The 56,929-nt window shown below is 33.2% G+C and carries 49 protein-coding genes, 1 pseudogene and 1 other annotated feature; of the genes and pseudogenes, 8 read left to right on the top strand and 42 right to left on the bottom strand.

Translation table 11 applies throughout. The features are described 5' to 3' along the window. The 4 genes from HMPREF3125_RS03565 to tadA all read right to left on the bottom strand — a co-directional run. Positions 1-2,606, bottom strand: a 2,606-nt coding sequence (locus HMPREF3125_RS03565) for an SdrD B-like domain-containing protein (RefSeq protein WP_256278065.1), incomplete at its 3' end; no start/stop codon positions are given. 634 nt (positions 2,607-3,240) lie between these two features. Further along, positions 3,241-3,807, bottom strand: coding sequence for an NADPH-dependent FMN reductase (locus tag HMPREF3125_RS03560; RefSeq protein ID WP_029056362.1), 567 nt, complete (start codon positions 3,805-3,807; stop codon positions 3,241-3,243). A gap of 27 nt (positions 3,808-3,834) precedes the next feature. Then, positions 3,835-4,701 (bottom strand): Cof-type HAD-IIB family hydrolase, encoded by an 867-nt coding sequence (locus HMPREF3125_RS03555; RefSeq protein WP_070451992.1) that lies wholly within the window; start codon positions 4,699-4,701, stop codon positions 3,835-3,837. A 97-nt stretch (positions 4,702-4,798) separates the two neighbouring features. Then, positions 4,799-5,281 (bottom strand): tRNA adenosine(34) deaminase TadA, encoded by a 483-nt coding sequence (tadA, locus tag HMPREF3125_RS03550; RefSeq protein WP_070451991.1) that lies wholly within the window; start codon positions 5,279-5,281, stop codon positions 4,799-4,801. A gap of 66 nt (positions 5,282-5,347) precedes the next feature. Between tadA and HMPREF3125_RS03545 the strand changes: the two genes are divergently transcribed. Both HMPREF3125_RS03545 and HMPREF3125_RS03540 read left to right on the top strand, forming a co-directional pair. Then, a complete protein-coding gene (locus tag HMPREF3125_RS03545; protein WP_017637555.1) occupies positions 5,348-5,956 on the top strand; it encodes a deoxynucleoside kinase in 609 nt (202 codons plus the stop codon). A gap of 1 nt (position 5,957) precedes the next feature. Next, positions 5,958-6,620: a deoxynucleoside kinase gene (locus HMPREF3125_RS03540; protein WP_070451990.1), complete on the top strand. Its 663-nt coding sequence runs from the start codon at positions 5,958-5,960 to the stop codon at positions 6,618-6,620. A gap of 72 nt (positions 6,621-6,692) precedes the next feature. Here the strand turns inward: HMPREF3125_RS03540 and HMPREF3125_RS03535 are convergent, their stop codons facing one another. From HMPREF3125_RS03535 to HMPREF3125_RS03515, 5 genes are all read right to left on the bottom strand, one after another. Continuing rightward, on the bottom strand, positions 6,693-7,391 hold the full coding sequence (locus HMPREF3125_RS03535) for an HAD family hydrolase (protein ID WP_070451989.1): 699 nt from the start codon (positions 7,389-7,391) through the stop codon (positions 6,693-6,695). 224 nt (positions 7,392-7,615) lie between these two features. Continuing rightward, entirely contained in the window at positions 7,616-8,692 is a 1,077-nt protein-coding gene (locus HMPREF3125_RS03530) for a branched-chain amino acid aminotransferase (RefSeq protein ID WP_017637552.1), read from the bottom strand. A 252-nt stretch (positions 8,693-8,944) separates the two neighbouring features. Next, positions 8,945-9,904 carry an NAD-dependent epimerase/dehydratase family protein gene (locus HMPREF3125_RS03525; RefSeq protein ID WP_070451988.1) on the bottom strand — a complete coding sequence of 320 codons (960 nt, stop codon included), beginning with the start codon at positions 9,902-9,904 and terminating at the stop codon, positions 8,945-8,947. Positions 9,905-10,173: 269 nt separating this feature from the next. After that, entirely contained in the window at positions 10,174-11,013 is an 840-nt protein-coding gene (locus HMPREF3125_RS03520) for an SDR family oxidoreductase (RefSeq protein ID WP_070451986.1), read from the bottom strand. Between the two features lie 121 nt (positions 11,014-11,134). Further along, positions 11,135-12,769, bottom strand: a complete 1,635-nt coding sequence (locus HMPREF3125_RS03515; protein ID WP_070451982.1) for a ribulokinase — start codon at positions 12,767-12,769, stop codon at positions 11,135-11,137. A 211-nt stretch (positions 12,770-12,980) separates the two neighbouring features. Here HMPREF3125_RS03515 and HMPREF3125_RS03510 point away from each other — a divergent pair. From HMPREF3125_RS03510 to HMPREF3125_RS03500, 3 genes and pseudogenes are all read left to right on the top strand, one after another. After that, positions 12,981-14,049: pseudogene (locus HMPREF3125_RS03510) on the top strand (zinc-binding dehydrogenase). 27 nt (positions 14,050-14,076) lie between these two features. After that, positions 14,077-15,312 carry an MFS transporter gene (locus HMPREF3125_RS03505; RefSeq protein ID WP_070451977.1) on the top strand — a complete coding sequence of 412 codons (1,236 nt, stop codon included), beginning with the start codon at positions 14,077-14,079 and terminating at the stop codon, positions 15,310-15,312. A gap of 157 nt (positions 15,313-15,469) precedes the next feature. Next, entirely contained in the window at positions 15,470-16,240 is a 771-nt protein-coding gene (locus HMPREF3125_RS03500; RefSeq protein WP_070451974.1) for a DeoR/GlpR family DNA-binding transcription regulator, read from the top strand. Between the two features lie 75 nt (positions 16,241-16,315). On the opposite strand, the gene HMPREF3125_RS03495 is transcribed toward HMPREF3125_RS03500, so the two are convergent. The 3 genes from HMPREF3125_RS03495 to HMPREF3125_RS03485 all read right to left on the bottom strand — a co-directional run bounded on the left by HMPREF3125_RS03495 (position 16,316) and on the right by HMPREF3125_RS03485 (position 19,295). Next, complete coding sequence (locus tag HMPREF3125_RS03495; protein WP_029056353.1) at positions 16,316-17,263, bottom strand: ornithine cyclodeaminase family protein; 948 nt, start codon at positions 17,261-17,263, stop codon at positions 16,316-16,318. Between the two features lie 259 nt (positions 17,264-17,522). Next, the gene (locus tag HMPREF3125_RS03490; RefSeq protein ID WP_046466377.1) at positions 17,523-18,041 is read right to left on the bottom strand and encodes a GNAT family N-acetyltransferase; all 519 of its coding nucleotides are present in this window, start codon (positions 18,039-18,041) and stop codon (positions 17,523-17,525) included. Positions 18,042-18,107: 66 nt separating this feature from the next. Further along, positions 18,108-19,295: a glycine C-acetyltransferase gene (locus tag HMPREF3125_RS03485; protein ID WP_017637543.1), complete on the bottom strand. Its 1,188-nt coding sequence runs from the start codon at positions 19,293-19,295 to the stop codon at positions 18,108-18,110. 170 nt (positions 19,296-19,465) lie between these two features. Here HMPREF3125_RS03485 and HMPREF3125_RS03480 point away from each other — a divergent pair, with 170 nt between their 5' ends. After that, positions 19,466-20,632, top strand: a complete 1,167-nt coding sequence (locus HMPREF3125_RS03480) for a M20 family metallopeptidase (RefSeq protein ID WP_046466375.1) — start codon at positions 19,466-19,468, stop codon at positions 20,630-20,632. 252 nt (positions 20,633-20,884) lie between these two features. Here HMPREF3125_RS03480 and tuf read toward each other — a convergent pair whose 3' ends face one another. The 28 genes from tuf to HMPREF3125_RS03345 all read right to left on the bottom strand — a co-directional run bounded on the left by tuf (position 20,885) and on the right by HMPREF3125_RS03345 (position 52,001). After that, entirely contained in the window at positions 20,885-22,069 is a 1,185-nt protein-coding gene (gene tuf, locus HMPREF3125_RS03475) for an elongation factor Tu (protein ID WP_017637541.1), read from the bottom strand. A 231-nt stretch (positions 22,070-22,300) separates the two neighbouring features. After that, positions 22,301-24,382, bottom strand: coding sequence for an elongation factor G (fusA, locus tag HMPREF3125_RS03470; protein WP_029056350.1), 2,082 nt, complete (start codon positions 24,380-24,382; stop codon positions 22,301-22,303). 119 nt (positions 24,383-24,501) lie between these two features. Next, a complete protein-coding gene (gene rpsG / locus HMPREF3125_RS03465; RefSeq protein ID WP_002451223.1) occupies positions 24,502-24,972 on the bottom strand; it encodes a 30S ribosomal protein S7 in 471 nt (156 codons plus the stop codon). Between the two features lie 71 nt (positions 24,973-25,043). Next, positions 25,044-25,457, bottom strand: a complete 414-nt coding sequence (gene rpsL / locus HMPREF3125_RS03460; protein ID WP_002451222.1) for a 30S ribosomal protein S12 — start codon at positions 25,455-25,457, stop codon at positions 25,044-25,046. 89 nt (positions 25,458-25,546) lie between these two features. Further along, positions 25,547-25,807, bottom strand: coding sequence for a ribosomal L7Ae/L30e/S12e/Gadd45 family protein (locus HMPREF3125_RS03455; protein WP_017637538.1), 261 nt, complete (start codon positions 25,805-25,807; stop codon positions 25,547-25,549). A gap of 145 nt (positions 25,808-25,952) precedes the next feature. Next, positions 25,953-29,549 (bottom strand): DNA-directed RNA polymerase subunit beta', encoded by a 3,597-nt coding sequence (rpoC, locus tag HMPREF3125_RS03450; protein WP_176745280.1) that lies wholly within the window; start codon positions 29,547-29,549, stop codon positions 25,953-25,955. A 158-nt stretch (positions 29,550-29,707) separates the two neighbouring features. Next, positions 29,708-33,259, bottom strand: a complete 3,552-nt coding sequence (gene rpoB, locus HMPREF3125_RS03445; protein ID WP_070451971.1) for a DNA-directed RNA polymerase subunit beta — start codon at positions 33,257-33,259, stop codon at positions 29,708-29,710. A 217-nt stretch (positions 33,260-33,476) separates the two neighbouring features. Further along, complete coding sequence (locus tag HMPREF3125_RS03440) at positions 33,477-34,085, bottom strand: class I SAM-dependent methyltransferase (RefSeq protein WP_017637535.1); 609 nt, start codon at positions 34,083-34,085, stop codon at positions 33,477-33,479. Positions 34,086-34,242: 157 nt separating this feature from the next. Further along, positions 34,243-34,611 carry a 50S ribosomal protein L7/L12 gene (rplL, locus tag HMPREF3125_RS03435; RefSeq protein ID WP_017637534.1) on the bottom strand — a complete coding sequence of 123 codons (369 nt, stop codon included), beginning with the start codon at positions 34,609-34,611 and terminating at the stop codon, positions 34,243-34,245. Between the two features lie 39 nt (positions 34,612-34,650). Next, positions 34,651-35,151 (bottom strand): 50S ribosomal protein L10, encoded by a 501-nt coding sequence (rplJ, locus tag HMPREF3125_RS03430; RefSeq protein ID WP_017637533.1) that lies wholly within the window; start codon positions 35,149-35,151, stop codon positions 34,651-34,653. Between the two features lie 38 nt (positions 35,152-35,189). Continuing rightward, positions 35,190-35,334: a sequence feature (ribosomal protein L10 leader region), on the bottom strand. Positions 35,335-35,684: 350 nt separating this feature from the next. After that, the gene (rplA, locus tag HMPREF3125_RS03425) at positions 35,685-36,380 is read right to left on the bottom strand and encodes a 50S ribosomal protein L1 (RefSeq protein WP_017637532.1); all 696 of its coding nucleotides are present in this window, start codon (positions 36,378-36,380) and stop codon (positions 35,685-35,687) included. Between the two features lie 219 nt (positions 36,381-36,599). Further along, complete coding sequence (rplK, locus tag HMPREF3125_RS03420; RefSeq protein WP_017637531.1) at positions 36,600-37,022, bottom strand: 50S ribosomal protein L11; 423 nt, start codon at positions 37,020-37,022, stop codon at positions 36,600-36,602. Between the two features lie 181 nt (positions 37,023-37,203). Further along, a complete protein-coding gene (gene nusG, locus HMPREF3125_RS03415; protein WP_002451213.1) occupies positions 37,204-37,752 on the bottom strand; it encodes a transcription termination/antitermination protein NusG in 549 nt (182 codons plus the stop codon). 10 nt (positions 37,753-37,762) lie between these two features. After that, positions 37,763-37,945, bottom strand: a complete 183-nt coding sequence (gene secE / locus HMPREF3125_RS03410) for a preprotein translocase subunit SecE (protein WP_017637530.1) — start codon at positions 37,943-37,945, stop codon at positions 37,763-37,765. A 53-nt stretch (positions 37,946-37,998) separates the two neighbouring features. Further along, positions 37,999-38,142 (bottom strand): 50S ribosomal protein L33, encoded by a 144-nt coding sequence (rpmG, locus tag HMPREF3125_RS12435; RefSeq protein WP_026083498.1) that lies wholly within the window; start codon positions 38,140-38,142, stop codon positions 37,999-38,001. Between the two features lie 118 nt (positions 38,143-38,260). After that, complete coding sequence (locus tag HMPREF3125_RS03405; protein WP_029056347.1) at positions 38,261-38,842, bottom strand: sigma-70 family RNA polymerase sigma factor; 582 nt, start codon at positions 38,840-38,842, stop codon at positions 38,261-38,263. Between the two features lie 70 nt (positions 38,843-38,912). Then, positions 38,913-39,440 (bottom strand): NYN domain-containing protein, encoded by a 528-nt coding sequence (locus HMPREF3125_RS03400; RefSeq protein WP_017638455.1) that lies wholly within the window; start codon positions 39,438-39,440, stop codon positions 38,913-38,915. After that, complete coding sequence (gene rlmB / locus HMPREF3125_RS03395; protein WP_017638456.1) at positions 39,440-40,186, bottom strand: 23S rRNA (guanosine(2251)-2'-O)-methyltransferase RlmB; 747 nt, start codon at positions 40,184-40,186, stop codon at positions 39,440-39,442. Before rlmB ends, HMPREF3125_RS03400 begins: the two co-directional genes overlap by 1 nt. A 4-nt stretch (positions 40,187-40,190) precedes the next feature. Further along, positions 40,191-40,580: a Mini-ribonuclease 3 gene (locus HMPREF3125_RS03390; RefSeq protein ID WP_070451995.1), complete on the bottom strand. Its 390-nt coding sequence runs from the start codon at positions 40,578-40,580 to the stop codon at positions 40,191-40,193. Between the two features lies 1 nt (position 40,581). Then, positions 40,582-41,982: a cysteine--tRNA ligase gene (gene cysS, locus HMPREF3125_RS03385; protein ID WP_070451968.1), complete on the bottom strand. Its 1,401-nt coding sequence runs from the start codon at positions 41,980-41,982 to the stop codon at positions 40,582-40,584. Continuing rightward, positions 41,966-42,595 (bottom strand): serine O-acetyltransferase, encoded by a 630-nt coding sequence (cysE, locus tag HMPREF3125_RS03380; RefSeq protein ID WP_176745279.1) that lies wholly within the window; start codon positions 42,593-42,595, stop codon positions 41,966-41,968. Before cysE ends, cysS begins: the two co-directional genes overlap by 17 nt. 365 nt (positions 42,596-42,960) lie before the next feature. Then, positions 42,961-44,415, bottom strand: a complete 1,455-nt coding sequence (gene gltX, locus HMPREF3125_RS03375) for a glutamate--tRNA ligase (RefSeq protein WP_017638460.1) — start codon at positions 44,413-44,415, stop codon at positions 42,961-42,963. Between the two features lie 284 nt (positions 44,416-44,699). Further along, positions 44,700-45,773 (bottom strand): PIN/TRAM domain-containing protein, encoded by a 1,074-nt coding sequence (locus tag HMPREF3125_RS03370; RefSeq protein ID WP_070451965.1) that lies wholly within the window; start codon positions 45,771-45,773, stop codon positions 44,700-44,702. 26 nt (positions 45,774-45,799) lie between these two features. Continuing rightward, complete coding sequence (radA, locus tag HMPREF3125_RS03365; RefSeq protein WP_029056343.1) at positions 45,800-47,164, bottom strand: DNA repair protein RadA; 1,365 nt, start codon at positions 47,162-47,164, stop codon at positions 45,800-45,802. Between the two features lie 334 nt (positions 47,165-47,498). After that, the gene (locus HMPREF3125_RS03360) at positions 47,499-49,952 is read right to left on the bottom strand and encodes an ATP-dependent Clp protease ATP-binding subunit (protein WP_070451962.1); all 2,454 of its coding nucleotides are present in this window, start codon (positions 49,950-49,952) and stop codon (positions 47,499-47,501) included. A gap of 15 nt (positions 49,953-49,967) precedes the next feature. Next, positions 49,968-50,972 carry a protein arginine kinase gene (locus tag HMPREF3125_RS03355; protein WP_037555779.1) on the bottom strand — a complete coding sequence of 335 codons (1,005 nt, stop codon included), beginning with the start codon at positions 50,970-50,972 and terminating at the stop codon, positions 49,968-49,970. Beyond that, a complete protein-coding gene (locus tag HMPREF3125_RS03350; protein WP_029056340.1) occupies positions 50,965-51,519 on the bottom strand; it encodes a UvrB/UvrC motif-containing protein in 555 nt (184 codons plus the stop codon). Before HMPREF3125_RS03350 ends, HMPREF3125_RS03355 begins: the two co-directional genes overlap by 8 nt. Positions 51,520-51,539: 20 nt before the next feature. After that, a complete protein-coding gene (locus tag HMPREF3125_RS03345; RefSeq protein WP_002451197.1) occupies positions 51,540-52,001 on the bottom strand; it encodes a CtsR family transcriptional regulator in 462 nt (153 codons plus the stop codon). Positions 52,002-52,159: 158 nt separating this feature from the next. On the opposite strand from HMPREF3125_RS03345, the gene HMPREF3125_RS03340 reads away from it, so the two are divergent. Continuing rightward, a complete protein-coding gene (locus tag HMPREF3125_RS03340; protein ID WP_046466371.1) occupies positions 52,160-53,374 on the top strand; it encodes a NupC/NupG family nucleoside CNT transporter in 1,215 nt (404 codons plus the stop codon). A 65-nt stretch (positions 53,375-53,439) separates the two neighbouring features. Here HMPREF3125_RS03340 and pdxT read toward each other — a convergent pair whose 3' ends face one another. Together pdxT and pdxS are read right to left on the bottom strand one after the other, a co-directional pair. Continuing rightward, the gene (gene pdxT / locus HMPREF3125_RS03335) at positions 53,440-53,997 is read right to left on the bottom strand and encodes a pyridoxal 5'-phosphate synthase glutaminase subunit PdxT (protein WP_017638467.1); all 558 of its coding nucleotides are present in this window, start codon (positions 53,995-53,997) and stop codon (positions 53,440-53,442) included. A gap of 3 nt (positions 53,998-54,000) precedes the next feature. Next, a complete protein-coding gene (gene pdxS / locus HMPREF3125_RS03330; protein WP_017638468.1) occupies positions 54,001-54,888 on the bottom strand; it encodes a pyridoxal 5'-phosphate synthase lyase subunit PdxS in 888 nt (295 codons plus the stop codon). Between the two features lie 96 nt (positions 54,889-54,984). Here pdxS and HMPREF3125_RS03325 point away from each other — a divergent pair, with 96 nt between their 5' ends. After that, complete coding sequence (locus HMPREF3125_RS03325) at positions 54,985-56,367, top strand: MocR-like pyridoxine biosynthesis transcription factor PdxR (RefSeq protein ID WP_017638469.1); 1,383 nt, start codon at positions 54,985-54,987, stop codon at positions 56,365-56,367. The last annotated feature ends 562 nt before the right edge of the window (positions 56,368-56,929 follow it).

Below are 56,929 nucleotides of genomic sequence, written 5' to 3'. Positions count from 1 at the left end.
TCCGCATCGCTATCTGCGTCTGAATCTGAGTCGTCATCATAGTAACCATTATCTATAGTCATATCATCATGATCAGTAATAGTTACATGGACATCTTCACCATCAGCGTCTTTATCGTCTTCACCAGAATTAGTAGTTGTTTGAGTAAGTCCTTCAGGTTTATCAAAATGAACAATATAATCTCCACTATCTAAATCATCAAAACGATATTTACCATTTTCATCTGTAGTTGTTGTTTTAAGTACATTACCGTCTTTATCTTTTAATGTTACAGTTACGCCTGGAATACCTTTTTCTGTATCATCTTGTTTGCCATCTTTATTTGTATCTTTCCATACATAATCACCTAAACTATATTTAGGTGTTTTATAGAAACCACTATCTAATGTCCAGTTATTAGCATCTTTAATAACGCCTGTAACAGTTAATCCATCTGAATCCACGGTATCATCGTTACCAGCGTTTGCAGTTGTTGGTGTATAACCATCTGGAGTTGTAAACTCAACTGTATATGTGTCATTTTGTAAGTTATCAAATTGATATTTACCAGAAGCATCTGTAGTAGTACGGTCAATTTCCTGACCTTTACTATCTTTAAGAATTACATATACACCTTCAATACCTTTTTCTGTATCATCTTGTTTACCATCTTTATTTGTATCTTCCCATACATAGTCGCCTAGTGAATATTTTTTGGCATCTCCAGTTGCAGTAGAAGAACCTGCTACAGCAGCATATGAATTTGACCATCCATAAGATTTTTCATTTGTTTCTAATTTATAATCAATTTTACCATTAGTGTCTGTAGAACTATCTTGAGGGTAAGCTACTTGTTGAATAATATATTGCTTATTACTACTTTTAGCTCCATTTAATAAGTCAATCGTCGCAGTTTGATTATTATTACTATAATTTATTTTAAAATTACTAGTTACATCTTTAAGGTTTGCAGTATTAGGTGCAAAACTATCAACAAACTGATTTTGATTAGTTACTTCATAAATTTTGAAATTATTTTTACTAGGATCAAACTTAAATCCAGTTAAATTAGTTGTGAATTTCTCAGTAGTAAATGTACTTTTAGGTTGGTTAATATATGCAGTCATATGACGTGCTAATGTATCATTTTCTATATAATTAGTACTAGAAATAATCGGAACATTTTTATTACCATAGTCTACAATTACATTTTTTGAATATGAGTCACTTCCTAATGTCACTTGCATAGGATAAGATGTTTTATCTGTAGTTGCACTTTCTTTTTTGGCAAAAGCAACTTTTTCAAAACTACCTTTAATATTATTATATTGATCTACATAGTTAGTAAACGTATACGTTGTCGAATTAGACGCGCTATCATAAACTCCCTTAGCAACTAATCTTCCATTTTCATCATATAAATTTTGTTCTGTAGTAGGTAAAGTCACTGAACCTGGACGGATATATTGACCGTATTTAAAGGTCATTTGATCGCCTTCATGTACATCATCATCTATTGTGTAATCAGCTTTTACTTTTAATACATCACTTGATGTTGCCCAAAATTCTTTATTGCCTGTTTGAGTATTTGTATGACCTTTATCAATAGCTATATCAATATTAGAAAAATGTACTTTATTATTTACATTCGTACCTTGTTTTGCAGCAGCTAATTTTCTTACAGCTAAACGACTTACAGTTTTTGGTGTAGAAGTTATAGAGCGTTCAGTAGCATAAGTTGTTTCTGATTCTTTCTTATTTGAATAATCTTTAGCTAATGCATTTAATAATGTATTTTTATCAATATTATTAAAGTCTAAATCTAAGTTTTCAACTTGTGCTTTAGCATCTGCTTTACTTGTGTTATTTGCATCAGCAATATAATTAGTTAAAGCATCTTGTTTATCTTGTGTTGTTGTAGCATTTTGAACATCGTTAACTACAGTGTCAACGTCTTGTGAATTATTTGTTTTTTGTGAATTTTGAGATTGAGTTTTTGTTTGAGATGTTTCTGCTGAAGTAGTTTCTTTTGAATCAGTTTGATTTGATTCTGGGGTTTGTTCTGTAGTAGTGTTTGATTGTGTGTCTTCTGTTGTTGATTCTTCTTTAGTTGTTTCTGCTTTTGGTGCCTCTTTTGTTGGTTCTTCTTTAATAGCATCTGCTTTTGTGTCTTCTGTCGTTGATTCCTCTTTAGTTGTTTCTACTTTTGGTCTTTCTGTTGTTGATTCTTCTTTAGTGTTTGCTTGTGTTGTAGATTCTTTAGCAGCATCTTCTTTTGTTACTTGTTCTTCAGAAGAATTTGCTTTTGAATCTTCTTGTGTAGATTGTTCTTCTGTTACGTTATTTTCTTTAGTTAGATCTGTTTGTTCAGGACGATCATTGTTATTTGTAGTTTGTTCGTTTGTTTGAACAACATCTTTTTGTTTCACAGCATCATCTTGTGAGGACGTATCTTCACTTGTTTGTGCTGACGACTCTTCAGTAGTATTTTCAGCTGCTTTAGCTTCTTGGTTTCCAACACCAAATACTAATGTAGCTCCTACTAATATTGATGCGGTTCCTACTGTGAATTTTCTGATAGAATATTTGTTCAATTTGTTAGGTAAAAAATCTAGTCTTTTTTTCATATTTTCCTCCTAGCTACTTTTAAAAATTATATGTAACAACCATATATTTATACATATCGTTGTCATCTCAAATATAATATAAACAATATTGTTTTGCAACGCTTATTTATTTTTGTATATAAACAAATATATTCGTTATGTTTAATTGTTCTTATTTTTATTTACTAAAATTTAAAAAACTTCAAATTTTAGTAAACTTAATTTACAAAATAATTACAAAAAAATTATCCTCTCAATTGTTCAATGTCTAGTTAGAGTTAGTGATTACAAGTTCAATCGTTTCTCTCTAAAAAATTGGACACAAAATTTAACAATTAAAAGGATTATCGTTATATGTATACTATATGCTTAATTACAATTGTACTTTTAATATTTAATTGTAGCGTTTCATTAGATATTGCAAGCCAAGAAATGACTTCCAATGATTTAACAACATTATTGTATAATCTTTTTAAAAGAATATCAATCATAAAAATGCCATAAAATTAAATAACTTAATTCTAAAAATGTATAGAATTTAAAAACAAATTACTTTTTAAACATAATAAAACTCAAACAATAATGATAGAGTTCTGAATAATTTAAACCCTTATCAAATATTTGTTTGAGTTAAGTTAGTAATTTATATAATTGTTTATTTCAAATGATCATATGGGCTATTATTAGCAAATGAAACAATTTGGTCGACAAATAATCTTGCACGTAATTGAAATTCATCATCTTCTAAGTATAAGGTACCATCATCCAATTTAGCATAATCACTGTCGTGTGTAGCAATTTGTGTTGGAACTGCTATTCCTAATAAGCTTCTAACGATAATCCGTAATTGTGAAAGTGGCTCCGAGCTTACTATACCTCCACTATTACCAATTAGACCAACAGGTTTCATTTTAAAATAATCCATGTTTAAATGATCTAATGCATTTTTTAAAATACCTGAAAATGAGCCATGATAATTAGGTGTTCCTAGTATAAAGAAATCTGATTCCATAGCTTTGCTTTGTAACATATCTACATTTTGTTTAATTTCATCAGTTGCTTGTGTTGTACCTGCAAAGTCCAATTGATGGATTGGATTTTTAGCTAAATCAAAAATTTCCAATTCGACATCATGTTCTTCAAATTGTCCTTGTAAATATTGGGCTAAGGCACTTGTATGAGACCCCAATTGTGCACTTCCTATTATTGCTATTCCTTTCATTCTCTTGTTAACTCCTTTTTAGCTAAATTATTGATTGTCATTAATCAGTTTCATAATTGCTTTTCCTACACCACTATTTTCGTTAGTGTCAGTTGTATACTTTGCGATAGCTTTTACTTCTGGTGCTGCATTGTCCATAGCAACAGGATATCCCACACGTTCTAACATAGAAACGTCGTTTAAGTTATCGCCAATTGCCATTACGTTTTCCATTTTGACTCCTAATCGTTCAGCAATTGTTTCTAATGCAATGCCTTTTTGTGCATCTGAATGAGTAATTTCTAAATTTCCTCTTGAAGAAGAAGAAATAGCAAGGTTTGGTGATGCCGCAAGTTCTTGTCCAATACGGTCCATCTTTTCTAAATCTGGATTAAAAGCTAATACTTTCATGATTAATTCACCTGGAATATCCTCTATATCATCATAACTTTCGACGACTTTTAAAGTTCCATTATCAATACGTTTTTGAATTCCTGCTTTTATCTTTTCAACATCTGCTTGTTGACCAGCACGTTCAGCAATATCTATATATATATCTAAGTCTTTTTGAGGATTTTCAGTATAAATACCTCTATTAGTGTAAATTTGGTAGTATATACCTTCATCTTTTAATTTTGAAGTCACTTTATTAACTAATTCATGATTGAGATGAGAGGTACTCATAATATTAAATGTTTCATCGCGAACTTCCGCCCCGTTCAAACAAATATACGGCACTTTCAAGTCTGTATCAGCTACTGGTGTATTTGCTTCATAAAAATCTCTACCAGTTGCGATGACTACAGTAATACCTTGTTCTTGAGCATATCGAATTGCTTGTTGATTCTCTGGAGAAATTTCATGTGATGCATTTAATAACGTACCATCCATATCTGTTGCTATTAACTTAATCATTCGTTAACCTCGTTCCATTCTATTATTTATTATCTAGATAATTTATTTACAATCAAACACTTGCTTTACTATTCTATTTTAACAAATTCTTTTGTATCTATTGAATAGCCCGTTTGTCTGATTTTTTCTTTTCTCTTAAATTTTTAAAAAATTTTCTCAGTAGATTACCACACTCTGCTTCTAACAATCCGCTTTCTACTTGTGCTCTGTGATTAAAATTCGGTTGATTCAATAAATTCATTAAACTACCCGAACAACCACCTTTAGGATCTGCAGCACCATATTTAATAGAAGGAATGCGACTCATTACTATAGTGCCCGCACACATAACACATGGTTCAAGTGTTACAAATAAAGTACAATCTTCAAGACGCCAACTTCCTAAAACATCAGCGGCACGCTCAATGGCTAAATGTTCAGCGTGTGCAGTGGGTTGTTGCATAGTTTCTCTTAGATTATGTGCACGAGCTATAATTTGATGATTTTTAACTATAACTGCACCAATAGGCACTTCGCCTAACTGTTCAGCTTTTTGGGCTTCTTCTATGGCAATTTTCATATAATATTCATCAGTTTCCATTCGTGTCCAGACACCTCACTTGTGTTACAATACTCACTGTCTATCTTAACATTTGGAGAAGTGAATATGAATAAACCATTTATCGCAATTGAAGGTCCAATAGGTGTTGGTAAATCTTCCCTTGCACACAAATTAAGTCAATCATTAGATTTTTATGAAGAAAAAGAAATTGTTGATGAAAATCCTTTTTTATCAGATTTTTATGAAGATATTTCAAAATGGAGTTTCCAAACTGAAATGTTCTTTTTATGTAATAGATATAAACAATTTCAAGATATTAACTTTAAACATAAAGGCATTGTTAGTGACGCACATATTTATAAAAATAAAATTTTTGCGAAAAATACACTACAACCTGAAGAATTTAATAAATTCACACGTATATATGACATACTCACCGAAGATTTGTCGATGCCTGATACTGTTATATTTTTAGATGCAGAATTAGAAACGCTTAAGGCGAGAATAGCTAAACGTAATCGTAGTTTTGAGCACCAAATTGAAGATGATTACTTATTAGCTTTGAAACATGACTATCATAATTTTTATGAGTCTTTACAAAATACAAACGTAAATACATTATTCATTGATACGACTAAACTAGACTTTGTTAATAATGAAGATGATTACCAAGGTATTTTAAAACAAGTAAAATCAATGATTGGAGATATATAAAATGAATTCGTTTAACATACCACAAAATGCTATTATTACAATTGCAGGTACAGTTGGAGTAGGTAAATCAACACTCACTCAAGCTTTGGCAGATAAATTAAATTTTAAAACTTCATTTGAGAACGTAGAACACAATCCTTACTTGGATAAATTCTATAATGACTTTGAGCGCTGGAGTTTTCATCTACAAATTTATTTTTTAGCAGAACGTTTTAAAGAACAAAAACGAATGTTTGAATATGGAGGCGGTTTTGTACAAGATCGTTCAATATATGAAGATGTTGATATATTTGCGAAAATGCATGAAGAACAAGGTACAATGAGTGAAGCTGATTTTCAAACATACTCTGAACTATTTAACGCTATGGTTATGACACCTTATTTTCCAAAGCCTGATGTGCTTATTTATTTGGAATGTAACTATGATGAAGTCATAGAGAGAATTAAAGAACGTGGTCGTGATATTGAAATTAATACTGACCCTGAATACTGGCAAAAACTATTTAAACGTTATGATAATTGGATCAATAGTTTTAACGCTTGTCCTGTTGTCCGCGTTAACATTAACGACTATGATGTGCATAATGACCCAGATTCATTAAACCCTATTATTGAAAAAATTGCTCATGTTATTAAAATATATAGAGAAACTGACCCTAGATAAAAAAAGGAATATAAAATTTAACGCCAATATAGATATCTTTTTGATAAAGACGTCTATATTGGCGCTTTTTAATTATTTTTGTGAAATTTGATCAATGACATTTTTAACTTCTTTAGCACTTTCTACTATAACATCTGCCTCATGGAGTTCTTCTTCTTTAGCAATACCTGTTAAAACACCAATACTTAATCCTAGGTGGGCATTTATCGCAGTCTTCATATCATTTGCTGTATCGCCGACGATAGCAACTTGTTCAGGTTTAACATTATAAGCGTCAAATAATGGGTCCAATACTTTAGGATTAGGCTTTTCTTCAGCATGTGTTTCTGTAGAAATAACTAAATCAAATAAACTAGTGGATTGTGTTGCTTCTAAAAATTGAGTTGCTCCTTTATTTGTATCACTTGTAACGATTCCTATTTTATAACCTTTTTCTCGTAATTCTACAATTGTGTCATACACGCCTTCAATCCAATTATTTTCTGGTTCTCTTGAATCTACTAATTCTTGACTTGTATTTCTTGCCCATTCAGAAGTATCTTGTCCAGTAATATTATCAAATGATTTTATCATTTCGCCTAATGAACCCGAACCCATAACTGAATCAGGTACAATTTTGTCATCCATTATACCAAGTTGTCGATGTGCAACTTCTTTATCATGTACAGGAAATGTATCTAGTAATTTATCGACAAGACGTATACCAATTTTTTCCCAACTTTTATCAAATTCTATTAACGTGCCATCTTTATCGAATAGTATCCATTCCATTGATATCTCTACACTCCATGTTTATATTTTCTTTCAACATATACCATTGTAGTACAACCTTACTTAAAAAAATAGAAAAGTCACTTATATACAACACATGCGTATATATACTTTTTTCTACTTCATATGAATTTGAAGAATATAAAAATTTATATTACTTTCTCACATGTAAAAAAGCTAGAAACCTTTAAATTATAAGGCTTCTAGCTCATACTCTATATATTTTAATATCTTGGAACTACAAATCTCCAACCATGGCGATCTTCAAGTGTTCCGTTTTGAATACCAGTATATTCATTATATAGTTTTTGAGTAACTTCACCTGGTTCATTATTGTTAATCACGATTTCACGGTCTTCATAACGTAAAGTACCAACTGGTGAGATAACTGCTGCTGTACCTGTACCGAATACTTCAGTTAATTCACCTTTATCGTATGATTCAAATAACTCATCAATTGATACACGACGTTCTTCTACTTCATATCCTAAATCTTGAGCTAATTCAATAATTGATTTACGTGTAATACCTGGTAAAATACTACCATTTAATGCTGGTGTAACAACTTTACCATTTTCAACGAAGAAGATATTCATACTTCCTACTTCTTCTACATATTTTTGTTCAACACCATCTAACCAAAGCACTTGGTCATAACCTAATTTATTAGCGTTCGTTTGTGCTAATAGACTTGCTGCATAGTTACCTGCTACTTTAGCAAAACCAACTCCGCCTCTTACTGCACGAACATATTCATCTTCAACGTAAATTTTAGTTGATTTTAATGTATCTCCACCATAATAAGCGCCTGAAGGTGATAAAATAATTAATAATTTATATGCTTGTGACGCTCTTACTCCTAAGATACCTTCTGTCGCAAATACAAATGGACGAATGTATAATGATTGACCTTCTCCTTCAGGAATCCAATCACGTTCTACATCCACTAATTGTTTTAAACCTTCCAATAATACATCTTCATCTACTTCAGGCATTTCTAAACGAGCTAAAGAATTGTTAATACGTTTAAAGTTTTGGTCTGGACGGAATAAAACTACTTCACCATTATATTTATATGCTTTTAATCCTTCGAAAACAGCTTGCCCATAATGTAAACCTTGAGCTGCTGGTGAAATTTCAAAAGGTGCGTATGGTACTATTTTTAAATCATGCCAACCTTTATCAGCATCATAATCATAACTCAACATATAATCTGTAAAGTATTGACCAAATCCTAAGTTAGAACTATCTGGTTTTTCTTTTAATGTTTCTCTTTTTTCAAAATTGACTTGTTCTGTCATGATAACGGCCTCCTAATATTGCTACCAATATAAATATGTATACTAGATTATAGCAATCGAAATAATACTATTCAATAAGTTTTCCGAAAATTCAAAATAAATACTTATGTATACAATATATCTTAAGTTAAACACTATCATCTACATCTTACAAGTTATCTTACTGATTAAGCATAAAAAACACTCCTTCTAATGTAAAAATAATTAGAAGGAGTAAAATTAGTATTTATATCGTTATATATATTGAACGGGTTATTTTGTAGCTTTTTCTTTCTTTTCAATAGCTTCTAACATTAATTTAGTCATGCTTTCTAAATCATATTTAGGATCGAATCCCCATTCACCACGTGAACAACTCGTATCAATGCTATCAGGCCAACTCTTAGCGATATTCTCTCTGACAGAATCTACATCGTAGTCTAATGTGAAATCTGGATAATATCGTTGAATGGCTTCTTTAACCATTTCTGGATCAATACTCATCGCACTTAAGTTATAGCCATTTCTAGTTTCTAATTTTGCTCCATCCGCTTCCATTAACTGAATAATAGCATCGATTGCATCATCCATATACATCATATCCATGAATGTACCTTTATCAATATAGCTTGTGTAATGATTTTCTCTCACTGCTTTGAAATAAATTTCAACAGCATAGTCTGTAGTACCGCCACCTGGTTCTTTAACATGTGAAATTAAGCCAGGGAATCTCACGCTACGTGTATCTACGCCAAATTTTGTGAAGTAATATTGGCATAACAATTCACCAGCAACTTTATTAACACCATACATAGTTGTAGGTTGTTGAATGGTTACTTGTGGTGTATTAACTTTAGGTGTTGAATCACCAAATGCACCAATAGAACTTGGTGTGAAGAAATGTAAGTCATATGTTCGTGCTGCTTCTAGAGCATTCATTAATCCACCCATATTTAAATCCCAAGCGAACATTGGATTCTTCTCAGCAGTTGCTGATAATAAAGCAGCCATATGCATTAATGTATCTGCTCCAAAATTCTCAACTAATTCAAACATTTTATCTCGATCAGTCACGTCTAAAATTTCAAATGGACCATCTTGAACTGGAGAATCCGCTTCTGGTTCTCTAATATCTGTTGCAAGTACATTATCTGTACCATAAATTTTTCTACATTTTACAACTAATTCAGTACCTATTTGGCCTAAAGCGCCTGTAATCATAATTTTCTTCATTATAAAATCTCCCCTTGTGTTTATAGAAAATTCATTGTCTTTCTTGTATGTACAAACATTCTATTTACATCTATATTGTAATATAAAAGCGCTTTCTTGTATATATAGTGAGTACAAAGTTAATATTTTAAAATAATTTGAATAACATTACTTTTATTTTTGAGTACTTCCAGTATTCATTTATTAAACACACATATTAAACACACAAAAATGGTTAATATAAAAATAAGTGACGATGTTTTTATATTAACATCATCACTATCTATCAATTACTTCATTAAAAATGATTTAAATGTCTGCGGTTTATCATTTACTAGCATTTCAAAATCATTAGACTGTTGATCTAAAAGTCCTCTTGCTCCAGCTTCATACATTGATGCTAATAAATCACCAAATCCTTTTGGTTCATCATACATTTTAGCAAATGTCTCTAAAGAAACCGGATCATATTCAATTTTAGTTCCCGATACTTCCGAAAGTATATTTGCAAGTTCGTACATATCATAACTGTATCCGGATAATAAGTAGCGTTTCCCCCATGAATTGGGATTATTTAATATAGCGATAATTCCTCTTGCAATATCATGTCTTGAAATATAATTAATTCGACCATCCCCCACCGGATAAATCAATTTATGCATATTCATCAATTCTGGAAGATAGGGTTTTAAAGGATCCATATACATTGCCATTCTAACGTACGTAAAATCAATACCACTTGTAGCTAATAACCGTTCTGCATATCCAAAGTATGGACTCATATGAAATGGATTGTCGTGTTGATCTGCATAATATCCAATATATATAATATGCTTTACTCTGCTTTCTTTAGCTGCATCAACAAGATTCTCTACTTCTGGAATACGTTTTATAGAGGGGTGTATAATACTTGGAATAAAAATAACTGTATCAATATCATGAAAAGCACTAACCATACTTTCTTTATTGAAATAATCTAAGTGTCTTACTGTAACATGTTCTTTCCAATCTGTTGGTACCTTATCTAAATTTCTTACACCTATATAAAATTCTTTCATTTTATGTTCTACAGCTTGATTAGTAATATGTGTGCCCAAATTACCTGTTGCACCTGTTAACATGACCTTCATTTTATTCATCTCCCTTTTCCAATATATTTTAATATATTCGATGTTTCTTTATCATAAATAAACACTTAGTAAATTAACTATTGTCAATTCACTAAGTGTCCATTGCTAAATATATATCATTTTATGCTTCCATTAACTTACCGACATTGCGCATAATTCTTGCTTTTTTATAACCATGAAGATCATGTAACTCTTTATACGCACTAAATAATTTTTTATAACGTTTTACTTTTTCTGGATCAGGTGTCACTTCATATAATACAGGTTCTTTCATTGATTCAATCGCTTCATTTAAACTTTGGTGCGCACCACCACAAACAGAACCAAGAATCGCTGCACCAATTGCTGGAGCATATTCACTATCAATAATAGTTACTTTTTTATTAAGCACGTTTGCATAGATATCCATCATTAAAGGATTTTTCTTAGGTATTCCGCCGCAAGCAAATACATCTTCGACATCCATATTCCAACTTTGATATTGTTGCATAATCATTTTAGTACCAAATGCAGTAGCTTCTAAATATGCACGATATAATTCTTCATGTGTTGTTTGTAGTGACATACCGAATACGCATCCTTTAAGATTACTATCACTTAATACACTTCGGTTACCATTATGCCAATCTAAAACGACAAGACCACTTTCACCTGGCATTTGATCTTTTACTTTTTCATTCAATAATTCAAAAATTGAAATACCTCTTTCATTTGCTTCATCTACGTACTCTTTTGGTGATTGTTTAGCAATATATTCAAATAAATCACCGACTGCAGATTGCCCCGCTTCATAAGCATATAATTCAGGAATAATAGCTCCTTTAACAGAACCAGAGATACCTGGTACTTGATGTTGCTGTTCATTTAACATTAAATGACATGTACTCGTTCCTATAACCATAGTCATTTGTTTGTCTTGTTGTGAACCAATTCCTAATAGACTTGAATGTGCATCTATAATAAATGGACTTACTTTAGTCTGTGTAGAAAGACCAAGTTTTTCAGCCATTTCTTCTGATAATTGTCCTACTGTTTCGCCAATTTTAACTATTGGTGCATCCACTTTATCACGAACAACATCTGATAATTGATCACTCACTTTATCAAATAAATCATAATGGAATCCTTCATTTTCTTCCCAGAATGATTTAAATCCTAAACCACAGTTAGAACGTACATTTTCTCCTGTTAACTTATTAACAATCCAGTCACCAGCTTCCATTATATTAGCTGTTTTATCTAACACTTCTGGTGCTTTGTTCATAACTTCCATAATCTTGGGAATCATCCACTCACTACTTACATTAAATCCATAATAACCTAACCATCTACTCTTATTATCTAAAGCAGTTTGGAATAATTGGTCCGCTTCAGCTTGAGCACCATGATGTTTCCATAACTTAACGTATGCATGTGGATTATTTTCAAAACCAGGTAAATTATGAATAGGTTCTAAATTTTCGTCAGTAAACATAACTGTTGATGAAGTAAAATCTATTCCTATTCTTACTATTTCTTCTGGTTTCACACCTGAAGATTGAATTAAATAAGGTACGCCTTCTTCTAAAACTTCCATATAATCGTTACCATTTTGAAGTGAAAAACTATGTGGCAATTTTACCCCATTTAAATCTTTTTCGATTGTGCCATGTGTATATGGCTTTATATATTTATCTATTATTTTTCCATTCGTAGTATCAACTAAAAAAGCTCTACCTGAGCCTGTTCCATAATCTACTCCAATACTATAACTCATTACTAATACCCCCATACTTTGTCTACATCTCTGTTTAAGTAAGCGTTTTCTTTAGATGATACGCACAAATGAACAATAAATCAATAAAAAAACATAAAAAAGCATCAAAACAAACATTTTTGTGCAAAAACCATTGACACAAATGACTGTAAGCGTTTACCATTATTTACATAAATAAAAATGAACAGAAATTAAAGGGAGATGAACAGAAATGAGCATTGAATCAAAAGCATATCGTCTTATTCAACCAGGCGAATTTGAATATACAACAATAAATCATGAGTTTAGAGATGGTGATGTTATTGTTAATCCAGAAAAAGCAAGTGTCTGTCACGCTGACCTAAGATATTACACAGGTAATAGACGTAAAGAAGCACTAGAGAAAAAAATTACCAATGGCATTATTCCACGAAGGTATCGGTACTATTGAAGATTCTAAACATCCTGATTATCAAAAAGGAGATAAAGTAGTTATCGTACCTAATATTCCTTCTCGTTTAAGAGCTGGTGATTTTGAAGAAACAGATTTACTTGATAAATATGATGAAAATGCCGTATTTATGGGTAGCGGTTATGATGGTATTTGCCAAGATAGAATGGTAGTACCTGGTGACAACATCGTTAAAATTCCAGATACATTAGATGAAGATGTTGCGTTATTAGCTGAACTTTGTTCAGTATCATTATTCCCAATCAATCAATTAAAAGAAATCACAACTAAATCTTCTCCACAAGTAGCTGTATTTGGTGACGGACCAGTTGGATATTTAGCTGCAACAGCTTTACATTATATCTATGGTATTGAACAAGAAAACTTAATTGTCTTCGGTGCTATTGAAGAAAAATTAAAATCATTTGAAAACTTTGCAACTACACATCTAGTTAATGATTATGATTTCAATAGTCATAAAGGTGTTCATACTGTATTTGAATGTTGCGGTGGAAAATTCTCTGAATCTGCTATTAACCAAGCAATTGACTTAATCGATAGACAAGGTCAAATCGTGTTAATGGGTGTAACAGAAGATTTAGTAGGTATTAATACACGTGACGTATTAGAAAAAGGTTTAACACTTTCAGGTAGTTCAAGAAGTACTAAACATGAATTCGAACAATTAATTGCTTCATTCGAAAATAAAGACTATCAACAAGCACTTAAAAAATTAATCCCTGATGATTACTATGATATCCATAGTACAGAGGATTTGAAAAAAGCAATGGATGATACTGCTGCTCACAAAGGTTGGAAAAAAACTTATTTAAGATATCACTGGTCATAAACCATTGTATCTAAGGGGAGATAACAAATGATGAATAAGACAACATTTTTAGGTATGCCCAAACAAATTGTTTGGGGTTACGTAGGGATTTTAATATTTATGATGGGAGACGGCCTAGAAATTGGTTGGTTAAGTCCTTATTTACAACATAATGGTTTCAGCTCTAATGAAGTGAGTTGGCTATTTGGTTGTTATGGTATCACAGTCGCAATTGCAAGTTGGTTTAGTGGCGTATTTGCTGAAGCATTCGGTGGTAAACGTACAATGTTTATCGGCTTGATTTTATACATTATAGGAACTATTTGTTTCGTTGGTATTGCATTACCATCTGAAAACTTAGCAATTATGTATCCAGCTTATGCACTACGCGGTTTAGGTTATCCATTATTTGCATATTCATTCTTAGTATGGATTTCATACCGTTCAGAACAACGCACATTGGGTGCAGCTGTTGGTTGGTTCTGGCTAGTATTTACTGGTGGACTAAACGTATTAGGTGCGTTTTATTCTATCTATGCGATTAAATACTTAGGTCATATTGGAACATTATGGAGTTCATTATTCTGGGTAATTTTAGGTGGCTTTTTAGCTATTGTCTTAAATAGAGATAAATTACCTACAGATAAAAGTAATGCTAAAGCTAAATTAAAAGAAATGATGAAAGGTTTCACTATTGTAGTTGAAGAACCAAAAGTATTATTAGGTGGTATTGTGCGTGTTATTAACACTACTGCACAATTTGCATTCCCTATTTTTTTACCTTTATATCTAGAATCATACGGAATACCAACTTCAAAATGGTTAGCTGTTTGGTCTGCTATCTTCTTCGGTAATATCGTATTCAACCTTATTTGGGGTATTATTGGAGATAAAATTGGTTGGCGTAATACTGTAATGATCTTTGGTGGTATCGGTAGTGGTGTTTCTTGTCTATTAATGGGTTATGTCCCAATATGGTCACACGGTAACATTATTTTATTAACAATTGTTGGCGTTGCTTGGGGAATCTTTATTGCAGCTTATGTACCATTAACTGCATTAATTCCTTCACTTGTTAAAAAAGATAAAGGTGCAACACTTTCAATCTTAAACTTAGGTGCTGGTTTACCAGTATTCATAGGACCAATGATAGTTAGAATTTTCTTAGAGCCACTTGGAGATTTAGGTGTAATTTGGATTTTAGGAATTATATACTTCATTAGTACAATCCTAACATTCTTCATTAAAATGCCGAAGAGTCAACAATATGGTGAAACGGAATAACGTTAAATAATTTATAGGCTGTAGACTGAATATATGATGATCATTTCATTGTCATACTTTCATCTACAGCCTTTATTATGTATTTGATATACTATAATTAAAATCGACTTAATCTTATCATTTTTATTATCAAAATTACTGAATGGAGACGTTTTATATGTTACCTGCTGAAAGAGAACAAAAAATCATTGCTTATTTAACTAAATATAAAACTGCTACTGTTCATACATTAGCAACAGAATTTAACGTACACGATGCAACGATTCGTCGTGACTTAGTAAAACTTGAACAATACAACCAAATCAGACGTACCCATGGTGGTGTCGTACTAAATAATGAAAATGTTTATAGTGAATTAAATTTCGATGATAGACAAACTTCTTACTATTATGAAAAATTAGGTATAGGATACAAAGCTGCTGAATTTGTAAATGATGGAGATACATTAATTATTGATTCAGGTTCTACCACTCTATTATTTGCAAAAGCTATTTTACAAAAGCAAAATTTAACTATTATCACTAATGACATTCATATTGCTTCTATTCTTCGCTCTTCTAACCATAAAGTGATTGTCACTGGTGGTACACTTTATCACAACAATTATGTATTAAATGGATTAATTACTACTCAAACCTTGCAATCATTTAATTCTATGAAAGCATTTTTAGCTACACCTGCTATGGATGCATTAAAAGGCGTGACGCACTACAGCGAAGAATTCGTAGATGCTAAACGCCAAATGGTTTATCAGTCTAAAGAGGTTTACATGTTAACAGATAGTTCAAAGTTAAATAAAGTAGCATTTTATCAAGTTTGTCCAACTAACAAAATTACTACGTTGATTACCGATAATCATGAAAATTTACAAGAATACAAAAAAACAATTCCTAATGTGATCTCCATTAATCCAAGTGATTATCAATAAAGCAAAAATTTTACTATCGCATACAAAAATAAAGAAGTGAGGTAGAAATAGTACATTTTCCACCTCACTTTATTTTTATTGTTGAGCTTTTTTATAAAAATAATTGGCAACTACAATGTCTACAATTGCTAAGCCCACTGATTTAAATAAAGTGATTTCGTTATCATTCATACGTCCTTGTTTATTCCCAGCAACAATGTCACCAAGTTCTGCATAAAGTGATTCTTGAGATAATATGCCTTCTTGTTCAGGAATTTTTAAATCTCCTGTTTCTTCCATTGCAGCTTCTGTAGATTCAACAATAATTTTATCTGCTACTTTCATTGATTCAGAAGGTAATTCTTGCATATCTGGTTTAAAAGAACCTACCGCATTGAGATGTACACCCGCTTCTAAAGTTCGACTAAACACAGGATGTGAAGAATTAGTAGCTGTCACAACAATATCTGCACCTTCTATTGCTTCATCAGCATTTTCAAATACTTTTACGTTAACATCATATGTTGTTTGTGACTGTTTTGCTAAACGCTCAGCTTTTTCCGTCGTTCTACTTGCAAAATGAATAGTATCAATATCTCTAACAGCTAAAACAGCTTCAATTAATCCTTCTGCTTGTTCTCCTGCACCAATTACACATAAAGTACGTGCATCTTCCCTAGCTAAATATTTTGTTGCTACACCAGAAATTGCACCTGTTCTAATTTTAGTTAAATAGCCTCCATCTAGGACTGATAACGTTTCACCTGTCTCATAATCACTCAAAATTACTGATCCACTGATAGTTGATTTACCTTTTTCAGGATTTTTAGGTGCAAATGTAACTGTTTTTAATCCCACAATTTTTAAGACATCAGATAACGCAGGCATAACTAAATATCTATTTTCATCATTAAAAGGAATTGAATATCGTAATGGTGTTTCAGTCTTACCTTCTGAAAAAGCTTTCAAGGATTCTCCTACTTCATCTATTACTTCACGCATATTTAATAATTGTTGTTGATCTTTTTCATTTAAATATAGCATTCCTTTTCCTCCATAAAATTTAATTATTCATTTATATTACTAATACCCGATATTTTATAAAAAAATGTTGGCAAATTAAAGTTTATATTGTTCTCAAACTGTATTCATGCTATTCTTAAAAACATAAATAAAGAGACAGTTGGACATTATTGTGTCTTAACTATCTCTGCGATTTTGTTTAACTAAACAAAACTATTTAATTTAACTTTTGACGACATTCATTCTCCTACACTGGAGAATGATTTTTTTTTGGCTTTTTTTAGTTATTAATAGGTATATGATATCTTTTAACTGGTAATCCATTCTTTTTGATATATGGTTCTATTTCGTATCCTCCATATGATTTTATAACTTTTTGTGATGCAAAATTTTTAGGATTACACGTCATTAGCACATTTTTTATTTGAAACGGTTTTAAAATATCTATCGCTTTTCCTAACATAACAGTCGCATAGCCTTTACCACGTTGTGATTTTGCTACACCATACCCTACATGACCGCCAATACGAGTTAATTGTTCGTTAAGTTGATATCTAATATTAACTGCTCCTACAATTTTTCCATTTTTAAAATAAAAAAATGTACTGGTTTCAACCCAATCTTCCCTAGGTTTAGGTTGATTAATATAATCCACCATGTCTTTGAAACTAGTATACTTCTTTAAATCTGTATTACCAGGTACAATCTTCTCATTATGTTCGTACCACTCATTAATATATTGTAGGAATAATTGTTCATCTTTATAATCAAGTTGGCGTAGTTCATCTACAACATCCATAATGTTCACCTCAAGATATTAAAAAAGCACTCACAGTTAATGAGTGCTTTATTTATTATTCTTATATTAAATAATGTTAAGTTCTTTTCCTACTTTTTCGTAAGCAGCTAAAGCTTTATCCAACATTTCTTTAGTATGTGCTGCTGTAGGCATATTTCTTACTCTACCCGTACCTTTTGGCACTGTAGGGAATACGATTGACTTAACATATATACCTTCTTCTTTTAATCGTTTACTGAATGCTTGCGTATCTTTTTCATCACCAATAATAACTGGTGTAATTGGTGTTTCTGATTCACCTGTATCAAATCCTAGTTTTGCTAAACCATCTTTAAGATATTGAGCATTTTCCCATAATTGATCATGCAATTCAGTTGAAGCCATTAATTTTTTAACTGCTTCTGTAATAGCTTTTGTATCTCCAGGCGCTAATGATGTAGAGAATAAGAATGGACGAGATTGTGCTTTTAACCAGTCAATTAATTCTTTAGTTCCTGCAACATAACCTCCAACAACACCAATTGCTTTAGATAATGTACCAATTTGGAAATCAATTTTATCTTGTAAGCCAAAGTGTTTAACCGTACCAGCACCTTTACCCATTACACCAGAGCCATGTGCATCATCTACATAAGTTAATAAACCAAATTCTTCAGCTATTTTAACAATTTCAGGCAGTTTAGCAACATCGCCATCCATACTAAACACACCATCAGTGATATACATTACTTTATTATACTGACCTGATTCTACAGCTTCTTTAGCTTTTGCTCTTAAATCATCCATATCTGAATGATTCACACGAATAATTTTCGCTTTAGATAAACGACAACCATCAATAATTGAAGCGTGGTTCAATTCATCAGACAGAATAGCGTCATTTTTATTCATTACAGCTGAAATCGCAGCCATATTACAATTAAATCCAGATTGGTATGCAATTGCAGCTTCTGTACCTTTAAATTTAGCTAATGTTTCTTCTAATTCATCATGTAAATCTAACGTACCGTTAATAGAACGTACAGCACCAGCACCAACACCATGTGTATCAATCGCAGCTTTAGCAGCTTCTTTTAAATCTTCATTTGTTGCTAATCCTAAATAGTTATTTGAACTTAAATTGACATAAGTTTTACCTTCAATTTTAATTTCTGGACCATTAGCACCTTCAATTGAATCTATTTCATTGTATAAACCATTTTCTTTCAAATAATTAATGTTTTCATCTAAAAAATCATGTAGTGATTGAACCACAACGATATCCCCCTTGTTTCTCTATTTGTCTTTATAATACATCAATTTAGCCTTTCATGAAAGCCCTATCACTCGTGGTAATTTTAAAAATAAATATTCATTTTCAACTATTTTGTAACATTAGATAGTGATATACTAATTATCATAATAATACGGAAGAAGTGATCGTTTTGTTTGATTGGTTTCAATTGGCTAGTAAAAAAGAAAAAAGAATGATTCAACTGCGACGTTATTTACATCAATATCCTGAACTTTCTTTTGAAGAGAAGCAAACACATGACTATATAGTTAATCAACTTAGCCAATTGTCATGTGACATTCAAACTCCAGTAGGTAGAAACGGAATTAAAGCAACTTTTAAAGGAAAAGAAAATGGACCGACTATCGCATTTCGTGCTGATTTTGATGCATTACCAGTTCAAGAACTAAATGATGTGTCTTATAAATCTAAAAACGATGGTTGTATGCATGCGTGTGGACATGATGGTCATACAGCCATACTATTAGGTGTTGCTGAAATAGTAAATGAGCATCGTCACCTACTTAAAGGTAATGTCGTTTTTATCTTTCAATATGGTGAGGAAATTATGCCTGGTGGTTCTCAAGAAATGATTAATGATGGTTGTTTAAAAGACGTAGATAAAATTTACGGTACGCATCTTTGGAGTGGCTATCCAACAGGAACCATATATTCACGACCAGGTCCAATTATGGCTTCACCAGATGAATTTAGTATTACAATTCAAGGTAAAGGCGGCCACGGCGCTAAACCACAAGAAACTATTGATCCTATTGTTATTATGGCTGAGTTTATTTTAAGTGCTCAAAAAATCATCTCACGCACTATAGATCCTGTAAAACAAGCTGTTTTAACATTTGGTATGGTACAGGCTGGTTCATCAGATAGTGTTATACCAGATAGTGCATTTTGTAAAGGGACAGTGCGTACATTTGATACACAAATTCAAAGTCATGTTAAACAAAAAATGGATAAATTACTACAGGGATTGGCATTAGCAAATGATATCACATATGATTTTAACTATATTAAAGGGTATTTACCTCTTCATAATCATGATCAAGCCTATGAAGTTGTTAAACAAGCAGCTAACGATATGCATTTACGCTTTAATGAATCTGATTTAATGATGATTGGGGAAGATTTTTCACATTATTTAAAAGTGAGACCTGGGGCTTTCTTCTTAACAGGTTGTGGCAATAAAGATAAACAGATCACAGCACCACATCATAATCCCTACTTTGATATAGATGAATCAGCATTCAAATATGCAGCAAGTGAATTCTTAAAAATATTAGAAATTGAAAAAGTTTTTTAAAAATATAAACCGATATCTATCCTGAAATAATTATGAACTTACAAACATCTCTAAATGATTAATAATCATTCATTTAGAGGTGTTTTTGTATATAAAAGCTAACACATTTCATATGTAATATTGAACTTAATTATGGAGTATGTATAATTCGTAATTAGCTGAATACGAGGTATATAGGCAAAATTCAAAGTACATATTTTATAAATAAAAAAAGACCCCTAAACGGGGCCTTTAATTATATCGAATAATAAATTATTCGTGGATTTCAGTTACAACGCCTGATCCTACAGTACGTCCACCTTCACGGATTGAGAAACGAGTACCGTCTTCAATCGCGATTGGAGCGATTAATTCAACTGTCATTTCAACGTTGTCACCAGGCATAACCATTTCAGTACCTTCTGGTAAGTTAACTACACCAGTTACGTCAGTAGTACGGAAATAGAATTGTGGGCGGTAGTTACTGAAGAATGGAGTATGACGTCCACCTTCATCTTTAGATAAAACGTAAACTTCCGCTTTGAATTTTGTATGAGGTGTGATTGAACCTGGAGCAGCTAATACTTGTCCACGTTGTACGTCTTCACGAGCAACACCACGTAATAATGCACCGATGTTGTCACCAGCTTCAGCGTAGTCTAATAATTTACGGAACATTTCTACACCAGTAACAGTTGTTTTAGAAGTGTCATGTAAACCGATGATTTCAACTTCTTCACCAACTTTGATTTGACCACGTTCAACACGGCCTGTAGCAACAGTACCACGACCAGTGATTGAGAATACGTCCTCAACTGGCATCATGAATGGTTTGTCAGAATCACGTTCTGGAGTTGGAATGTAGTCATCAACTGCTTGCATTAATTCTAAGATTTTTTCTTCGTATTTTTCGTCGCCTTCTAATGCTTTTAATGCAGAACCAGCGATTACAGGTACGTCGTCACCTGGGAAGTCATATTCAGTTAATAAGTCACGAACTTCCATTTCTACTAATTCTAATAATTCTTCGTCGTCTACCATATCAACTTTGTTTAAGAATACAACTAAAGCTGGTACACCAACGTTACGAGATAATAGAATGTGTTCACGAGTTTGTGGCATTGGACCGTCAGCTGCAGATACAACTAAGATACCGCCGTCCATTTGAGCAGCACCAGTGATCATGTTTTTAACATAGTCAGCGTGTCCTGGGCAGTCAACGTGAGCGTAGTGACGTTTGTCAGTTTGATATTCGATGTGTGCAGTATTGATTGTAATACCACGTTCTTTTTCTTCTGGTGCGTTGTCAATCATGTCGTATGATTGTGCAACAGTGTCACCATTCTTAGCTAATACAGTTGCGATTGCAGCTGTTAAAGTAGTTTTACCATGGTCAACGTGACCGATAGTACCAATATTGGCATGTTCTTTTGAGCGATCAAATTTTTCTTTTGCCATTATTAAATCTCTCCTATTCTTAATAAAAGTTATTTTCAAATTTATCTCTCATGATAGTTTCTCACCATCATGAGAAGATGATTGATTAAGTTGAGTCTAAAAGAAGTATTACTCAATTCATACTTCCTTTATAATGCATTTACCCATAAAAATCAATTCATAAAAGTGATTAGCCTATAACTAAGCTCAACCTGTATTTTAACCTAGCATAGCTAGTAAAAACAAGTTATATTATTCACCTTTATTTTTCTTAATGATTTCTTCAGAAATTGATTTTGGAACTTCTGCATAGTGGTCAAAGTACATAGTGTAAGTACCGCGACCTTGAGTGTTAGAACGTAATGAAGTTGCGTAACCGAACATTTCTGAAAGTGGTACATAAGCATTTACAACTTGTGCATTACCACGAGGTTCCATACCATCAACACGTCCACGACGAGATGTTACGTCACCCATGATATCGCCCATGTATTCTTCAGGCATTTCGATAGTTACTTTCATCATTGGTTCTAAGATAACTGGATCACATTTTTTAGCAGCTTCTTTAAGTGCTAATGATGCAGCAATTTTGAAGGCCATTTCAGATGAATCGACATCATGGTATGAACCATCATATAATTTAGCTTTAACATCAATTAATGGATAACCAGCAAGAACACCATTTTCCATAGCATCTTTAAGACCAGCTTCTACTGATGGAATGTATTCACGAGGAACTACACCACCAACGATAGCATTTTCGAATTCGAAACCGCCACCAGTTTCATTAGGTGTGAATTCAATATGAACATCACCATATTGACCACGACCACCTGATTGACGAGAGAATTTACCTTGAACTTGTGCTGATTGCTTGAATGTTTCACGATATGAAACCATTGGCGCACCAACATTACATTCAACGTTAAATTCTTTCTTCATACGGTCAACTAAGATATCTAAGTGTAACTCACCCATACCACCGATGATAACTTGTCCAGTTTCTTCGTCAGTATGTGCATGGAAAGTTGGGTCTTCTTCTTGTAATTTAACTAAAGCTTGAGTCATTTTATCTTGGTCAGCTTTAGATTTTGGTTCAACTGATAAGTGGATAACTGGTTCTGGGAATTCCATTGATTCCAAGATAATGTCGTTTTTCTCTCCACATAAAGTATCACCAGTACCTGTTTCTTTAAGACCTACCGCAGCAGCGATATCGCCTGAGTAAACAGTGTCAATCTCTTGACGTGAGTTAGCGTGCATTTGTAATAAACGACCTACACGTTCACGTTTGTCTTTAGATGAGTTTTTAATATATGAACCTGAGCTCATAGTACCTGAGTAAACACGGAAGAAAGTTAATTTACCAACATAAGGGTCAGTCATAACTTTAAATGCTAATGCAGCGAATTCAGCTGAATCGTCTGGTTTAGCAATTACTTCTTCTTCAGGATTGTTAGCACGGTGACCAACGATTGGTTTTACATCTAAAGGAGATGGTAGGTAATCAATTACAGCGTTAAGCATTAATTGAACACCTTTGTTTTTGAATGCAGTACCGCAAAGAACTGGGTAGAATTCTACATCAGTTGTAGCTTGACGGATTGCATTTTTTAATTCTTCAACTGAAATTTCTTCGTCACCAAGATATTTTTCCATTAATTCATCATTAGTTTCAGCTACTGCTTCAATTAATGTTGAACGAGCTTCTTCAGCTCTTTCTTTGTGATCATCTGGAATTTCAATTTCATCGATTTCTGTACCTAGGTCGTTAGTGTATTTGAAACATTTCATTTCAACTAAGTCAATGATTGCTTCAAATTCATCTTCAGCACCAATAGGTAATTGGATAGGTGCAGCATTAGCTTGTAAGCGGTCATGTAATGTGCTTACAGAATAATCAAAGTTTGCTCCTAATTTATCCATTTTGTTAATAAACACGATACGAGGTACGCCGTATGTTGTAGCCTGACGCCAAACTGTTTCAGTTTGAGGTTCAACACCTGATTGAGCATCAAGTACTGTAACCGCACCGTCAAGTACACGTAAAGAACGTTCAACTTCAACTGTGAAGTCTACGTGTCCTGGTGTATCGATAATATTTACACGGTGGCCTTCCCAAGCTGCAGTTGTTGCAGCAGATGTGATAGTAATACCACGATCTTGTTCTTGTTCCATCCAGTCCATTTGTGAAGCACCTTCGTGAGTTTCACCAATTTTGTGGATACGACCTGTGTAATAAAGAATACGTTCTGTCGTAGTAGTTTTACCAGCATCAATGTGAGCCATGATACCGATATTACGAGTATTTTTCAAAGAAAATTCTCTTGCCATGTATTTTTTCTCCTTCCAGTTATTACTGAATAAGTACTTTAGATATGGCGATGCCCTAAGCATGAGCCATTATTGGTAAACCAATCGTTTGGAACACACTCAGGGTAAAAGCTTCAATCTTACCAACGGTAGTGAGCAAATGCTTTGTTAGCTTCAGCCATTTTGTGAGTGTCCTCACGTTTCTTAACTGCACCACCTGTATTATTTGCTGCATCTAAGATTTCGTTAGCTAAACGTTCTTCCATAGTTTTTTCACCACGAAGACGCGCATAGTTAACTAACCAACGTAATCCTAAAGTAGAACGACGTTCTGGGCGTACCTCAACAGGTACTTGGTAGTTTGAACCACCCACACGACGAGCTTTAACTTCTAATACTGGCATAATGTTTTCGATTGCTTCTTCGAATACTTCAATAGCTTGACGACCACTACGTTCTTCAACTAGGTCGAATGCTGAATAAAGAATTCTTTGAGCTGTTCCACGTTTACCGTCTAACATAATTTTGTTAATTAATTTTGTAACTAATTTTGAGTTATGAATTGGATCTGGTAATACGTCTCTTTTAGGTACTGATCCTTTACGAGGCATAATGTAAATCCTCCCTTCCTATTATAGTATATTGTGTTTCATTATTTTTAAAATTTACGTAATCTTAAAAATTAATTTTTAGGTTTTTTAGTTCCGTATAATGAACGACCTTGTCTACGTCCGTCTACACCTGAAGTATCAAGTGCACCACGTACAATGTGGTAACGCACACCAGGTAAGTCTTTTACACGTCCACCACGTACAAGTACTACACTGTGTTCTTGTAAGTTGTGTCCAATACCAGGAATGTATGCGTTGATTTCAATGTTATTTGATAAACGCACACGTGCATATTTACGTAACGCTGAGTTAGGTTTTTTAGGTGTCATAGTACCCACACGAGTACAAACGCCACGTTTTTGTGGAGAATTCAATTCAGTGAATTGTTTCTTCTTACTGTTAAAACCTCTGTTTAAAGCTGGTGAATCAGATTTTTTTGATTTGCTTTGTCTTGGTTTACGTACTAATTGGTTAATAGTTGGCATTGAATATGTCCTCCTCTCTTCATTTTTTAATCCCACACATCCAGGTGGTTCATTTTAAGGTTAAATAAAATTTAGTAAGTAAAAACTTACTAATTCTCATTCAATATAGCAACGATTGTTGCATTAACATTAATACCTACATATTCTCCTAAATCCTTCTTAGATGAGAAAAGTGTATATGGTATGTTTTTTTGATTGATTTGGCTTAACACGCGAGTCATAAGATGAACCTCAACGTCTTGAGCAATAATCAATGATGTAACTTGATCTTTATTCAACGCTTTAAGCGTCTCCTTCAGACCAACTACATATTGTTGTTTGTTAAAGCGTGCAACTTTTTCATTAGACATTTATAATATCCTCCAAAGTTCTGCTTGCATCAACCTTTAATATAGTAACATTACATGACTACAATAGTCAATATTTATTCATGCATTTATGAAATAAATAAGAATCAAGAGACTAAAATTTTCGTTTAGTCTCTTGATTAAATAACTATTCGGTAACGTCTACCTCTTCTTCTGTACTAGCAACTGGAGCTACGTTTTTATCGAATTGAACATCGCTATAACGTCTCATACCAGTACCAGCTGGGATAAGTTTACCGATAATTACATTTTCTTTAAGACCAAGTAAATCATCGCGTTTACCTTTAATAGCTGCATCAGTAAGTACACGAGTTGTTTCTTGGAATGATGCTGCAGATAAGAAGCTTTCTGTTTCAAGAGAAGCTTTTGTAATACCTAGCAATACCGGTTTTGCAGTTGCTGGGCGTTTACGTTCTTTAAATGCTTCTCTGTTAGCATCTGTAAAGTTGTGGATATCAACTAATGAACCAGGTAATAACTTAGTATCTCCTGCTTCAATGATACGAACTTTACGTAACATTTGTCTTACCATTACCTCAACGTGTTTATCATCAATTTCAACACCTTGCATACGGTAAACTTTTTGAACTTCTTTTAATAAATAGCTTTCAGTAGCATTTAAACCAGCAACTGATAAGAAGTTTTTCGGTTCGATTGAACCTTCTGTTAATACTTCACCACGTTCAACTGATTGTCCTACTTCAACTTTAAGTCTAGAAGTTCCTGAAGCTAGATAAGATCTAGTTTCATTTTCACCTTTAACAACAATTTCTTGTTGACGGTCTTTTGCTAATTTAATATCTTCTACTACACCTTCAATTTCAGTGATTACAGCTTGACCTTTAGGGTTACGTGCTTCAAATATTTCTTGAATACGTGGAAGACCTTGAGTAATATCGCTTCCGGCTACCCCACCTGTATGGAATGTACGCATTGTAAGCTGTGTACCTGGTTCACCGATTGATTGTGCAGCGATTGTACCAACTGCTTCACCAACTTCAACTTTTTCACCTGTTGCAAGGTTTTTACCATAACATTTTTCACATACACCATGACGTGTATTACAAGTGAATGCTGAACGGATGTACATTTGTTCAATGCCAGCGTCAGTAATTTTCTTAGCAATTTCAGCAGTGATTAACTCATCTGGACGAATAATCACTTCATCAGTTTCAGGATGACGGATAGTTTCTTTTGAGTAACGTCCTTCGATACGTTCAATGAATGGTTCAATCATTTCTGTACCTTCTCTAATATCTGAAACAAGTAAACCTCTGTCAGTACCACAATCTTCTTCACGAACAATAACATCTTGTGCAACGTCAACAAGGCGACGAGTAAGATAACCTGAATCGGCAGTTTTAAGTGCTGTATCGGCAAGACCTTTACGCGCACCATGAGTAGAAATGAAGTACTCTAACACTGTTAAACCTTCACGGAATGATGATGTGATTGGTAGTTCGATGATCTTACCTGATGGTGCAGCCATCAATCCACGCATACCTGCTAACTGTGTAAAGTTAGATGCGTTACCACGGGCACCAGAGTCACTCATCATGAAGATTGGGTTTGTTTTTTCAAGTGATTGCATTAATTCACCTTGAATTTGGTCCTTAGCATCTGTCCAAATTTCAACGACAGCATTGTAACGTTCTTCTTCAGTGATTAAACCACGATTGAATTGTTTAGTTACACGATCAACTAATTTTTCATGCTCATCTAAAATATCTTTTTTATCTGGTAATACCACGATATCAGATACACCAACAGTGATACCTGCTTTTGATGAGAATTTAAATCCTAGGTCTTTCATGCGGTCAAGCATCATAGATGTATCAGTGATACTAAATCTATTAAATACTTCAGCAATGATATTACCTAAGAATTTTTTATTGAATGGTTCAGTTAATTCTTTAGTTTCAAAGAATTCTTTTAATCCACCTTCACCTAACTCTGTTGGGTCAACAAAGTATTTATCAGGCGTTTTACCTTCAAGGTTAGCTTGAGTTGGTTCATTGATATAAGCAAATGAATCAGGAATGATTTCATTAAAGATAATTTTACCTACTGAAGTAGCTAAAATTTTATTGTTTTGCTCATCTGTAAATGTTGGATTATTGAATGAACTTGCATGTACACCAATTCTAGTGTGTAAATGAACATAGCCATTAGCATATGCTTTTAACACTTCGTTAGTATCATTAAAGATTGCCCCAGTGTTAACAGCATCTTTACGTTCTAATGTTAGATAATAGTTACCTAATACCATATCCTGTGATGGTGTAACAACTGGTTTACCATCTTTAGGGTTCAAGATGTTTTGCGCAGCTAACATTAACATACGTGCTTCGGCTTGAGCCTCTTTAGATAATGGAACGTGAACAGCCATTTGGTCACCATCAAAGTCAGCGTTATATGCTGTAGTAACAAGAGGGTGTAAACGGATTGCACGACCTTCAACTAAAGTTGGTTCGAATGCTTGGATACCTAATCTGTGAAGTGTAGGTGCACGGTTTAGTAATACTGGATGTTCTACAATAACTTCTTCTAAAACATCCCATACTTCATCGTCCATGCGTTCGATTTTACTCTTCGCATTTTTAATGTTTGTTGCAATTTCACGTTGAACTAATTCTTTCATTACGAAAGGTTTAAATAGTTCAAGTGCCATTTCTTTAGGTAAGCCACATTGATACATTTTCAGACTTGGACCTACTGCGATAACGGAACGACCTGAATAGTCAACACGTTTACCTAATAAGTTTTGACGGAAACGACCTTGTTTACCTTTTAACATATGTGATAGTGATTTTAATGGACGGTTACCAGGACCTGTAACAGGACGGCCACGACGACCATTATCAATTAAAGCATCAACAGCTTCTTGTAACATACGTTTTTCATTTTGAACTATGATTCCAGGTGCACCAAGATCTAATAAGCGTTTCAAACGATTGTTACGGTTAATAACACGTCTATATAAATCGTTTAAGTCACTTGTTGCAAAACGTCCACCGTCTAATTGAACCATTGGACGGATTTCTGGTGGGATGATTGGAAGTACATCTAAAATCATCCAAGCTGGATTGTTACCTGAATTACGGAATGATTCAACTACCTCTAAACGTTTGATAGCACGAGTAAGTCTTTGTCCTGTTGCAGATTCTAATTCATCACGTAAAGTTTTAAGTTCTTCATCTAAGTCAATTTCTGATAATAAGTCTCTGATACCTTCAGCACCCATTTTGGCAACAAATTGACCTGGATATTTATCATAATAATCTCTAAATTCTGCTTCTGATAATAATGTTTTCTTTTCTAAACCAGTTGGACCTGGGTCAACAACAACATAAGAAGCAAAGTAAATAACTTCTTCTAATGCTCTTGGAGACATATCTAATAATAGACCCATACGGCTAGGGATACCTTTGAAGTACCAAATATGTGAAACTGGTGCTGCTAATTCAATGTGTCCCATTCTTTCACGACGTACTTTTGACTTCGTTACTTCAACACCACATCTATCACATACCATGCCTTTGTAGCGTACACGTTTGTACTTACCACAACTACACTCCCAGTCTTTTGTAGGTCCAAATATTCTTTCACAGAAAAGACCATCTTTTTCAGGTTTTAACGTACGATAGTTAATTGTTTCAGGCTTTTTAACCTCACCATAAGACCATGAACGAATCTTTTCAGGTGAAGCTAATCCTATTTTCATATAATGGAAATTATTTACATCAATCAAGGAGCCTACCTCCTTCAATTTAGATTAGCTGTGCTATTTGATTGATTTACATTTATAGTATATAGAATTTGAGAAAGGTTTGAGCGACACTGATGTCGCCCCAACCTATATTCTAGTTATCTATGTGCATATTAATCAGTAGTTTCTTTTTGTGATTCTGGCGCATCTTTTTGTTGTAAATCTACTTTGCGTTCAGTTACATCTTCATCTTCGTTGTCAGCCATTTCGATTTCGTTATCTTGCTCATCCATCACTTTGACGTCTAATCCTAAACTTTGTAATTCTTTCATCAATACACGGAATGATTCAGGAACACTTGGTCTAGAGATATTTTCGCCTTTTACTATAGCTTCGTATGTTTTAACACGACCTACAGTATCGTCTGATTTATAAGTCAAGATTTCTTGTAATGTGTATGCAGCACCATATGCTTCAAGTGCCCATACCTCCATTTCACCAAAACGTTGTCCACCGAATTGCGCTTTACCACCTAATGGTTGTTGCGTAACTAATGAGTATGGACCAGTTGAACGCGCATGTAATTTATCGTCAACCATGTGTGCAAGTTTAAGCATGTACATAACACCAACTGAAATACGATTATCGAATGGTTCACCAGTACGACCATCATATAATACAGTTTTACCGTCACGAGCCATACCTGCTTCTTCGATAGTTGACCAAACGTCATCATCGTTGGCACCATCGAATACTGGAGATGCAACATGGATACCTAAGTTTTTAGCAGCCATACCTAAATGTAGCTCAAGTACTTGTCCGATATTCATACGTGATGGTACACCTAATGGGTTTAACATGATGTCAATTGGAGTTCCATCTGGTAAATATGGCATATCTTCTTCAGGAACAATTTTAGAAATGACACCTTTGTTACCATGTCGACCACACATTTTATCTCCGACGTGAATTTTACGTTTTTGAACGATATAAACACGTACTAATTGGTTAACACCTGGAGATAATGTATCATCGCCTTCTTCACGATTGAATACTTTAACATCTAGAACGATACCGCCAGCACCATGTGGCACACGTAATGATGTATCACGAACTTCACGTGCTTTTTCACCAAAGATTGCATGTAATAATCTTTCTTCTGCTGTAAGTTCTGTAACTCCTTTTGGTGTTACTTTACCTACTAAGATGTCTCCATCATTAACTTCAGCACCAACATAAACGATACCACGTTCGTCTAAGTTTTTAAGTGCACTTTCAGAAACATTAGGAATATCACGTGTAATCTCTTCAGGTCCTAATTTAGTATCACGAGCTTCTGATTCATACTCTTCAATATGAATTGAAGTGTAAACGTCGTCTTTAACTAAACGTTCACTCATGATTACAGCATCCTCGTAGTTATAACCGTCCCAAGTCATGAATCCAACAACAACGTTACGGCCTAATGCCATTTCGCCTAATTCCATTGAAGGACCATCAGCTAGTATTTCGTTATATTCAACGATGTCACCAGCAGCAACAATTGGGCGTTGGTTATAACAAGTACCAGAGTTAGAACGTTTGAATTTCGCTAATGGATAACGATCTAATTCACCTTCGTGCTCTTGTCCATTTTGTTCAACTAGACGACGTACTAAGATTTCATTAGATTCAACATGTTCAACTCTACCTCTATGGTTTGCTGTAATAGCAGCACCTGAGTCACGTGCAGCAACATGTTCCATACCAGTACCAACAAATGGAGCTTCAGGGTTCATCAATGGTACTGCTTGACGTTGCATGTTTGCACCCATTAACGCACGGTTAGAGTCATCGTTTTCTAAGAATGGGATACATGCTGTAGCTGCTGATACAACCTGTTTAGGTGAAACATCCATGTAATCCATTTTTTCTTTAGCCATAACTGTGTTATTACCACGGAAACGACAAACAACTTCATCGTCTAAGAAACGGCCATTTTCATCTAATCGAGAGTTCGCTTGGGCAACAACATAACTATCTTCTTCATCAGCAGTTAAATAGTCAATTTGATCAGTAATTGCATTCGTATCTAAATCTACTTTACGATATGGTGTTTCAATGAAACCAAATTCATTCACACGTGCGTAACTAGATAAAGAGTTGATTAATCCAATGTTTGGACCCTCTGGTGTTTCAATTGGACACATACGACCATAGTGAGAATAGTGTACGTCACGAACTTCCATTTGTGCACGTTCACGTGTTAAACCACCAGGTCCTAAAGCAGAAAGACGACGTTTATGTGTTAATTCTGCTAATGGGTTAGCTTGGTCCATGAATTGTGATAATTGTGAACTACCAAAGAATTCTTTAATAGATGCAATAACAGGACGGATATTGATTAATTGTTGTGGTGTAATTGAATCCGTATCTTGAATAGACATTCTTTCTCGAACTACACGTTCCATTCTTGATAAACCAATACGGAATTGGTTTTGTAATAATTCGCCTACTGAACGTAAACGACGATTACCTAAATGGTCAATATCATCTGTATAACCGATACCACTTAATAAGTTAAAGAAATAACTCATTGAAGAAATGATATCTGCTGGAGTAATACATTTAACTTCTGAATCTGGTAATGCATTACCAATAACAGTTGTTGGGCGTCCTTCTTCATCATTAGGAACATATACTTTGATTGATTGAATTTCAACTGGTTCATCAATAACTGTTCCTTCTAATTCAAATACTTCACTATTAGCATTTGATTCTAAAACGTCCATAATTTCGTCTAATTTACGACGATCAAGAACTGTTCCTTCTTCAACTACAATTTCACCTGTTTCACTATTAACAATTGGTTCTGCTAATTTTTGGTTGAATAAACGGTGTTTTAAGTGTAGTTTTTTGTTTGCTTTGTAACGACCAACGCTTGCTAAGTCATAACGTTTTGGATCGAAGAAACGTGAATATAATAAGCTTTTAGCATTTTCTACTGTTGGTGGTTCGCCAGGACGTAAACGCTCATAAATTTCTAATAATGCTTGTTCTGTGTTTTCAGTACCATCTTTTTCTAATGTATTACGTAAGTATTCACTATCACCTAGTAAATCTACAATTTCTTGATCACTTGAGAAACCTAATGCTCTTAGTAATACAGTTAATGGTAATTTACGTGTTCTATCAATACGTACATAAACAACGTCTTTTGCATCAGTTTCATATTCTAACCATGCACCACGGTTAGGAATAATTGTTGCATCATAGTTTACACGGCCGTTTTTATCAAGTTTTTCATTGAAATAAACGGATGGTGAACGTACTAATTGTGATACGATAACACGTTCTGCACCATTGATAACAAATGTACCTGTATCTGTCATTAGTGGGAAATCACCCATGAATACTTCTTGCTCTTTTACTTCGCCAGTTTCTTTAATAATAAGACGTACTTTTACACGAAGAGGTGCAGCATAAGTAGCGTCACGGTTTTTTGATTCTTCTAAGTCGTATTTCGGTTCACCTAATCTATAATCTACAAATTCTAAAGATAGGTTACCTGTGAAATCTTCAATCGGAGAAATGTCTCTAAACATTTCTAATAAACCTTCTTTAAGGAACCAATCGTAAGATTTTGTTTGAATTTCTATTAAGTTCGGTAATTCTAATACTTCTGAAATTCTCGCGTAGTTTCTACGTTTACGATGTCTTCCATATTGGACAACTTGACCTGCCAAACAGATTCACCCCTCAAAAATTGTGTGGTTTGCTTTTACTCATAAAACAAAAGAGAGACTCAAGATTTAAAGACAAAAAGAAAACGGCAACACTTCAGATGACACCATTTTCTATTCTTTATTTATCTTGTTTAACTTATTTGTTTTACATAAAAGTACACACTTATTGAACATAAATTTTTACATTTTATAACTATATCAGAATACTACTCTTAAATCAAGCTTTTGAACTTTTTAATATATAGTACCCTTTACTTTTATTTACAACTTCCACATTGTTAAATAATTCATCCATTTTCTTTTTAGCGGAAGGCATACCTTGCTTTTTTTGAATGACGACAAATAACTCGCCACTTACTTTAAGTTTTTGGTAAGCTTCTTCAAAAATACGATGAACGACATCTTTGCCCGCTCTGATTGGCGGATTAGTTAATACAAAATCAAATTGGTTATCTTCAACTTGAGTCATCCCATCACTCTCTAAAATATCCGCATTTTCAATGTGATTTCTTTTTTTATTCTTTTTAGCTAATTCTAAGGCTCTTCTATTCACATCTAACATAGTAATATGATGATGTGGAGATACCTTAGCAATCATTAATCCAATTGGACCATATCCACAACCAACATCAGCAATTGTTTTACTTGGACCAGGTGGATTGTTATTTATGAATGTTTGAATTAATAAGTCAGATCCATAATCAACTCTATCTCTAGAAAAAACTCCATTATCTGTAATTAAATCTATTGATTGTTGATAACACTCATAAGTGATATGTTTTTCATCACTTTTTACATCCGGATTTTCATCATAGTAATGACTCATGTCTTCACCTCTATTAGTCTTTTGTATAACATTAATTGAAAAAATTATTATAAATGAATTAAAAACCCCGTTATCGCAATAACGGGGTTTTTAACTTCTCAAATAATGTAGTCACAAATATAATTTGTAACTATATTATTTAGTTAGGAAACTAGAATTATTTTAATTCTACAGTTGCTCCAACTTCTTCTAATTGTTCTTTAAGTTTTTCAGCTTCTTCTTTAGGTAAAGCTTCTTTGATTACTTTAGGAGCTCCGTCAACTAATTCTTTAGCGTCTTTTAATCCTAAGCCAGTTGCTTCTTTAACTGCTTTAACAACTTTGATTTTTGAAGATCCAGCTGAAGTTAATTCAACATCAAATTCAGTTTTTTCAGCTGCTGCGTCGCCGCCACCAGCTGCACCTGCTGCTGCTACTGGAGCTGCTGCAGTTACACCAAATTCTTCTTCAATTGCTTTTACTAAATCGTTTAATTCTAAAACTGACATTTCTTTAATTGCTTCAATGATTTGTTCTTGATTAGCCATTTTATAATTCCTCCGTTATTTTTAATTTTTTATGCGCAATTATTCAGCGCTTTCTTCTTTTTGTTCTCCAACAGCTTTAACCGCATAAGCGAAGTTGCGTACTGGAGCTTGTAATACAGATAAAAGCATAGATACAAGACCATCGTGTGAAGGTAATGAACCAACAGTTTTAACTTCTTCTGCTGAAATAACATTTCCTTCCATAACGCCTGTTTTAACTTCTAACGCTTCATGTTCTTTTGCAAATCCTGCAATAACTTTTGCTGGAGCTACTACATCTTCAGTTGAAGTTGCGATAGCTGTAGGACCTGTTAAGAATTCATCTAAGCCTTCGATACCAGCTTTTTCAGCAGCACGACGTACCATTGTGTTTTTGTATACTTTATACTCAACACCAGCTTCACGTAATTGTTTACGTAATTCAGTAACTTCAGCTACTGTTAAACCACGGTAGTCAACGATCACTGTTGAAACTGAGTTTTTAAGTTGATCAGCAATTGTATCAACTAATTGTTTTTTAGCTTCAATGATAGCAGACATTCAGACACCTCCATTTAATTTTTTCGGTGCTTTTTTTAAGTTTAATAAAAAAAGCACTTTCTACCCACGGCAAAAAGTGCTTGAAAGTTAATAGTCACGTTCAAGTCAATTTTAGCCTCGGTAGGATTATGTTTTAAGTTATCAAATAACTCCTACTGTCTTAGGTAAAATAATCACAATATTTAATATAACTGCTTAATTGTAATATGTCAATATGTTTTTTAGAAACTCTTAGCATTTTAATGCTTAGAGTTTCTTATGCATGAGCTTTAGCTCAAGTGTTCCTCTCGAAGTGCATTTTAATGCTTAGAGTTTCTTAGAGAGCAACTCTCAAATCTATCTGATTTCTTAGTGTTGCCTCCACAAGGTTGACTAGACCAATCATGAGCTCTGTGATATGAGTGGTCAGTCAACTACTGTGAGCATGAGCTTTAGCTGTGGCGTTCCTCTCGTAATGCATTTTAATGCTTAGAGTTTCTTCGTTTTAAAAAATTAAACCTAGGACTTTAACAGCCCTAGGTTATATTTATTAATTATAATTTGAATGAAGAAGTATCAACTTTAACTCCAGGACCCATTGTTGTAGTTACAGCAACAGATTTGAAGTAAGTACCTTTAGAAGATGATGGTTTAGCTTTTGCTAATACATCTTGTAAAGCTTTGAAGTTTTCAACTAATTTTTCATCGCTAAATGAAACTTTACCGATAGAAGCATGTACGATACCAGCTTTTTCAGCACGGTATTCAACTTTACCAGCTTTGATTTCTTCAACTGCTTTTTTAACATCCATTGTTACAGTACCAGTTTTAGGGTTTGGCATTAAACCTTTAGGTCCTAATACACGACCAAGTTTACCAACTTCGCCCATCATGTCTGGAGTAGCAACAACTACGTCAAAGTCGAACCAACCTTGTTGGATTTTTTGTACGTAATCAGATTCACCTACGTAATCTGCGCCTGCTTCTTCAGCTTCAGTGATTTTATCACCTTTTGCAAATACTAATACACGTTGTGATTTACCAGTTCCGTTTGGTAGCACTACTGCACCACGGATTTGTTGGTCATTTTTACGTGTATCAATTCCTAAACGGAATGCAACTTCAACTGATGCGTCAAAGTTAGCAATGCTTGTTTCTTTAGCTAATTTAACTGCTTCTTCAACACTATAGTGTTGTGTACGGTCAACTTTATTAGCTGCTTCTTGATACTTTTTACCTTTTTTAGCCATTTATTGTTCCTCCTTTAGTGGTTTTAGCGGAATTTCCTCCCACATTTACTTGTGTCTACCACAAGTTAAGAGCAGATAACAGATAGTTTCTTAATCGTATCAGCCTTTTCAAGCTACTGAGTGCTAAGATGTCATAGACAAAATGGATTGTTTATACCTATTCTGTTACCTGCTTTTATCGTTTGAATCAGTTCATTTCAAATTAGATTTGATTGTTTATTATTCTACAGTGATACCCATACTACGAGCAGTACCTTCGATAATACGCATAGCTGCTTCTTCGTCTGCAGCATTTAAATCTTGCATTTTTTCATTAGCAATTTGACGTACTTGATCTTTAGTTACTGAAGCAACTTTGTTTTTGTTAGGTTCGCCTGAACCTTTTTCAACGCCAGCTGCTTTTTTAAGTAGTACTGGAGCCGGTGGAGTTTTTGTAATGAATGTAAATGAACGGTCTTCATATACACTGATTTCTACCGGAATGATTAAACCTGCTTGCTCTTGAGTACGTGCATTGAACTCTTTACAGAATCCCATAATATTCACACCTGCTTGACCTAATGCTGGACCAACTGGTGGTGCTGGGTTTGCTTTACCTGCAGGAATTTGTAATTTAACTACTTTTTCTACTTTTTTAGCCACGATGTGCACCTCCTTGATATCGTGATGTGGTCACAGGGCTCAGTTTTGCCCTCCCACTCTTAACATTTCGTGACGAAATGAACGCTCTAAAAGCGCGACCACATTATTTTAACACTGTTTCACTTCAGAAAGCAATAGTAAAATTTCAACTTTCATATATTATATATGTTAATTTTGTTTACTATAATTTTTCGATTTGATCGAATTCAACTTCTACCGGTGTTTCTCTTCCGAACATATCAACTAACACTGTTAATTTAAATTTTTCCGCTTCAATTTCTTGAACTTCGCCGACTTGGTTTGCGAATGGTCCAGATTTAATGCGTACTTGTTCGCCAACATCTAATTCGACATCGATTGTTTTTTCCTTTAATCCCATTTGTTTAAGAATAAAGCGAACTTCTTCTGGTAATAATGGGTTAGGTTTTGATCCAGCTCCAGCTGAACCGACAAATCCAGTTACACCTGGTGTATTTCTTACTACATACCATGATTCATCTGTCATTACTAATTCTACTAGTACATATCCAGGGAATGTTTTTTTCACAAGTTTTTTAGCTTTTCCATCTTTAACTTGTGTTTCTTCTTCTTCAGGTATGACAACTCTAAAGATTTGTTCTGTCATATTCATTGATTCTACTCTTTTTTCAAGATTCTTTTTAACTTTGTTTTCATATCCTGAGTATGTATGCACTGCATACCAACGCTTTGCGCCTACTTCTTCAGACATGTCGCCACTCCTAACCTAATAATAAATTTTTCAACGCTGTAATTCCTAAATCTAAGGCATAGAAAAAGACTAAGAAGAATATTACTGTCGAAACAACTATAACAGTGTATTTAAATAATTCCTCTTTAGTTGGCCAACTTGTCTTTTCCATTTCAGATTTTACACCTTGAAAAAAGCTATCTTTTTTAGCCACTAATAAAACCTCCAAATCTTTTAACAATATCTTTATCACATGCTGCGTATTGTTTATTTTGATTCTTTATGTACTGTATGAGCATTGCATCTTGAACAGTATTTCTTAAGGGTCAATCTTTCAGCAGAGCCTTCTTTTTTGGGTACATTATAATTTCTATTGCCACACTCTTCACAATTCAAGGGTACTTTTTTCACATTCATTCACCTTTACTCATTAATATACCAGTCTACTATACATAAATCTAAATATGAATGTCAAACTAGTATACGTCATATTAAGGTTATATCGTTTCTTGTATTCATATTATTATCACTATTTAAACTTATATTCTAAATGATGTCTTATTTTCATTTTACAACGTTGTATCGCATTGTAAACTACTTTGTCTTTAATAGATAATAGGTTAGCGATTTCCTTAGGCTTATAACCTTTAGTATATAAATCAAATACCTTTTGTTCTTGAAGTGTCAAATATTGTTTTATCACATTGATTGCTTCTATTATTTCTTTTCTCTGTAAATTGACCTCTATCTCGTCTCGATTAAGTATATTAATTTGATAATCTATGACATATTCATTAACCAAATTTTTAAATTGCTTTTGATCAGAGAAACATTTTCTATAATAATCACATTTCACAGATTTAATTAAACATGATACGTATTTTACAAATGATTCATCACATTGGTAATTATACCGTTTGAGTGCTTTGTAAATTTTAATCAAGATTTCTTGATATAAATCATCTTTTTCAAATTGATTTTGAGAAATAGAATTAATCCTTTTGATAATTAATGGATTGAATCGATGGATAACCTTTTTTAAATCCATTTCTAATCTTTGCAAATCTGGCGATATTTGTTGTTGTTCTAGTTGTCCTTTTTCTTGTGTCATATAAATAGCCTTTCCAAAAATTTAAGACTATTTTATAAGATATCTAATATAAATAGCAATATTGCAAAAATTAATCTTTTTTATGGTTACCCCTTCTTATTTTTTCAAATTCTGCAAGTATATCTTTAGACAACGGAATTCGAGTTCTTGGTTTCTTTTCTGTGATGTCTTCTAACGATTTACTAACAGTAATTTGATTTTCTTTTAATTCTCTCCACATTTCTCTAGAGGAAATTCGATATGCACCAGAACCAAAAATAGCATGTTGTTCGCTCATATCACTCGTCACAACTGTTATATGCGTTGTGTGTTTGTTATACAATTCATAAACATAGCGCTCAATAAAGCTATCGGCCGTTTCTTTTTCCTTAGTAAATACTGTTCTAACTCCGTGATACATATACTCTCTTTCGATGCCAGATTGTTCATAAGCATCGAATACGCAAACAATCTCGTCGGCGATTACAGCATTATAGTTTGCAATAGCGTCAATCAATTGTTCTCTTGCTTCTTCAAGGTTATCTTTAGCAATTTTACTCAGTGTCGTTGATTGGCCAATCATATTGTAACCGTCAATAATTAAATAACGTTCCTTCATTATTCGTCTCCGTTCGAATGTCTTTTACGGAATACCTCGTACATCATTAAACTTGCAGCAACTGATGCATTTAAACTATTTACATGACCAACCATAGGAATTTTAATATAGAAATCACATTTATCACTTACTAAGCGACTCATGCCTTGTCCTTCACTTCCTATAACAATTGCTAGAGACATATCGGCTTCTAACTCTCTATAGTCTGTTGCATTATTTGCCTCTGTACCAGCAACCCAAAAGCCATTATCTTTTAGTTCATCAATTGTTTTGGCTAAGTTTGTTACTCTGATGACAGGCACATGCTGTATGGCACCTGTAGAAGCCTTAGCAACGGTTTGAGTTAAAGAAACAGAACGTCGTTTAGGAATTATGACGCCATCAACACCAGACGCATCAGCTGTTCTTAAAATTGAACCTAAGTTATGAGGGTCTTCTAAACCGTCTAATATCATAACTGTAGATAATCCTTCTTTTTCTTTTTGTTGTTTTAAAAATTGATCGAAATCAGCATATTCATATGGTGCAATAAGTGCAGCTACTCCCTGATGGGGTGCAGTAGATAAAAAATCTAATTTAGATTTTGGCACTGTTTGTACTATGATTTTTTGATCTTTTGCATTTTTTAAAATATCGTTGATTTGTTGTTTTTTTATACCATCTTGTATCAAAATCTTATTTATTGAATGACCTGAAGTAATAGCTTCTTTTACTGCATGTCTACCAACAATGACTATATCTTCCACTTACTCACGACCTCTCATTAACTATTTCTATTATTTTATTTAGCAATTCTTTCAATCGTTCTTCATTATGTTCTAAATACAAATAACCAAGTACCGCTTCTATAGATGAACTCTTACGGTAAGTTTGAATGTCTGTATTTTTAGCCTTAGTATAACTTTTAGCATTACGCCCTCTTTTTAATATATCCAGTTCTTCTTCAGTAAACCAATCTTCATCAATAAGCGTTTCAAGTGTTTGTGCTTGGCTTTTAGCTGAGACATATTGTTTTGAAACTTGATGTAATCGGTTAGGTTTACTGCGTAATTTGAGCACGATATATTCACGAACATGCTGATCTAAAACGGCATCACCCATATAAGCTAATGTTAAAGGATTAAGTAATTTCGTATTCATATTATCCACGTTTAAATCTAACACCTTGAGGAGTATCTTCTAATATAATATTTTTCTCTTTTAAATGGTCTCTAATTTCATCAGCACGTGCGAAATCTTTATTTTTTCTAGCTTCATTACGCTCTTCAATTAATTTTTCAATGTCTTCATCTAATAAATCATCTTGTTGTTTTCCTTTTAATGGTACGCCTAATACATCACTAAATATTTGATAAACTTCTTTAAATCTATGAATAACTTGAGTTGAAGTAACATTTTCTAATACATATCGATTGGCTAATTTCGCTAAATCATACCAAGCTGTTACAGCATTAGCTGTATTAAAGTCATCATCCATCACTGATTCAAAATTTGCTAAGATATCATTAATTTGGTCGATATATTCTTCTTGATTTTCAATATCAGTAGCTATTGCTTCTCTTTCTTCAATTAATTGATAACTATTTCTAATACGTTCTAGACCACTTTTAGCTGCACTTACAAGTTCTAAATTATAGTTAATTGGACTACGATAATGCACACTAATCATGAAGAAACGTAAGACATCCGGATCAATTTCTTTTATAATATCGTGCACTAAAATAAAGTTACCTAAAGATTTACTCATTTTTTCATTGTCGATATTTATAAAGCCATTATGCATCCAATAATTAGCAAATGGTGCATGGTTATGTGCTTCTGATTGTGCAATTTCATTTTCATGGTGAGGGAATTGTAAATCTGAACCTCCTGCATGAATATCGATTGTTGGTCCAAGCTCGTGAAATGCCATTACTGAACATTCAATATGCCATCCAGGACGACCTTCGCCAAAAGGACTTTCCCAACTAATCTCGCCAGGTTTCGCCTTTTTCCATAAAGTAAAGTCTAGTGCATCTTCTTTTTGGTCTCCTGTTTCGATACGAGCACCTACTTTTAAGTCATCAATCGATTGATGACTTAACTTACCATAATCTTTAAATTGACGTGTTCTGAAATAAATATCTCCGTTACTTTCATAAGCATAGCCTTCATCCACTAATTTCTTGATGAAATCTATAATTTCATCCATGTGATTCATTACTCTTGGATTTGATGTAGCTTTTTTAACGTTAAGCGCACCAACATCTTCATAAAATGCTTTTATATATTTATCTGCAATTTCTGGAACACTTTCGTTAAGTTCTTTTGAACGATTAATTAGTTTGTCATCCACATCAGTAAAGTTTGATACATATATTACTTCATAGCCTTTATATTCAAAATATCTACGTACGACATCATAGTTGATTGCAGGTCTTGCATTACCAATATGAATATAGTTGTATACTGTAGGCCCACAAACATACATTTTTACCTTACCTGGTTCTATAGGTTCAAAAGTCTCTTTTTGACGCGTTAACGTATTATATAATGTAATCATCTTGAATCTCCCCGTTTCTAGTTTTTTCAAGTTGTCTTTCTAAGTGTTTAATTTGTTCATATAATGGATCTGGTAAATTTCGATGATCAAATGTTTTACCAATGCGTTTACCATCTTGTTTAACAATATGACCCGGTATTCCTACTACTGTTGAGTAGCTTGGTACTGATTGTAATACCACTGAATTAGCACCTATATTTACATTAGAGCTAATTTGAATATTACCTAACACTTTTGAGCCGGCTGCAATTAACACGTTGTCACCAATATCTGGGTGTCTCTTTCCTTTTTCTTTACCAGTACCACCTAAAGTAACACCTTGATATATTGTCACGTTATCACCAATAGTACATGTTTCCCCTATAACCACTCCCATGCCATGGTCAATAAATAATCGTTTTCCTATTTTAGCGCCTGGATGTATTTCTATACCTGTAAAAAACCTTGAGATTTGAGATATTGCTCTTGCAGCTACATAGCGTTGTTTATTATATAATTTATGTGCAATTAAATGACTCCATACCGCATGTAGACCTGCATAAGTTGTAACGACTTCAATAGTTGATCGTGCTGCTGGATCCTGTTCAAATACCATTTTTATATCGTCTCTCATTCTTTTTAACAAAACATTCTCCCCCTTAGCCTTATTAGACTATCAACTAAAATTATTTAATAAAAAAGCACCTCTAACAATAATTGCTAGAGGCGCAAAAGCACGGTTCCACTCTTCATTTAGTAAATCACAATTCAATTAACTCAACATTTGATTTACTCTCATTTAATCCATATTTGAATTTATTTTATAGATCAAAGGTGCATTCATTAAATTCCATGATGTGCTCGCAGCAACCGCACACTCTCTGAATCATGTACTACTTAATTACTAATCCTTTGATTAACTCACTTATTACTTTTAATATTATGTGGTAAATTGTAATTTTTCAAGTGTGAATTTTAATTCAACTTTAATTTCACTTTTTAAATATACTGTTTCAAACGAGATAATACTTTATCTTTACCAAGTACTTCAATTGTATTTGGTAATTCAGGACCATGCATTTGACCAGTTACAGCTACACGAATTGGCATAAATAATTGTTTACCTTTTATACCAGTTTCTTTTTGAACTTCTTTAATTGTTTTTTTAATTTCTGTAGCTTCAAATGGTTCAAGTGCTTCTAATTTACCATATAAATGAGTCATTAATTCAGGAACTTGTTCTCCATTAATCACTTCTTGTTCTTCTTCTCCAAATTCTGGCATTTCTTTAAAGAACATTTCTGAAAGTGGTACGATTTCTCCTGCATAACTCATTTCTTTTTGATATAAAGCGACAAGCTTACGTCCCCAATCTAAATCTTCTTCAGATGGATTTTCTGGGATTAAGTTAGCTTTGATTAAATGTGGTAAAGCTAATTCAAATACTGTTTCAGTATCTTTTTGTTTCATATATTGGTTGTTTACCCAAGCTAATTTTTGTTTATCAAAGAATGCTGGTGATTTAGATAAACGTTTTTCATCAAAGATTTTAATGAATTCTTCTTTAGAATAAATTTCTTCTTCGCCTTCAGGTGACCATCCTAATAAAGTAATGAAGTTAAATAAAGCTTCTGGTAAATAACCTAAATCACGATATTGCTCGATAAATTGTAAAATTTGGCCATCACGTTTACTTAATTTTTTACGCTCTTCATTAACAATAAGTGACATATGAGCAAATCTTGGTGCTTCCCATCCAAATGCTTCATAAATCATTAATTGTTTAGGTGTGTTTGAAACATGATCGTCACCACGAATAACATCAGTGATTTCCATAAAGTGATCATCAATTGCTACTGCAAAGTTATATGTTGGTACACCGTCTTTTTTAACGATTACCCAGTCACCCATATTATTTGAATCAAATGAAATTTCACCTTTAACCATATCGTTAAATGCGTACGTTTTGTCTTTAGGTACACGGAATCTAATTGATGGTTGGCGTCCTTCCGCTTCAAATTGTTGGCGTTGTTCTTCAGTTAAGTGAGCATGTTGGCCACCATATCTTGGCATTTCACCACGCGCAATTTGAGCTTCGCGTTCTTCTTCTAATTCTTCTTCAGTCATATAACATTTATAAGCTTTATCTTCATCTAATAATTGTTTGATAAGTGGATTATAGATGTCTGCACGTTCAGATTGACGATAAGGTCCATAACCTTTATCTTTATCTACTGATTCATCCCAGTCTAATCCTAACCATTTTAAATTATCGAATTGTGAAGATTCTCCATCTTCTAAGTTACGTTTTTTATCAGTATCTTCAATTCGTACTACAAAATCGCCATCATAATGTTTAGCAAATAAATAGTTAAATAAAGCAGTACGTGCATTACCAATATGCAAGTAACCTGTTGGACTTGGTGCGTATCTTACTCTTACGCGTTCACTCATTTTATCCACTCCTGTAGTTTAAATTATTAATGTTTTATTGGTGTATACCAATTTTATTCAACTTTTTATTGAATAAGTAACGAATGATTATGTTTATACAGTAAACAATAGTCTGATAATGATTGACTTTGTCATTTACCTTCTAATTTATTAATCATTAATCTCACAAATTGTGTCAAAAATTATTGTAGCACTTCTCAGCTACTTTGATAAGTTACTCGCATTTATTTTTCAAGTAATATATTTCCAGATTATATGAAAATGCCTGCTTAAATTAAATTCATTTAATCAGTTGGTGTTTCATTTAAATTTTTAGCGAATACAATACGTCCGGAAGAAGTTTGTAGTAAACTTATAACTTCTAAATCCACGTGTTGTCCAATCAATTTTTTAGCATTATCGACAACAACCATTGTTCCATCATCTAGATAGCCGACACCCTGACCCGGCTCTTTACCCATTTTAGTTAATAAAATATTCAAATGATCTCCTTGGTGTACATTAGGTTTAATTGCCTCTGAAAGATCATTAACATTCAATGCACTAATTCCATGTACGTGACATACTTTATTAAGATTAAAGTCCGTCGTAATAATATGCGCATGATGTTGTTTTGCTAATTTAATTAATAACATATCAATATCACTATGTGATTTGGTTGGGTTAATGACACGTGTTGGATATTCTAAATCATAAATCTGATTGAGCTTATCCAAACCACGTTGTCCTTTTTCTCGCTTTACACTATCATTAGCATCCGCTATAATTTGCAATTCGTTAATTACACCTTGTGGAATAAGTACTTCTCCATCCATGAACCCACATTTCATAATATCGATAACTCTGCCGTCAATAATAGCACTTGTATCAATTATTTTTGGAACTGCTTTAAAAGAATGTTGAGACATTGAGCGTGAAATATTTTCCGGTAAGAACATCAACATCTCGTCTCTCTTTTTCAAACCAAATTGGAAGCCAAAATAACATAAAATCATCGTAATAATAATTGGTATAAAATGATTTAAAATGGAATTACCAATCAATTCCAAGATAAATGAAATCATAACGGATATTAAAAGTCCGATAATTAAACCAATAGTTGCAAACAAAATCTCTACTGCGCTTCTCTTCATTACTATATGTTCTAATTCTTTAAAAGCGTATGTAATATGTTTAATAAAGAAACCAAAAACAATAAAAAATACAACAATGCCAATTAATCCGTCTATATAATAGTTAGTGAGTATAGGATAATTACTTAAGCCTAAATCTTTTATAACTTCTGGTATTATAATGATGCCTAATGTTGCACCTACTACCATATAAATAACGATTACAATTAATCTTAATGGATTCATTTTTTACCTCCTTTCATTTAAATGATTTATGAATTAAATGCATACTTTAATGCGTCATGAACTGATGATACACCGACAACTTTTATATCCTCAGGGAATGTCCAACCACCAATATTAGTTTGTGGAATAATCACCCTTTTAAATCCTAATTTTGCAGCTTCTTGAACACGCTGTTCAATTCTTGCTACTCGTCTTACTTCACCAGTCAAACCAACTTCGCCAATAAAACAATCTAAGCCGTCTACTGCTTTATCTTTAAAACTAGATGCAGTAGCAACTATAATACTAAGATCAACTGCTGGTTCAGTTAATTTCACTCCTCCAGCTACTTTAATATATGCATCTTGTTGCTGTAGTAGATAATTTTCTTTTTTCTCTAACACTGCCATTAATAAGCTCAAGCGATTGTGATCAATGCCTGTAGCCATTCGACGTGGGTTGTTGAATGTTGTAGGTGTTACTAAAGCCTGAACTTCAATAAGTAAAGGTCTTGTTCCTTCCATAGTCGATACTATTGTTGACCCTGGAACATTAGTAGAACGTTCTTCTAAAAACATTTCGGAAGGATTCATAACTCCTTTTAACCCGCTTTGTTTCATTTCAAAAATACCCATCTCATTAGTTGAACCAAAACGGTTTTTAACGGCTCTTAATATTCTATAGGCATGGTGTTCATCACCTTCGAAATAAAGCACTGTATCAACCATGTGTTCGAGTAATCTAGGTCCAGCTATTTGCCCCTCTTTAGTAACATGACCAACAATAAATGTCGCGATATTCATTTGTTTAGCGATATTCATTAAGCTTTGTGTACTCTCTCTTACTTGAGAGACAGAACCAGGTGCGGAACTAATTTCTGGGTGATAAATTGTTTGTATTGAGTCAACGACTAATAAATCTGGATTAATATCTTTAACTGTCTGATAGATTACTTCTAGATCTGTTTCAGCCAACACTTGTAACTTGCTTGAGTCTTCTTCTAAGCGATCTGCACGAAGTTTTGTTTGATTAATTGATTCCTCACCTGTAATGTATAAAACATTTTTAGATTGAGAGAGAGAAGCACAAATTTGTAAAAGTAATGTTGACTTCCCAATACCTGGGTCACCGCCTATTAAGACAAGCGATCCATTTACAATGCCTCCACCAAGTACACGGTTAAACTCTTTTGATTCTGTAAGCACTCGTGGTGTAGATTCATGTTTAATACTGTCCAGTGTTTGTACTTTTCCTGCAGTTTCTTTGGATTTAACACCATGTTTTGGATTGGCGGCTTTTTCAACTATTTCTTCCATTTGGTTCCATGCACCACAGTTAGGGCATTTCCCCATCCATTTTGGAGATTGATAGCCACATGCCATACATTCAAATATTATTTTTTTCTTGGCCAAATTCGCACCCCCGTTTTATTTAAGAACAAATCTATTTTAAACTGACAAATTCATAATGACAAATTAAATGTTAATACTTTAATTAATTATTTAAAATTATTCAAAATAACTATGATTATGTCAATTTTTGTATTGTATTAATTGTTCAATACTTGTTTGTTACCAATACATACTAATTTTTTCAAAAGTCTTTGATATCATCGTCTATTATTATGGCACATCTTGATAGAGTATTCATTTATTTTTTATAATGATTCTAATTTAACATTACTAAATAAAGAGGCAGGGACATTTTAGTCCCTACCTCTTTATTAATAATCAATCTATAAGTTGATTACGCTTCTGTAGAAGCTTTATCTTCTTTTTTATCTTGAATATCATATTTAAATTCTTCACCATCATGATCAACAGTTACATTCTTACCTTCTAATTGATTACCGTCTAATATTAATTCACTTAGGTTATCTTCAACTGTCTTCTGAATTGCGCGGATAAGTGGTCTTGCACCATATTCTGGGTCATATCCTTCTTCAGCAATTTTTTCTTTAGCTTTTTCAGTTACTTCAATATTTATATTTTGTTCTGATAAGCGTAGTGTTAATTTATTAACCATCATAGTTACGATTTCTTTAAGTTCATCTTTAGATAATTTATGGAAAACAATAATGTCATCCACACGGTTTAAGAATTCTGGGCGGAATGCATTTTTAAGTTCTTTCATCATTGTTTTACGTATTGATTCATAATCTTGACCATCATTGGCACCACCAAAACCTGCGAAACGTTGATCTTGTAATTCTTGAGCGCCAACATTTGAAGTCATAATAATCACTGTATTACGGAAGTCAACTTGACGTCCTTTAGTATCAGTTAAATGACCATCATCTAATACTTGTAGCAAGATATTAAATACGTCTGGATGTGCTTTTTCAATTTCATCGAATAGTATAACTGAATAAGGTTTACGTCTAACTTTTTCAGTTAATTGGCCACCGTCATCATGGCCTACATAGCCAGGAGGGGCACCAACTAAACGACTGACAGCGTGTTTTTCCATAAATTCACTCATATCAACACGAATCATTGCATCATCTTCGCCAAACATAGATTCAGCTAAAGCACGAGCTAGTTCTGTTTTACCTACGCCTGTAGGACCTAAGAATATAAAGCTACCAATTGGACGTTTAGGATCTTTTAATCCTGCTCTTGCACGTCTTACCGCTTTACTAATAGAAGTCACAGCATCTTTTTGACCAATAACTCGATGATGTAATGTGTCTTCTAAGTTAAGTAAGCGATCTGATTCAGTTTCATTAATTCTTGTTAATGGAATACCTGTCCAACCCGCAATAACTTCTGCAATATCTTCTTCAGATAATGATGTACTTACGCCATCTTGTGCGTTTTTCCATTCATTTTTAGCTTCTTCAAACTGTTTTTCTAATTTAGTTTGTTTATCTCTAAGATTTGCCGCGTTTTCAAATTCTTGAGCGTGAACGGCTGCGTCTTTTTCATTTTTAACTTTTTCAATTTGTTGTTCAATTTCTTTTAAGTTATTAGGTGTTGTATGACTTTTTAGTCTTACTTTTGAGCTTGCTTCGTCAATTAAATCAATTGCTTTATCAGGTAAAAATCTATCTGATACATAACGATGACTTAATTTAGTTGCCGCTTCTAAAGCTTCATCTGAAATGTTAATACGATGATGGGCTTCATAACGGTCACGAAGTCCTTTTAAAATTGCAACAGTATCTTCAACTGAAGGTTCATCAACTTGTATAGGTTGGAAACGACGTTCTAATGCTGCGTCTTTTTCAATATTTTTGCGATATTCGTCTAAAGTAGTCGCACCAATGCATTGTAATTCTCCACGAGCTAAAGCAGGTTTTAGAATATTAGAAGCATCTATGGCACCTTCAGCTCCACCAGCACCGACTAATGTGTGCAATTCATCAATAAATAGAATAACATTGCCTGCTTGATGAATTTCTTCCATTACTTTTTTCAAACGTTCTTCGAATTCGCCACGATATTTAGTTCCAGCTACAACTGTTCCCATATCTAAAGACATGACACGTTTGTTTTTCAATGTTTCTGGTACTTCATTATTTACAATTGCTTGCGCTAATCCTTCAGCAATCGCTGTTTTACCTACACCAGGTTCACCAATTAATACTGGGTTGTTTTTAGTACGACGACTAAGTACTTCTATAACACGTGTGATTTCTTTATCACGTCCTACTACAGGATCTAATGTTCCATCTTTAGCAATGACTGTTAAATCACGTGCTAAACCATCTAAAGTTGGTGTGTTATTAGATTTATTTGCTTGAGCATTTTTATTACTCATTTCTGGACTACCTAAAGCTTTAACGACTTGAGCACGTGCTTTTGTAATATTTAAATCGAGATTTGCAAATACACGTGCAGCTACGCCTTCGTTTTCTCTAATTAAACCAAGTAGTATATGTTCTGTTCCTACGAAATTATGATGTAATTTTCGTGCTTCATCCATTGATAATTCAATAACTTTTTTAGCTCTAGGCGTATAGTGAAGTGTCGCCATTGGTTCTTGACCGTGTCCAATAAGTTTTTCTACTTCTTCTACTACTCTGTCCTCTGTAATATTAAAACTTTCTAATACTTTTGCTGCAATGCCTTCAGGTTCTTTCATTAAACCTAGTAAAAGATGTTCTGTTCCAATATTTGAATGATTCAATCGAATTGCTTCTTCTTGTGCATGTGCTAACACACGCTGCGCACGTTCTGTTAATCTACCAAATAGCATATAATGTGTTACCTCCTATTTTATATGTTCTCTCAAAATATTAGCTCTTTTTTCATTGACTGGTGTTTCATCTTCTTCATCAAATAAAAATGGAGTTTGAATGCCTACCATTAATTCATTAAATTTAAAATTATCAAGTTTAATATAATTTAAATCTATACCTAATTTAACTTCACTCAACCGGTATGATGCTTCTTCCATAGAAATAAGTCTGCTATTTTGAAGTATTCCTAGCGAACGATAAACTCTATCTAACGTTTCTAATTGCTTATGCTCATCTAATCTTTCCCGAATTTGAAGCTCTTCATTTATAATCTGATTAATAACTTCTGTTAAGTTTTCAATAATTTCTTCTTCTGTTTTCCCCAATGTTAATTGGTTTGAAACCTGATAAATATGACCATATACTTGTGATCCTTCACCATAAATACCTCGAATTGTAAATCCAAATCTATTTATAGTTTGAGAAATGCCTGTCATTCTTTTCATAATTGAAAGACCTGGTAAGTGCAACATCACGCTTGCTCTCATCCCAGTACCTATATTAGTAGGACAAGTAGTTAAATAACCTAAATGTTCATCATAACTAATATCAAGTTTTTGATCTATTGTATCATCAAGTGCTGAGGCTTCTTTGTACAATCTTTCCAATGATAAATCAGTACCTAATGCTTGAATTCTTATATGGTCTTCTTCATTTATCATTACACTGATAGATTCATCATCATTTAACATGACAGCTGCTGCCGGTTGTTTAATTAATTCTGGACTTACTAAATGTTTAGCTACTAACTTCATTTTATTTTGTTGGTCCATCACATCTAGTCTTTTTAAAGTCATATTAGGTAAAGCATCTTGTACTTCATTAATAACTCTGAATCCATCTTGTTCTGTTGGGAACATAAGGGGGTGAACGTGATTTTCTAGATTTCTAGCTAAACGAATTCTTGATGAAATCACAACCGGTGCTTCCTTTGCTGTTTTCATCCATTTACTTACATTTGGCTCTAAGTCACTCATCATGTTGCACCTCGCCCTCTTCACGTAGCGCTTTAATTTCATCACGTATAATGGCTGCTTGTTCAAAATCTTGTTCATCTATTAACTTTTGTAAATATTGATTTTTTTCTTCGATTTTCTTTTTAAGTGCAAGTTTATGATAAGAAGACTGAGGTACTTTTCCAACATGTTCAAATTGACCACCTTGCACACGTCTAACAATGTCTAAAATGTCATCTTTAAAAGTTGCATAACAATCTGAACAACCGAATTTACCTACATGTGCAATATCTTTTAATGTCATCTGACAAGTTGGACATCGCTTTTCTTCTTTAAATGCCATTTCGTGAAAATTAATACCATGCTTAGTAGCTAAATGTTGTAATATTTGTTTTACAACAAATGCTTCTTCGATATCATCTTGATGATATGATGATTGTTCTTGATGTGTCCATGGATTATCACCTTGTGCACAAGTACTACATACCCATTTTTCTTGCACACCATCTTTACTTTTAACAGTTAATTTAACTTCAGCCTCATTTAAATGGCAATTTTCGCAAAGCAAAAAGCAACACCTCAATTCTCCTAATAATAATTGATAACTGGTAAAATTCTTTTGAGAATATTAGCTCTAATAATATCACGAGATACAATATCCATTTTCAGAGTTTCTCGATCAATTGCTGCAATAATCATTTTAGCTTCTCTTTCATTAACTAGTCCTTTATCTAACAACCCATCTATTAAATAGAGTGCTTGTTGTTGAGATATGGATGGACCTATTAACTGAAGTAAATGATTAATATAACCTGTCTCATCTTTGTTTTCAATTTTTGTGATTCGGATGTAACCACCGCCACCACGTTTACTTTCTATTTCGTAACCATGCTCATTTGTGAATCGTGTTTTAATAACATAGTTTAATTGAGAAGGGACACAATCGAAACGTTGAGCTATGTTTGCTCTTTGAATTTCAACCACGTCTTCATTGGTTTCTTCAAATAAATGTTTAATGTATTGTTCTATGATGTCGGACATATTATGCATGATTATCACCTCTTTTTTGACCTTCTTTGACTATATTATATGACCAACTTTGACCATTTTCAATTATTTTGACTTTAAATTTTTAAAATTTATGATGTTAGCGTTTCTATTTTATTGTATGATAGACAATAGAATAAATTAAAGGAATGAAAAAACACATGCATATTCTCATTGGGATTATTGGAATCATTTTCTTCTTAGCACTCGCGTACTTATTTAGTTCAGATAGAAAGAATATTCGATGGCAATATGTTGGATTATTGCTAGTTATTCAATTAATTTTTGCGTTTATTTTACTTAAAACTAATATTGGTATTTCAGTCATTGGTGCTATATCTAATGGATTTGGTTATTTATTGTCAAAAGCAGCTGAAGGAGTTAATTTTGTTTTTGGTGGTTTTAAATATGTTGACCCTAAAAACCCACCATTTTTCTTTAACGTTTTATTACCAATTGTATTTATTTCAGCATTAATTGGTATCTTGCAGTATACAAGAATTTTACCTCTTATTATTAATGTCTTAGGTTTTCTTATTTCAAAAATTAATGGTATGGGCAGATTAGAATCATACAATGCTGTAGCAGCAGCAATTTTAGGTCAATCAGAAGTTTTTATCTCATTAAAACAACAATTACCTTACATACCTAAACAACGTTTATATACATTAACGGCATCAGCAATGTCTACAGTATCAGCTTCAATTATTGGTGCTTACTTTACATTGATTGAACCAAAATACGTTGTAACAGCTGTTGTATTAAATTTATTTGGTGGCTTCATTATTGCATCTATCATTAATCCATATAAAGTTAATGAAGAAGATGATAAATTATTAGTTGCTGAAAGTGAAACAAAAAATCAATCTTTCTTTGAAATGCTTGGAGAGTATATCTTAGACGGATTTAAAGTTGCAGTAATAGTTGGTGCAATGTTAATTGGATATATCGCAATTATCGCATTACTAAATGGTTTAGTGAGCGGCGGCTTTAGTTTAGCAAGTGGTGGCGCAATCAAATGGGATTTCCAAACTTTAATTGGATTTGTATTTGCTCCGTTTGCATTTTTAGCAGGTGTTCCATGGAACGATGCAGTTCAATCAGGTTCTGTGATGGCTACTAAACTATTATCAAATGAATTTGTGGCAATGCAAGCACTTGGTAAATTAAATGGGATTTCTGAACATGCTAAAGGTGTTACTTCAGTATTCTTAGTATCATTTGCAAACTTTAGTTCTATTGGAATTATTTCAGGTGCTATTAAATCTCTTAATGATAAAAAAGGTGATGTTGTTGCAAGATTCGGATTAAAATTATTATTCGGTGCAACATTAGTATCATTTATTTCAGCAGCAATTGCTGGATTCTTCATCTAATAATAAATAAAAGGCAATGCATACATTGGAGTTTGTAACCAATCCAATCATGCATTGCCTTATTTTTATTTTTGAATCATATGATTAATAAAATAATCAGTTACTCGGTAATCATCTGTTAATTCTGGATGGAAAGAAACTCCTAAATATTTATCTTGCTTTACAGCGACAATTTTGTCGCCTACTTCGCTTAAGATTTCAACATTATCTCCAACTTTTGCTATATGAGGTGCTCTAATAAATACGCCTTCAATATCAGTAGCTATACCTTTTATTTCTAATTCGGATTCAAAACTATCTACCTGTCTTCCAAATGAATTACGTTCAACAGTAATATCCAACTTATTTAAATATCCAGTTTCTCCTTCAACATCACTGGCTAATACTATTAGCCCTGCACATGTACCAAACATAGGTAATTCTGATTGTTGTAACTTTTCTTTAAAACCATATAAATCCATTAATCTTCTCAATGTTGTTGACTCGCCACCAGGTAATATTAAGCCATCAATATCATCTAACTGTTCTACTTTTTTGATTGCAATACCTTCATGACCACTTAACTCTATATGTCGAATATGTTCTCGAACTGCTCCTTGCAGTGCTAATACACCTATTTTCATATACTACCAACCACGCTCTTGCATACGTTCTTCTAAAGAAATTTGATTAATATCTAAACCTTTCATAGCTGTACCTAATTCTGCTGCTAGTTTACCGATAAGTTCATAGTCTTGATAATGAGTAGTAGCTTGAACGATAGCTTTAGCAAATTTTTCCGGATCTTCAGATTTAAAAATACCTGATCCAACAAATACTCCATCTGCGCCTAATTCCATCATTAAGGCAGCATCTTGAGGAGTAGCAACACCACCAGCTGCAAAGTTTACGACTGGTAATCTACCATGATCTTTAATTTGTTTTAATACTTCGTATGGTGCACCAATATCTTTGGCAAAAGTCATGATTTCGTCATCATTCATTACAGTCAAACGACTTACTTCAGCATTCACTCTTCTCATATGTCTAACTGCTTCTACTATATTACCTGTACCAGGCTCTCCTTTAGTACGTAACATAGCTGCTCCTTCGCCAATACGACGAGCTGCTTCGCCCAGATTACGACAACCACAAACGAAAGGTACAGTGAATTGATCTTTACGTAAATGGTATTCTTCATCTGCTGGAGTTAATACTTCTGATTCATCTATATAGTCCACTCCCATTGCTTCTAAAACGCGCGCCTCTGTAATATGACCAATTCGTGCTTTAGCCATTACTGGGATTGATACTGCATTCATTACTTCTTCAACAATTTTAGGATTAGCACTACGAGCAACGCCACCCGCCGCTCTAATATCAGAAGGTACTCTTTCTAAAGCCATTACTGCTACAGCACCAGCTTCTTCAGCAATTTTCGCTTGTTCAGCATTAACTACGTCCATAATGACGCCGCCTTTTTGCATTTCAGCCATACCACGTTTAACTCTTTCAGATCCAACTATTTTAGACATACAATCTACCCCTTTACTTCTTGATTAAATTTATTGTAAAGGATAAACTGATATTTAAAAAGGTTCAATTTATACATAATAAAGGCGGTCAGTTTAATGAGACATTCTAATTCATTATATTTAGATTTATATGAAAAACTGAAAAAACAAATAATAGAAGGACAATATCAATCCAACGATAGATTTCCCTCTAAACGACAATTAAGCGAACATTTATCTTTAAGTAACACAACGATTGAGCATGCCTATCAATTACTACTAGATGAAGGATTTATATACTCTAAACCGAGATCTGGATACTATGTATCTGATATTGAATCATTACCGGTTCTTCCTAACCCCTATGTAACAATTTCAAATGAACAAATTGATGGAATTGATTTAAATGTAGAACATAATGATTATGATTATTCTTTTAATTTATCAGAAATTGATGCAGAACATTTCCCATCTCATTTATTCCGGAAATACGCTAAAGAAGTATTTGAAGATCATAACTTAGATTTTTTACAAAGAGGTAATAAACAAGGGGAATTCGAATTAAGACAACAAATTGCACATTACTTATTCACTAGTAGAGGTGTTACTGCGCACCCTCAACAAATTGTTATTGGTTCTTCTACTGAACAATTATTAAATATGCTAACTGATATACTTGAATCTTCATCATTTATTATTGAAAAGCCAAGTTATCCACCTATTAAACAAGTTCTAGATAAAAAGAAATTTAAATATTTACAAGTACCAGTCGAAAAAAGCGGCATACAAACTAAACCCATTTTTTCTTCGAATTATAACGTACTTTATATTACTCCATCACATCAATTTCCAACAGGACACGTTATGAATTTGAAAAAAAGAACACAGCTTATCAATTGGGCTCAACATCAAACTAACAGATATATTATTGAAGATGATTATGATTCAGAGTTTAGATATTTTGGAAAGCCAATACCCGCATTACAAAGTCTAGATTCACAAGATAAAATTATTTACATCAGTACATTCTCTAAATCAATTTACCCAAGCTGTAGAATAGCGTATATAGTATTACCTCCTAAAATATTAGATTTATACCACCAATATGATTATAGTGAAGCAAACACTGCTCCAGTACATATACAAAGAATTATCGCTCAATTCATGAGCAGTGGAAGTTTTGAACGTCATTTAAATAAAATGAGGAAAATTTATAAAGAAAAATTAACGTATATTTTAAATGCACTTTCCCCATATGAAGAACAACTAAAAGTTGATGGTGCTTTAACTGGTATGCATTTTACATTAACAGTTTTAAATGGATTAAGTATGGAAGAATGCATAGATCGTGCTAAACATCACTCATTAAAATTAACACCATATCAATTCGATGATGATGTAAAAATAAAACCAAAGTTTATTATAGGTTTTGGAGGAATTCCAAAAGAACAATTAAATTCACATACAGAAGCCCTTATTAATTCGTTAATTATAAAGTAACACTTCTTTTTATTTAAAAAGTTAGTGTTACTTATGCAATTGACTTTAGTCTATTGTATTTATAATTAACTTTACAAAAACATTCCTTAATATATTAGTTGCATATTCTAAAAATGATTTCATCATCCAAAAATATTGTATTAAAAAACTGGACAGATAAAATTTGAATTTTCATCCGTTCAGTTTTTTTTAAATAGATAAATTAAGACATAAAAAAAGACCTTACGGTCTCAATGCGGCTCATCGCATCCTATTATTTGCCTAGCATATATAGTTGTACTTAATAGCTAAAGCTATTAAGTAAGTAAAACAATGCGATTATAAATCGCTGTTTTGCTTTAGAACGTTAGTCTGCTACCATCGGCGCTAAGGAGCTTTCTCAACTCGAGATAAACGCTCGCATTCTTCTTCTTTTTCGTCTCTCTCTTACTCACTTAGCTCGACTAAGCTCGTAGCGTTCTTTCCTCAAATCATCGACTTCAAACGTTTTCTCCTTGTTGATGATTTAAAGCACTACACTTTTTAGGCATAAAAAAAGAGACCTTACGGTCTCAATGCGGCT

The organism is Staphylococcus sp. HMSC13A10 (assembly GCF_001808005.1).
GTDB classification, from domain to species: Bacteria; Bacillota; Bacilli; order Staphylococcales; family Staphylococcaceae; genus Staphylococcus; species Staphylococcus pasteuri.
The sequence above is the reverse complement of the archived record's forward strand: the minus strand, read 5'-3'. Positions and strand labels throughout refer to the sequence as shown.

Bases quoted from the DNA above. Each gene is read 5' to 3' on its own strand.
- HMPREF3125_RS03560 (WP_029056362.1), bottom strand. From the start codon at position 3,807: ATGAAAGGAATAGCAATAATAGGAAGTGCACAATTGGGGTCTCATACA.
- HMPREF3125_RS03555 (WP_070451992.1), bottom strand. From the start codon at position 4,701: ATGATTAAGTTAATAGCAACAGATATGGATGGTACGTTATTAAATGCA.
- tadA (WP_070451991.1), bottom strand. From the start codon at position 5,281: ATGGAAACTGATGAATATTATATGAAAATTGCCATAGAAGAAGCCCAA.
- HMPREF3125_RS03545 (WP_017637555.1), top strand. From the start codon at position 5,348: ATGAATAAACCATTTATCGCAATTGAAGGTCCAATAGGTGTTGGTAAA.
- HMPREF3125_RS03540 (WP_070451990.1), top strand. From the start codon at position 5,958: ATGAATTCGTTTAACATACCACAAAATGCTATTATTACAATTGCAGGT.
- HMPREF3125_RS03535 (WP_070451989.1), bottom strand. From the start codon at position 7,391: ATGGAATGGATACTATTCGATAAAGATGGCACGTTAATAGAATTTGAT.
- HMPREF3125_RS03530 (WP_017637552.1), bottom strand. From the start codon at position 8,692: ATGACAGAACAAGTCAATTTTGAAAAAAGAGAAACATTAAAAGAAAAA.
- HMPREF3125_RS03525 (WP_070451988.1), bottom strand. From the start codon at position 9,904: ATGAAGAAAATTATGATTACAGGCGCTTTAGGCCAAATAGGTACTGAA.
- HMPREF3125_RS03520 (WP_070451986.1), bottom strand. From the start codon at position 11,013: ATGAAGGTCATGTTAACAGGTGCAACAGGTAATTTGGGCACACATATT.
- HMPREF3125_RS03515 (WP_070451982.1), bottom strand. From the start codon at position 12,769: ATGAGTTATAGTATTGGAGTAGATTATGGAACAGGCTCAGGTAGAGCT.
- HMPREF3125_RS03505 (WP_070451977.1), top strand. From the start codon at position 14,077: ATGATGAATAAGACAACATTTTTAGGTATGCCCAAACAAATTGTTTGG.
- HMPREF3125_RS03500 (WP_070451974.1), top strand. From the start codon at position 15,470: ATGTTACCTGCTGAAAGAGAACAAAAAATCATTGCTTATTTAACTAAA.
- HMPREF3125_RS03495 (WP_029056353.1), bottom strand. From the start codon at position 17,263: ATGCTATATTTAAATGAAAAAGATCAACAACAATTATTAAATATGCGT.
- HMPREF3125_RS03490 (WP_046466377.1), bottom strand. From the start codon at position 18,041: ATGGATGTTGTAGATGAACTACGCCAACTTGATTATAAAGATGAACAA.
- tuf (WP_017637541.1), bottom strand. From the start codon at position 22,069: ATGGCAAAAGAAAAATTTGATCGCTCAAAAGAACATGCCAATATTGGT.
- fusA (WP_029056350.1), bottom strand. From the start codon at position 24,382: ATGGCAAGAGAATTTTCTTTGAAAAATACTCGTAATATCGGTATCATG.
- rpsG (WP_002451223.1), bottom strand. From the start codon at position 24,972: ATGCCTCGTAAAGGATCAGTACCTAAAAGAGACGTATTACCAGATCCA.
- rpsL (WP_002451222.1), bottom strand. From the start codon at position 25,457: ATGCCAACTATTAACCAATTAGTACGTAAACCAAGACAAAGCAAATCA.
- HMPREF3125_RS03455 (WP_017637538.1), bottom strand. From the start codon at position 25,807: ATGTCTAATGAAAAAGTTGCACGCTTTAACAAACAACAATATGTAGTT.
- rpoC (WP_176745280.1), bottom strand. From the start codon at position 29,549: ATGAAAATAGGATTAGCTTCACCTGAAAAGATTCGTTCATGGTCTTAT.
- HMPREF3125_RS03440 (WP_017637535.1), bottom strand. From the start codon at position 34,085: ATGAGTCATTACTATGATGAAAATCCGGATGTAAAAAGTGATGAAAAA.
- rplL (WP_017637534.1), bottom strand. From the start codon at position 34,611: ATGGCTAATCAAGAACAAATCATTGAAGCAATTAAAGAAATGTCAGTT.
- rplJ (WP_017637533.1), bottom strand. From the start codon at position 35,151: ATGTCTGCTATCATTGAAGCTAAAAAACAATTAGTTGATACAATTGCT.
- rplA (WP_017637532.1), bottom strand. From the start codon at position 36,380: ATGGCTAAAAAAGGTAAAAAGTATCAAGAAGCAGCTAATAAAGTTGAC.
- nusG (WP_002451213.1), bottom strand. From the start codon at position 37,752: ATGTCTGAAGAAGTAGGCGCAAAGCGTTGGTATGCAGTGCATACATAC.
- HMPREF3125_RS03405 (WP_029056347.1), bottom strand. From the start codon at position 38,842: ATGACACAAGAAAAAGGACAACTAGAACAACAACAAATATCGCCAGAT.
- HMPREF3125_RS03400 (WP_017638455.1), bottom strand. From the start codon at position 39,440: ATGAAGGAACGTTATTTAATTATTGACGGTTACAATATGATTGGCCAA.
- HMPREF3125_RS03390 (WP_070451995.1), bottom strand. From the start codon at position 40,580: ATGAATACGAAATTACTTAATCCTTTAACATTAGCTTATATGGGTGAT.
- cysS (WP_070451968.1), bottom strand. From the start codon at position 41,982: ATGATTACATTATATAATACGTTAACGCGTCAAAAAGAGACTTTTGAA.
- cysE (WP_176745279.1), bottom strand. From the start codon at position 42,595: ATGAGAGACGATATAAAAATGGTATTTGAACAGGATCCAGCAGCACGA.
- gltX (WP_017638460.1), bottom strand. From the start codon at position 44,415: ATGAGTGAACGCGTAAGAGTAAGATACGCACCAAGTCCAACAGGTTAC.
- HMPREF3125_RS03370 (WP_070451965.1), bottom strand. From the start codon at position 45,773: ATGAATCCATTAAGATTAATTGTAATCGTTATTTATATGGTAGTAGGT.
- HMPREF3125_RS03360 (WP_070451962.1), bottom strand. From the start codon at position 49,952: ATGCTATTTGGTAGATTAACAGAACGTGCGCAGCGTGTGTTAGCACAT.
- HMPREF3125_RS03355 (WP_037555779.1), bottom strand. From the start codon at position 50,972: ATGAGTGACTTAGAGCCAAATGTAAGTAAATGGATGAAAACAGCAAAG.
- HMPREF3125_RS03345 (WP_002451197.1), bottom strand. From the start codon at position 52,001: ATGCATAATATGTCCGACATCATAGAACAATACATTAAACATTTATTT.
- HMPREF3125_RS03340 (WP_046466371.1), top strand. From the start codon at position 52,160: ATGCATATTCTCATTGGGATTATTGGAATCATTTTCTTCTTAGCACTC.
- pdxT (WP_017638467.1), bottom strand. From the start codon at position 53,997: ATGAAAATAGGTGTATTAGCACTGCAAGGAGCAGTTCGAGAACATATT.
- pdxS (WP_017638468.1), bottom strand. From the start codon at position 54,888: ATGTCTAAAATAGTTGGATCTGAAAGAGTTAAACGTGGTATGGCTGAA.
- HMPREF3125_RS03325 (WP_017638469.1), top strand. From the start codon at position 54,985: ATGAGACATTCTAATTCATTATATTTAGATTTATATGAAAAACTGAAA.